53 protein-coding genes (2 of these 53 only partly in view) are annotated in these 57,130 nt (G+C 69.7%); 32 read left to right on the top strand and 21 right to left on the bottom strand.

The features are described 5' to 3' along the window. Both M2283_RS25575 and M2283_RS25570 read right to left on the bottom strand, forming a co-directional pair. A protein-coding gene (locus M2283_RS25575) for a cytochrome P450 (protein WP_280878684.1) crosses the window boundary here: on the bottom strand, positions 1-791 show its 5' portion. It extends 478 nt beyond the left edge of the window; only the first 791 of its 1,269 coding nucleotides appear in the window; the start codon lies at positions 789-791; its stop codon lies beyond the left edge, outside the window. A 500-nt stretch (positions 792-1,291) separates the two neighbouring features. Beyond that, on the bottom strand, positions 1,292-1,729 hold the full coding sequence (locus tag M2283_RS25570) for a hypothetical protein (RefSeq protein WP_003974483.1): 438 nt from the start codon (positions 1,727-1,729) through the stop codon (positions 1,292-1,294). 573 nt (positions 1,730-2,302) lie between these two features. Between M2283_RS25570 and hemL the strand changes: the two genes are divergently transcribed. The 7 genes from hemL to ccsB all read left to right on the top strand — a co-directional run bounded on the left by hemL (position 2,303) and on the right by ccsB (position 10,158). Then, entirely contained in the window at positions 2,303-3,622 is a 1,320-nt protein-coding gene (gene hemL, locus M2283_RS25565) for a glutamate-1-semialdehyde 2,1-aminomutase (protein ID WP_280878682.1), read from the top strand. Continuing rightward, positions 3,619-4,317 (top strand): histidine phosphatase family protein, encoded by a 699-nt coding sequence (locus tag M2283_RS25560; protein ID WP_280878681.1) that lies wholly within the window; start codon positions 3,619-3,621, stop codon positions 4,315-4,317. The genes hemL and M2283_RS25560 overlap by 4 nt, the downstream gene beginning before the upstream one ends. Before the next feature lie 171 nt (positions 4,318-4,488). Continuing rightward, positions 4,489-5,787 (top strand): hypothetical protein, encoded by a 1,299-nt coding sequence (locus M2283_RS25555; RefSeq protein WP_280878680.1) that lies wholly within the window; start codon positions 4,489-4,491, stop codon positions 5,785-5,787. 102 nt (positions 5,788-5,889) lie between these two features. Further along, complete coding sequence (locus tag M2283_RS25550; RefSeq protein ID WP_280878679.1) at positions 5,890-6,507, top strand: TlpA family protein disulfide reductase; 618 nt, start codon at positions 5,890-5,892, stop codon at positions 6,505-6,507. A 1-nt stretch (position 6,508) separates the two neighbouring features. After that, positions 6,509-7,279 carry a cytochrome c biogenesis CcdA family protein gene (locus M2283_RS25545; RefSeq protein WP_280878678.1) on the top strand — a complete coding sequence of 257 codons (771 nt, stop codon included), beginning with the start codon at positions 6,509-6,511 and terminating at the stop codon, positions 7,277-7,279. Between the two features lie 3 nt (positions 7,280-7,282). Then, on the top strand, positions 7,283-9,061 hold the full coding sequence (gene resB, locus M2283_RS25540; RefSeq protein WP_280878677.1) for a cytochrome c biogenesis protein ResB: 1,779 nt from the start codon (positions 7,283-7,285) through the stop codon (positions 9,059-9,061). Further along, positions 9,058-10,158, top strand: coding sequence for a c-type cytochrome biogenesis protein CcsB (gene ccsB / locus M2283_RS25535; RefSeq protein WP_280878676.1), 1,101 nt, complete (start codon positions 9,058-9,060; stop codon positions 10,156-10,158). Before resB ends, ccsB begins: the two co-directional genes overlap by 4 nt. 29 nt (positions 10,159-10,187) lie before the next feature. Here the strand turns inward: ccsB and M2283_RS25530 are convergent, their stop codons facing one another. The 4 genes from M2283_RS25530 to M2283_RS25515 all read right to left on the bottom strand — a co-directional run bounded on the left by M2283_RS25530 (position 10,188) and on the right by M2283_RS25515 (position 15,433). Further along, positions 10,188-11,735 (bottom strand): hypothetical protein, encoded by a 1,548-nt coding sequence (locus M2283_RS25530; protein ID WP_280878675.1) that lies wholly within the window; start codon positions 11,733-11,735, stop codon positions 10,188-10,190. Then, on the bottom strand, positions 11,735-13,858 hold the full coding sequence (locus M2283_RS25525; RefSeq protein ID WP_280878674.1) for a hypothetical protein: 2,124 nt from the start codon (positions 13,856-13,858) through the stop codon (positions 11,735-11,737). Before M2283_RS25525 ends, M2283_RS25530 begins: the two co-directional genes overlap by 1 nt. 149 nt (positions 13,859-14,007) lie before the next feature. Beyond that, on the bottom strand, positions 14,008-14,982 hold the full coding sequence (locus tag M2283_RS25520; RefSeq protein WP_280878673.1) for an isopenicillin N synthase family dioxygenase: 975 nt from the start codon (positions 14,980-14,982) through the stop codon (positions 14,008-14,010). Then, positions 14,975-15,433: a nucleoside deaminase gene (locus M2283_RS25515; protein ID WP_280878672.1), complete on the bottom strand. Its 459-nt coding sequence runs from the start codon at positions 15,431-15,433 to the stop codon at positions 14,975-14,977. The genes M2283_RS25520 and M2283_RS25515 overlap by 8 nt, the downstream gene beginning before the upstream one ends. A 101-nt stretch (positions 15,434-15,534) precedes the next feature. Between M2283_RS25515 and M2283_RS25510 the strand changes: the two genes are divergently transcribed. After that, a complete protein-coding gene (locus M2283_RS25510) occupies positions 15,535-16,794 on the top strand; it encodes a PucR family transcriptional regulator (protein WP_280878671.1) in 1,260 nt (419 codons plus the stop codon). 22 nt (positions 16,795-16,816) lie between these two features. Here M2283_RS25510 and M2283_RS25505 read toward each other — a convergent pair whose 3' ends face one another. Beyond that, complete coding sequence (locus tag M2283_RS25505; RefSeq protein WP_280878670.1) at positions 16,817-17,734, bottom strand: transglutaminase-like domain-containing protein; 918 nt, start codon at positions 17,732-17,734, stop codon at positions 16,817-16,819. 139 nt (positions 17,735-17,873) lie between these two features. Here M2283_RS25505 and M2283_RS25500 point away from each other — a divergent pair, with 139 nt between their 5' ends. Beyond that, positions 17,874-18,641: a CDP-alcohol phosphatidyltransferase family protein gene (locus M2283_RS25500; protein WP_280878669.1), complete on the top strand. Its 768-nt coding sequence runs from the start codon at positions 17,874-17,876 to the stop codon at positions 18,639-18,641. Between the two features lie 18 nt (positions 18,642-18,659). Here the strand turns inward: M2283_RS25500 and M2283_RS25495 are convergent, their stop codons facing one another. Beyond that, the gene (locus M2283_RS25495; RefSeq protein ID WP_280878668.1) at positions 18,660-19,634 is read right to left on the bottom strand and encodes a quinone oxidoreductase family protein; all 975 of its coding nucleotides are present in this window, start codon (positions 19,632-19,634) and stop codon (positions 18,660-18,662) included. A gap of 121 nt (positions 19,635-19,755) precedes the next feature. Between M2283_RS25495 and M2283_RS25490 the strand changes: the two genes are divergently transcribed. Beyond that, the gene (locus M2283_RS25490) at positions 19,756-20,091 is read left to right on the top strand and encodes an ArsR/SmtB family transcription factor (RefSeq protein WP_280878667.1); all 336 of its coding nucleotides are present in this window, start codon (positions 19,756-19,758) and stop codon (positions 20,089-20,091) included. Between the two features lie 55 nt (positions 20,092-20,146). Beyond that, positions 20,147-20,737 (top strand): hypothetical protein, encoded by a 591-nt coding sequence (locus tag M2283_RS25485; RefSeq protein WP_280878666.1) that lies wholly within the window; start codon positions 20,147-20,149, stop codon positions 20,735-20,737. On the opposite strand, the gene M2283_RS25480 is transcribed toward M2283_RS25485, so the two are convergent. Both M2283_RS25480 and M2283_RS25475 read right to left on the bottom strand, forming a co-directional pair. Continuing rightward, positions 20,710-22,128, bottom strand: coding sequence for a purine-cytosine permease family protein (locus M2283_RS25480; protein WP_280878665.1), 1,419 nt, complete (start codon positions 22,126-22,128; stop codon positions 20,710-20,712). The two genes, M2283_RS25485 and M2283_RS25480, sit on opposite strands and share 28 nt — an antisense overlap. Positions 22,129-22,244: 116 nt before the next feature. Next, positions 22,245-22,547, bottom strand: a complete 303-nt coding sequence (locus tag M2283_RS25475; RefSeq protein WP_280878664.1) for a PLD nuclease N-terminal domain-containing protein — start codon at positions 22,545-22,547, stop codon at positions 22,245-22,247. A gap of 75 nt (positions 22,548-22,622) precedes the next feature. Here M2283_RS25475 and M2283_RS25470 point away from each other — a divergent pair, with 75 nt between their 5' ends. Beyond that, on the top strand, positions 22,623-24,080 hold the full coding sequence (locus M2283_RS25470) for a menaquinone biosynthesis decarboxylase (RefSeq protein WP_280878663.1): 1,458 nt from the start codon (positions 22,623-22,625) through the stop codon (positions 24,078-24,080). Next, the gene (gene mqnP / locus M2283_RS25465) at positions 24,077-24,979 is read left to right on the top strand and encodes a menaquinone biosynthesis prenyltransferase MqnP (protein ID WP_280878662.1); all 903 of its coding nucleotides are present in this window, start codon (positions 24,077-24,079) and stop codon (positions 24,977-24,979) included. Before M2283_RS25470 ends, mqnP begins: the two co-directional genes overlap by 4 nt. Here the strand turns inward: mqnP and M2283_RS25460 are convergent. Beyond that, positions 24,969-25,583: a rhomboid family intramembrane serine protease gene (locus tag M2283_RS25460; RefSeq protein ID WP_280878661.1), complete on the bottom strand. Its 615-nt coding sequence runs from the start codon at positions 25,581-25,583 to the stop codon at positions 24,969-24,971. The genes mqnP and M2283_RS25460 overlap by 11 nt on opposite strands. 92 nt (positions 25,584-25,675) lie before the next feature. Between M2283_RS25460 and M2283_RS25455 the strand changes: the two genes are divergently transcribed. From M2283_RS25455 to M2283_RS25435, 5 genes are all read left to right on the top strand, one after another. Then, complete coding sequence (locus M2283_RS25455; RefSeq protein ID WP_280878660.1) at positions 25,676-26,359, top strand: UbiX family flavin prenyltransferase; 684 nt, start codon at positions 25,676-25,678, stop codon at positions 26,357-26,359. Between the two features lie 81 nt (positions 26,360-26,440). After that, positions 26,441-26,896 (top strand): Lrp/AsnC family transcriptional regulator, encoded by a 456-nt coding sequence (locus M2283_RS25450; RefSeq protein ID WP_280878659.1) that lies wholly within the window; start codon positions 26,441-26,443, stop codon positions 26,894-26,896. 47 nt (positions 26,897-26,943) lie between these two features. Beyond that, positions 26,944-28,107 (top strand): aminofutalosine synthase MqnE, encoded by a 1,164-nt coding sequence (gene mqnE / locus M2283_RS25445; RefSeq protein ID WP_280878658.1) that lies wholly within the window; start codon positions 26,944-26,946, stop codon positions 28,105-28,107. Positions 28,108-28,206: 99 nt separating this feature from the next. Further along, positions 28,207-28,524 (top strand): DUF4229 domain-containing protein, encoded by a 318-nt coding sequence (locus M2283_RS25440; RefSeq protein WP_280878657.1) that lies wholly within the window; start codon positions 28,207-28,209, stop codon positions 28,522-28,524. 78 nt (positions 28,525-28,602) lie between these two features. Next, a complete protein-coding gene (locus M2283_RS25435) occupies positions 28,603-29,271 on the top strand; it encodes a TetR/AcrR family transcriptional regulator (protein ID WP_280878656.1) in 669 nt (222 codons plus the stop codon). A 10-nt stretch (positions 29,272-29,281) separates the two neighbouring features. Here M2283_RS25435 and M2283_RS25430 read toward each other — a convergent pair whose 3' ends face one another. Continuing rightward, positions 29,282-30,181, bottom strand: coding sequence for a MaoC family dehydratase (locus M2283_RS25430; protein WP_280878655.1), 900 nt, complete (start codon positions 30,179-30,181; stop codon positions 29,282-29,284). Continuing rightward, positions 30,181-31,485, bottom strand: coding sequence for a 3-oxoacyl-ACP reductase (locus tag M2283_RS25425; RefSeq protein ID WP_280878740.1), 1,305 nt, complete (start codon positions 31,483-31,485; stop codon positions 30,181-30,183). Before M2283_RS25425 ends, M2283_RS25430 begins: the two co-directional genes overlap by 1 nt. 100 nt (positions 31,486-31,585) lie before the next feature. Between M2283_RS25425 and M2283_RS25420 the strand changes: the two genes are divergently transcribed. The 4 genes from M2283_RS25420 to kstD all read left to right on the top strand — a co-directional run bounded on the left by M2283_RS25420 (position 31,586) and on the right by kstD (position 38,211). Then, positions 31,586-32,884 (top strand): acetyl-CoA C-acetyltransferase, encoded by a 1,299-nt coding sequence (locus tag M2283_RS25420; RefSeq protein WP_280878654.1) that lies wholly within the window; start codon positions 31,586-31,588, stop codon positions 32,882-32,884. A 205-nt stretch (positions 32,885-33,089) separates the two neighbouring features. Beyond that, positions 33,090-35,003: an AMP-dependent synthetase/ligase gene (locus M2283_RS25415; RefSeq protein WP_280878653.1), complete on the top strand. Its 1,914-nt coding sequence runs from the start codon at positions 33,090-33,092 to the stop codon at positions 35,001-35,003. A gap of 149 nt (positions 35,004-35,152) precedes the next feature. Beyond that, a complete protein-coding gene (locus M2283_RS25410; protein WP_280878652.1) occupies positions 35,153-36,286 on the top strand; it encodes a sugar ABC transporter substrate-binding protein in 1,134 nt (377 codons plus the stop codon). A gap of 119 nt (positions 36,287-36,405) precedes the next feature. After that, complete coding sequence (gene kstD / locus M2283_RS25405; protein WP_432423121.1) at positions 36,406-38,211, top strand: 3-oxosteroid 1-dehydrogenase; 1,806 nt, start codon at positions 36,406-36,408, stop codon at positions 38,209-38,211. 16 nt (positions 38,212-38,227) lie between these two features. Here the strand turns inward: kstD and M2283_RS25400 are convergent, their stop codons facing one another. Both M2283_RS25400 and M2283_RS25395 read right to left on the bottom strand, forming a co-directional pair. Beyond that, complete coding sequence (locus M2283_RS25400; protein WP_280878651.1) at positions 38,228-38,881, bottom strand: class I SAM-dependent methyltransferase; 654 nt, start codon at positions 38,879-38,881, stop codon at positions 38,228-38,230. Between the two features lie 155 nt (positions 38,882-39,036). Continuing rightward, positions 39,037-39,240: a cold-shock protein gene (locus M2283_RS25395; protein WP_003992177.1), complete on the bottom strand. Its 204-nt coding sequence runs from the start codon at positions 39,238-39,240 to the stop codon at positions 39,037-39,039. Between the two features lie 296 nt (positions 39,241-39,536). Between M2283_RS25395 and M2283_RS25390 the strand changes: the two genes are divergently transcribed. Together M2283_RS25390 and M2283_RS25385 are read left to right on the top strand one after the other, a co-directional pair. Further along, positions 39,537-40,385, top strand: a complete 849-nt coding sequence (locus tag M2283_RS25390; protein WP_280878650.1) for a menaquinone biosynthetic enzyme MqnA/MqnD family protein — start codon at positions 39,537-39,539, stop codon at positions 40,383-40,385. Positions 40,386-40,488: 103 nt separating this feature from the next. Continuing rightward, complete coding sequence (locus M2283_RS25385) at positions 40,489-42,306, top strand: serine/threonine-protein kinase (protein WP_280878649.1); 1,818 nt, start codon at positions 40,489-40,491, stop codon at positions 42,304-42,306. Between the two features lie 52 nt (positions 42,307-42,358). Here M2283_RS25385 and M2283_RS25380 read toward each other — a convergent pair whose 3' ends face one another. Continuing rightward, complete coding sequence (locus tag M2283_RS25380; RefSeq protein ID WP_280878648.1) at positions 42,359-46,951, bottom strand: FtsK/SpoIIIE domain-containing protein; 4,593 nt, start codon at positions 46,949-46,951, stop codon at positions 42,359-42,361. Between the two features lie 390 nt (positions 46,952-47,341). Between M2283_RS25380 and M2283_RS25375 the strand changes: the two genes are divergently transcribed. After that, positions 47,342-47,647, top strand: coding sequence for a WXG100 family type VII secretion target (locus tag M2283_RS25375; protein WP_280878647.1), 306 nt, complete (start codon positions 47,342-47,344; stop codon positions 47,645-47,647). Positions 47,648-47,714: 67 nt separating this feature from the next. On the opposite strand, the gene M2283_RS25370 is transcribed toward M2283_RS25375, so the two are convergent. Further along, on the bottom strand, positions 47,715-48,407 hold the full coding sequence (locus M2283_RS25370) for a hypothetical protein (RefSeq protein ID WP_280878646.1): 693 nt from the start codon (positions 48,405-48,407) through the stop codon (positions 47,715-47,717). 77 nt (positions 48,408-48,484) lie between these two features. Here M2283_RS25370 and M2283_RS25365 point away from each other — a divergent pair, with 77 nt between their 5' ends. The 7 genes from M2283_RS25365 to M2283_RS25335 all read left to right on the top strand — a co-directional run bounded on the left by M2283_RS25365 (position 48,485) and on the right by M2283_RS25335 (position 53,112). Then, complete coding sequence (locus tag M2283_RS25365; RefSeq protein ID WP_280878645.1) at positions 48,485-48,790, top strand: hypothetical protein; 306 nt, start codon at positions 48,485-48,487, stop codon at positions 48,788-48,790. Then, complete coding sequence (locus tag M2283_RS25360; RefSeq protein ID WP_280878644.1) at positions 48,787-50,082, top strand: putative T7SS-secreted protein; 1,296 nt, start codon at positions 48,787-48,789, stop codon at positions 50,080-50,082. The genes M2283_RS25365 and M2283_RS25360 overlap by 4 nt, the downstream gene beginning before the upstream one ends. 51 nt (positions 50,083-50,133) lie before the next feature. Next, entirely contained in the window at positions 50,134-50,712 is a 579-nt protein-coding gene (locus M2283_RS25355) for a hypothetical protein (RefSeq protein WP_280878643.1), read from the top strand. Next, positions 50,709-51,377: a hypothetical protein gene (locus M2283_RS25350; RefSeq protein WP_280878642.1), complete on the top strand. Its 669-nt coding sequence runs from the start codon at positions 50,709-50,711 to the stop codon at positions 51,375-51,377. The genes M2283_RS25355 and M2283_RS25350 overlap by 4 nt, the downstream gene beginning before the upstream one ends. 113 nt (positions 51,378-51,490) lie before the next feature. Next, a complete protein-coding gene (locus M2283_RS25345; protein ID WP_280878641.1) occupies positions 51,491-51,937 on the top strand; it encodes a hypothetical protein in 447 nt (148 codons plus the stop codon). 171 nt (positions 51,938-52,108) lie between these two features. After that, positions 52,109-52,429: a hypothetical protein gene (locus tag M2283_RS25340; RefSeq protein ID WP_280878640.1), complete on the top strand. Its 321-nt coding sequence runs from the start codon at positions 52,109-52,111 to the stop codon at positions 52,427-52,429. Positions 52,430-52,461: 32 nt separating this feature from the next. Continuing rightward, positions 52,462-53,112 carry a hypothetical protein gene (locus tag M2283_RS25335; RefSeq protein WP_280878639.1) on the top strand — a complete coding sequence of 217 codons (651 nt, stop codon included), beginning with the start codon at positions 52,462-52,464 and terminating at the stop codon, positions 53,110-53,112. Between the two features lie 1,065 nt (positions 53,113-54,177). On the opposite strand, the gene M2283_RS25330 is transcribed toward M2283_RS25335, so the two are convergent. The 4 genes from M2283_RS25330 to M2283_RS25315 all read right to left on the bottom strand — a co-directional run. Then, positions 54,178-55,215 carry a hypothetical protein gene (locus M2283_RS25330; RefSeq protein ID WP_280878638.1) on the bottom strand — a complete coding sequence of 346 codons (1,038 nt, stop codon included), beginning with the start codon at positions 55,213-55,215 and terminating at the stop codon, positions 54,178-54,180. Beyond that, a complete protein-coding gene (locus tag M2283_RS25325; RefSeq protein WP_280878637.1) occupies positions 55,200-55,859 on the bottom strand; it encodes a hypothetical protein in 660 nt (219 codons plus the stop codon). The genes M2283_RS25330 and M2283_RS25325 overlap by 16 nt, the downstream gene beginning before the upstream one ends. 192 nt (positions 55,860-56,051) lie before the next feature. After that, positions 56,052-56,759 (bottom strand): hypothetical protein, encoded by a 708-nt coding sequence (locus M2283_RS25320; RefSeq protein WP_280878636.1) that lies wholly within the window; start codon positions 56,757-56,759, stop codon positions 56,052-56,054. Continuing rightward, positions 56,756-57,130 carry the 3' portion of a hypothetical protein gene (locus tag M2283_RS25315; protein WP_280878635.1) on the bottom strand. Its footprint extends 537 nt past the window's final position, so only the last 375 of its 912 coding nucleotides appear in the window; the start codon falls outside the window, past its right edge — the gene reads right to left on this strand; the stop codon is at positions 56,756-56,758. Before M2283_RS25315 ends, M2283_RS25320 begins: the two co-directional genes overlap by 4 nt.

Below are 57,130 nucleotides of genomic sequence, written 5' to 3'. Positions count from 1 at the left end.
ACGGCCACCATCTGTCCCAGCGCCAGCCGATACGGCTCGAACCCGATGAGGAGCGACATCCTGGAGCGCGTCCAGTCCGTGCGCTCGGCCGCCAAGACGCCTTCCCTGCGGGCCAGTCGACCGAGGAAGTCCTGCACCTGCTCGACCGCGGCCTTCGCCTGCGCGAGCGTCTCCAACGGCATCAACCGGTGAATGAGCGCCAAATCCTGCACCGGCTGCGCGATTTCGCGATAGGTCTCCCCGTCGATGTCGAGCAACCGCGCCGCCTGCGCGAGCACGATCGAGTCGGCCACGTCCGCCACGAACTCGCACTCACCGTCGAGTTCGGCGGTGGCGGCGAGCGCCTGCGCGGCGGCGAAGGACGGATCGAAGGCCGGACCGCGAAGGAGGGGACGCATGCTCTGCCGTAGCGCGTCGTGATCCTCGGCCCGGGAGAAGATGAGCAAAGAAGCGAACCATGACCCGATCGCGTGGTCCGTCACCCCGGAGCACCGAAGCTGCCGCCAGGGATCGTGCACCAGCGTCGGCTGCCGCAACAGCCGTCCGACGGTCGCGTGATCGCAGACGACGGGACCGTAAACACAGTCCAGGAGTTGGCCCTCGGCACGAGCCGCGCGTAATCGACGGTCGTCGAAACGGAAAGAGGGCGCGCTGACATCGATGAACGAAGAGGAGTCAGGAAGTTCAGGAGATCCAGGAGATCCAGGAGATTCGGGAAAGCGGACAGAGTCCTGCTGTTCCGTGCCGTAGGCAATGGGAGTTTCGTCTCCCTCTGCCACTTGCAATGCCATCTTGTGGCCTCACTCGTGTCCAACCAGGGATGCCAGGATCGGCGGCGCGCAGCTACGCGAGCAATTGTGTGCACGGCGCCGGGGCGTCAGCCACGTCCCCGAATAGGTGTCCCTGACGGTGATTGAGACGGCGGCAGTTGAAGACGACGGTCGTCATCCTCACCTCCCGCCACGCCCGTTGTCGGTGCGCCGGCGGATACTGGCGAAAGGCGTGGGTCCGACGGGGGCGGCGAAGGATGAGCGGGACGTGGGCGCACTCGGAGCCCAGAGTGGACGAACCGCGTTGGACAGGTCGACCGCGGCTCAGGGGCGTGCTGTTGATCGTGGTGTCGCCGGCCCTGGCGGTGGGGAGTCGGGTGGCCTGCACGACCTGGCCGTCCGCCGAGATCGATCAGTACCGGGTGTACAAGTCGGCGCAGCCGTGCCCCCGCCGACACGACAAAGGCGGGGTCCGAAAACCCCGCCCGCTACCAGCGAATCCTTACCAGCGAATCTCTAGCTCACGGCCAGACAAGGCAATAAGGCTGATGCCCCGCCTCATGCAACCGGTGGCTGAAGTCCTGCCATTCATGCAGCAGTTGGTACACATTGAAGGCGTCCCGGGGCCCGCCCCGGTCCGGGACCGTCGACCAGATGAACGCTGCCGCGCCGACCGCTTCCTCGCCTATGCCGCGCAGTGGGTCGACGACCGTCATCGGGAGTTTGACCACGGCGTAGTCGGGGTGGAGGACGACCAGTTCCAGGGGCGGCACCTTGTGGAGGGGGACGCCCTCGATGCCGGTCAGGACCATCGCCGCCATCGTCTCCGGCTTGATCTTGGTGAACATGCCGTTCATCCCGAGCTCGTCGCCGCCCAACTCCTCGGGGCGCATCGAGATCGGGACGCGGGCGGCGGTCGCGCCGTCCGGCGCGCCGAAGTACTTGTACGTCACCCCCACCCGACCACCATTCCTGCTCCCCGCCCTGAGGCGCTCACTGTGTGCCTGACGCGCGTCCGGCAGACGTGCTTCGTTCGAATCCTCCGCCTCGCGTCGGTGCTTTCCCCCTCGGGCACGTCGAGGACCCAGGTCGTCGGTCCCCTCGCCCAGTCCGCCACCGCGATGCATATCTCCACCCGACTGCTTTTCTAGGACGCGTGGCCCCCGCCGCGCAACCCGATCATCGTGTCAGTGACCTCCCCCACGGCCGCCCGCCGAAACGTGCGTTGAAACACCTGTCCGCAGGATCTTCGCAGCCCCCGTACACGATGGCATCTGTGAGCTGTGTGTATCACGTTCCAGTCTCGCAGATCGCCCGGGGGCGGTGGCCTGCCCATGGTCGGGGCGTGGTCGGTCGATGGCCGAATAGTGGCCCAACGGTCGGGGATCGGGCAGTTGGTCAGGTGGGCGGCTCCCCGGTCCGCAGGCGTGCCCCCGGCCCCCCGCGCCCCCTGGCCTACCCTGAGGAGGTCACAGGCAAGCGGAGTCCGTGAAGTCGGAGAAAGACGGAGAAGGTCGGAGAAGTCGCAGGTCATGAGCGAACTGCCTTATTCATACGAAGCGCCTGTCTCACAGGCCCTGTTCGACCGTGCGTCCGTCGTCACGCCGGGCGGCGTGAACTCGCCGGTGCGCGCCTTCCGCGCCGTCGGCGGCACGCCCCGGTTCATGGTGTCCGGTACCGGTCCGTATCTGACGGACGCGGACGGGCGGGAGTACGTCGACCTCGTGTGCTCCTGGGGGCCGATGATCCTCGGGCACTCGCACCCCGAGGTGATCGACGCCGTGCAGCGGGCCGTCTCGCGCGGCACCTCCTTCGGCACGCCCGGTGAGGGCGAGGTCGCGCTCGCCGAGGAGATCGTCGCCCGGGTCGAGCCCGTGCAGCAGGTGCGGCTCGTCAGCAGCGGGACCGAGGCGACCATGAGCGCCATTCGGCTCGCTCGTGGGTTCACTCAGCGGGCCAAGGTCATCAAGTTCGCCGGGTGTTATCACGGTCACGTCGATTCGCTGCTCGCCGCGGCCGGGAGTGGGGTGGCGACGTTCGCTCTGCCCGATACCCCCGGCGTCACCGGGGCCCAGGCCGCCGACACCATCGTGCTGCCGTACAACGACCTCGAAGCCGTCAACGAGGCCTTCCACCGGCACCCCGGCGAGATCGCCTGCGTGATCACCGAGGCCTCGCCCGGCAACATGGGCGTCGTCCCGCCGAAGCCCGGGTTCAACCAGGGGCTGAAGGACGCGTGCGCGAAGAACGGCGCGCTGTTCATCTCCGACGAGGTCATGACCGGGTTCCGCACCAGCCGCGCCGGGTGGTACGGCATCGACGGCGTCCGGCCCGACCTGATGACCTTCGGCAAGGTGATGGGCGGTGGCTTCCCCGCCGCCGCCTTCGGAGGGCGGGAAGACGTCATGGCGCGGCTCGCCCCCGCCGGGCCCGTCTACCAGGCCGGCACCCTCTCCGGTAATCCCGTCGCCACCGCGGCCGGCCTCGCGCAGTTGCGGCTTCTCGACGACGCCGCCTACGTCAAGGTCGACGCCGTGTCCGAGCAGATCCAGTCGCTCGTGACGGAGGCGCTCGGCAAGGAGGGCGTCGCGCACCGCGTGCAGAACGCCTCCAACATGTTCTCCGTCTTCTTCGTGGACCGGTCGGTGCGCGACTACGAGGACGCCAAGGGGCAGGAGTCCTTCCGCTTCACCGCCTTCTTCCACTCGATGCTGGCGCAGGGCGTCTATCTGCCGCCCTCGTCCTTCGAGTCCTGGTTCGTGTCCACGGCCCACGACGAGCGGGCCGTGCAGCGCATCGCCGACGCCCTCCCGGCGGCGGCCCGAGCGGCGGCGGAGGCCACCTCAGCATGAGCGACAGCGACAACACGGCCGGCAGCGACCTCACCGTCGTACACCTGATGCGGCACGGCGAGGTCGCCAACCCGGACGGGGTGCTCTACGGGCGGCTGCCCGGCTACCACCTGTCCGAGCTCGGGCGGCAGATGGCCGACCGGGTCGCCGAGCATCTCGCGCCGCGCGATGTGACGTACGTCGTCGCGTCGCCGCTGGAGCGGGCCCAGGAGACGGCGACGCCGATCGCCAAGGCGCACGGGCTCGACCTCGCGACCGACGAGCGGCTCATCGAGGCCGACAACGTCTTCCAGGGCAAGACGTTCGGGGTCGGGGACGGGGCGCTGAAGAAGCCGGAGAACTGGAAGCACCTCGTCAATCCGTTCCGGCCGTCGTGGGGTGAGCCCTACGTCGACCAGGTGGTGCGGATGATGGGCGCGCTGGACGCGGCCAAGGACCGGGCGCGCGGGCACGAGGCCGTGGTCGTCAGCCACCAGCTGCCGATCTGGATCGTGCGGTCCTACGTCGAGAAGCGGCGGCTGTGGCACGACCCGCGCAAGCGGCAGTGCACGCTCGCCTCCCTGACGACCTTCACCTACCGGGGCGACAAGATCGTGTCCGTCGGCTACACCGAGCCCGCCCGCGACCTCGTCCCGGCCCATCTCCTCGCCGGCGCCAAGCCGGTGAAGGGGAAGGACAAGGCCTTCGGCGCCTGACGATCCGCCCGATCGGCGCGGAGACGACTCCGTCAGCGCCGGGACGACTCCATCAGCGCTGAGACGGTTCCGTGACGTTTGTCTCGGAACGCGGATAGTCCCCAGCGAACTTTCCCGTCCGACGCGTCCTCTCACAGGTTGACCACAGAGGACGCGACGGATGGGGAAGCAATGCGGAGTCTCACTCGACGGGGAATGCTCGGAGCCGGTGCGGGTGCGGTGGCCGCCGCCGGGCTCGCGGGCTGCGGCACCCTCACGGGGTCGGGCGGGTCCAGCCACGCCGGAGGTTCCGGAAGCGGGGGCGGCACCAAGAAGCCGACGACGCACCCCGTCCGCCCCCTCGGTGACGGGTCGACCTCCTTCACCGGCAAGCAGCCCCACCAGCCGGCCAAGCCCGAGCCGCTGGAGCCCGGCCAGACCCCGCCCCAGTTCGTGATCTTCTCCTGGGACGGCGCCGGCGAGGTCGGCAACGGCCTCTTCCCCCGCTTCCTCGACCTGGCGAAGCAGCACGGCGCGTCCATGACCTTCTTCCTCTCCGGGGTGTACCTGCTGCCCGAGTCGAAGAAGCGCCTCTACAACCCGCCGAACAACCCGCGCGGCGCCTCCGACATCGGCTACCTCACCGACGAGCACATCAAGGCCACGCTGACCAACGTCCGCCGCGCCTGGCTCGAAGGGCACGAGATCGGCACCCACTTCAACGGCCACTTCTGCGGCGGCTACGGCACCGTCGGCAACTGGACGTCCCAGCAGTGGAAGAGCGAGATCGAGCAGGCGAAGTCGTTCGTCAAGGAGTGGCGCAGCAACAGTGGGTGGACCGATCTGCCGGCCCTGCCCTTCGACTACGAGAAGGAACTCGTCGGCGGTCGTACGCCCTGTCTGCTCGGCCAGGACAACCTGCTGCCCACCGCCAAGGAACTCGGCTGGCGCTACGACGCCTCCTCGCCCGGCGGCCGTCAGGTCTGGCCGCAGAAGAAGCTGGGCATCTGGGACCTGCCGCTGCAGGCGATCCCGTTCCCCGGGCACAGCTTCGAGGTCCTGTCGATGGACTACAACATGCTCGCCAACCAGTCCGTCAACTCCACCAACGCGCCCGCCTACAACTACCCGGGCTGGCGCACCCAGGCCGCCCAGTCCTACATATCCGGCTTCAAGCGGGCCTACGAGAGCAACCGCGCGCCCTTCTTCATCGGCAACCACTTCGAGCAGTGGAACGGCGGCCTCTACATGGACGCCGTCGAGGAGGCGTTCAAGTACATCGCCAAGGAGAAGGAGAAGGGCGAGGACGTACGCATGGTCTCCTTCCGGCAGTTCGTCGACTGGATGGACGTGCAGAAGCCCGAGGTGCTGGAGCAGCTGCGCGGCCTCGATGTCGGGCAGGCGCCGGCCAGCGGCTGGAAGAGCTTCATCACCAGCCCCTCGGGCACCCCTTCGTCGGGCTCGTCGACCGAGTCCGGGAAGGCCGCGTGAGAAAGGCCCCTGGCAGGCCGCCTGAAATGCGGGTTTCCGCCCGCCAGGTGTCTGTGAGGGGGGTGGGCAAGATCCCCAGAACGGGCATGCGAAACTTTTCACATGAGTGCCGCCAGCCGCGCCCCCCAGTGCTCGAACCGTAGCCGTGCCACCCTGCTCGGCGCGGTGGCCGCAACTGCCGCGCTGACCCTGACCGCGTGCGGTTCCGGCGGCACCTCCGGCGGGGGCGGTGACACCAACTTCGTGATGGGCAAGGACGGCATCTCCACCGCCGAGAAGGGCCAGAGAGCCGCGGCCCCCGACCTGTCCGGCAAGACCGTCGACGGCGAGCAGCTCGACGTCGCCTCCTACAAAGGCAAGATCGTCGTCCTGAACGTGTGGGGCTCCTGGTGCGCGCCGTGCCGCGCCGAGGCGCCCAATCTGGAGAAGGTCTACCAGGACCTCCAGGCCAAGGGCGTCCAGTTCGTCGGCATCAACACCCGGGACACCAAGACCTCCAGCGCCGCCGCCTTCGAGAAGCAGCAGGGCGTCACCTTCCCCAGCCTGTACGACCCGACGGGCAAGCTGATGCTCCGCTTCAAGAAGGGCACGCTCAACCCGCAGGCCATCCCCTCCACGCTCGTCCTCGACCGGGAAGGGAAGATCGCCGCCCGCTCGCTGGCCGCGCTCAGCGAGGACAAGCTGCGCAAGATGATCGACCCGGTCCTCGCGGAGAAGTGACGTGAGCGCAGTCACCACGCTCGCCGCGACCGGATACAACGGCACGGTGCTCAACGGCGCCCTCCTCGTCGCCCTGCCCGTCGCCCTGCTCGGCGGCCTCGTCTCCTTCTTCTCCCCGTGCGTCCTGCCGCTGGTCCCCGGCTATCTGTCCTACGTCACCGGCGTCACCGGCACCGACCTGGCCGAGGCCCGGCGCGGCCGGATGCTCGCCGGCGCCTCCCTCTTCGTCCTCGGCTTCACCGCCGTGTTCGTCTCCAGCGGCGCCCTGTTCGGCTACTTCGGCGACACCCTCCAGGACAACAAGGGCGTCCTGTCGAAGGTGTTGGGCTCGCTCATGATCCTCATGGGCGTCTTCTTCATGGGCCTGATGCCCTGGATGACCCAGCGCGAGTTCCGCTTCCACCGGCGGCCTGTCGCGGGCCTGGCCGGTGCTCCGTTCCTCGGCGCGCTGTTCGGCATCGGCTGGACGCCCTGCATCGGTCCGACCCTCGCCTCCGTGCTCGCGCTGTCCTCGCAGCAGTCGAGCGCCGGCCGCGGCGCCATACTGACCGTCGCCTACTGTCTCGGCCTCGGCCTGCCCTTCGTGCTCGCCGCGGTCGCCTTCCGCAAGGCGCTCGGCGCCTTCGGCTGGGTCAAGCGCCACTACGTCTGGGTGATGCGGATCGGCGGCACGATGATGATCGTGACCGGTCTGCTGCTGCTCACCGGCGCCTGGGACCGTCTCGTGCAGGACATGCAGTCCTGGTCCGCCGGCTTCACTGTGGGGATCTGATCGATGAGCACGCCTTCCAAGACCCGCTCCGGCGCGACCCCCGAGCGCCCCGACGAGGACCTCGGCGCCGCCGGCTCCCAGCTGTCCACCGCGCCCAAGGAGGAGCTGCCCAACCTGCCCTCCCTCGGCGTCATCGGCTGGGCCCGCTGGTTCTGGCGCCAGCTCACCTCGATGCGGGTCGCGCTGCTGCTGCTCCTGCTGGTGTCGCTCGGCGCGATCCCCGGCTCGCTGATCCCGCAGAGCGGCATCGACGAGACCAAGGTCGCCGACTTCCGCAAGACGCACACCTTCGTCGCGCCGATCTACGACAGGCTCGGGCTCTTCCACGTCTACAGCTCGGTGTGGTTCTCGTCGATCTACATCCTGCTGTTCGTCTCCCTCATCGGCTGCATCATTCCGCGCACCTGGCAGTTCGTCGGCCAGCTGCGCGGCCGGCCGCCGGGCGCGCCCAAGCGGCTGACCCGGCTGCCCGCCTACACCACCTGGCGCACCGAGACCGAGCCCGAGCAGGTCCGCGAGGCCGCGCTCAAGCTGCTGAAGAAGCGCCGCTTCCGCGCCCACCTCGCCGGTGACGCCGTCGCCGCCGAGAAGGGCTATCTGCGCGAGATCGGCAACCTCGCCTTCCACATCGCCCTGATCGTGATGCTGACCGCCTTCGCCTGGGGCCAGCTCTTCAAGTCCGAGGGCAACAAACTCGTCGTCGAGGGCGACGGCTTCTCCAACACCCTCATCTCCTACGACGACTTCAAGTCCGGCAACCTCTTCAGCTCCGACGACCTGGTGCCGTTCAGCTTCACCCTCAACAAGTTCACCGGAACCTACGAGGCCACCGGCCCCAACCGGGGCACCCCGCGCATCTACCAGGCGGCCATCACCTACACCAAGGGCGCCTACGGCAAGGACCAGAAGACCCTCGTCAAGGTCAACGAGCCGCTGACCATCGGCGACTCGAAGGTCTACCTCACCGCCCACGGCTACGCGCCCGTCATCACCGTCCGCGACGGCAAGGGCAAGGTCGTCTACAACGACGCCGTGGCCATGCTCCCGCTCGACTCCAACGTCACCTCCACCGGTGTGGTCAAGGTCCTCGACGGCTACCGGAACGCCAAGGGCGTCACCGAACAGCTGGGCGTCTCGGCCTTCTTCCTGCCCACCTACACCAAGGGCAACGAGACGGCCTCGACCTTCCCGGCGCTGGAGAACCCGGTGCTGAACCTGACGCCGTACCACGGCGACCTCGGCATCGACTCCGGCATCCCGCAGAGCGTGTACCAGCTCGACAAGTCGCACGTGAAGGAGTTCAAGGACGCCAAGGGCGCCCAGCTCAGGGAGAACCTGGAGCCCGGCGAGACCATGAAGCTCCCGAACGGCGCCGGGTCGATCACCTACACCGGCACCAAGCAGTGGGCCAACTTCCAGGTCGTCCAGCAGCCCGGCACCGACTGGGCGCTCGGCGCCGCCCTCACCGCGATCTTCGGCCTCGCCGCCTCCCTGTTCATCCAGCGCCGCCGGGTCTGGGTGCGCGCGACCCAGGGACCCGACGGCGTCACCGTCGTCGAGATGGCCGGGCTCGGCCGCAGCGAGTCCGCCAAACTGCCCGAGGAACTCGGCGACCTCGCCGGGATCCTGTACGACCAGACACCGGGCGCGCCGGAGTCCGACGCCACCGATCGAACCGGCACCACCGATCGCACCGGCTCCACCACTCGAACCAGCTCCACCGACCAAGACCCCACCACCCCCGAACCCGAAGCCGTACCTGCCGAAGGGGCTGAGACGTGACTCTCGCCGCCGGAACCGAGTTGGCCACCGCGACCAACGAACACCTCGCGAACATCAGCAACACGCTGATCTACTCCGCGATGGCCGTCTACACCCTGGCCTTCTTCGCGTACATCGCCGAATGGCTCTTCGGCAGCCGCAGCCGGGTCGGCCGCACGGCCGCCGCGCTCACGCCGGAGGCGAAGGCCGCCGCCAAGCGGCCGGCCGTCACCGTGCAGCAGGCCGGCGGTACCGCCGTGCTGGAGCGGCCCACCGTCGTCGTACGCTCCGCGGCCGGTGCGCGGGACGTGCCGGACGGGCCCGGGGCACACGGCGGTGACGCGCAGGGCGACCTCTACGGGCGTATCGCCGTCTCGCTCACCGTGCTCGCCTTTCTCGTCCAGCTCTCCGGGGTGATCGCTCGCGCCGCCTCGGTGGAGCGGGCGCCGTGGGGCAACATGTACGAGTTCAACATCACCTTCTCCACCGTCGCCGTGGCCGTGTACCTCACGCTGCTCGCGCTGAAGAAGAACGTCCGCTGGCTCGGCCTGTTCCTGATCACGACGGTCCTCCTCGATCTCGGCATCGCCGTCACTGTCTTGTACACCGCCAGTGACCAGTTGGTTCCCGCCCTTCACTCGTACTGGCTGTACATCCACGTCTCGACCGCCATCCTGTGCGGCGCGGTCTTCTACGTGGGCGCCGTCGGCACGGTCCTCTACCTGTTCAAGGACTCCTACGAGACCAAGCTGGAGAACGGCGGCAAGCCCGGCACCTTCGCCACCTCCGTCATGGAGCGGCTGCCCGCGTCCTCGTCCCTGGACAAGTTCTCCTACCGCGTCAACGCGGCCGTCTTCCCGCTGTGGACGTTCACGATCATCGCGGGCGCCATCTGGGCCGAGTCCGCGTGGGGCCGCTACTGGGGCTGGGACCCGAAGGAGACCTGGGCGTTCATCACCTGGGTCGCCTACGCCTGCTACCTGCACGCCCGCGCGACGGCCGGCTGGAAGGGCCGCAAGGCCGCCTACCTCGCCCTGATCGCGTTCGGCTGCTGGCTGTTCAACTACTACGGCGTCAACATCTTCGTCTCCGGCAAGCACTCGTACGCGGGGGTCTGAGCGCGAGGAGCGGACCGGGCGGGGAGTGCCTACGACGGGGGCAGGCACTCCTTGCCCGGGGGCCTGCCCTCCGGCCAGGCGATCTTGACGAACCGTGAGTCGCCCTCGGGCGTGAGCTCCACGATCGGCACGGCCTTGTCGTACGGGTTGCCGTGCACGTCCAGACAGATCCAGCCGCTCGCCCCGCTCACCCGCAGCGAGCCCTTGACCTGCGGCCACTGAAGGCCCACGTCCGCGAGCGGCGGCGCCGTCCTGCCGTCCGGCGTCGCCTCGCGGATGCCGTGCACGACCAGGGTCATGGCGTCATAGCCGATGATCAACTGGCCGTCGTCCAGGGCGACCGGGCCGATCGGCCCGACCGGCGCACGCCCGCTCCTGGCCAGCAGGTCGCTCAGCACCTTCGCGTCCCGCGCCGAACCGCCCGTCTTCGCGGTGTCCTTCGCCCAGGCGTCCGGGTGGGCGAGGGAGGTGTAGCGGATCGAGAGGTTGTGCTTGAGGGCACTGCGGTCCAGGGCCTTCTCGCCGGTCAGGTAGGAGCCCTCGTCACCCGTCAGCAGCGTGAACTTCCGGTCCTGGCAGCCGCGTCCGCCCAGCGCGTTGATGAACTGCCGCAGCTGGGTGTGGCGTCCGGCGAACAGGATCGTGTCCGTCTCCTTCGATGTGTCGCACACGAGATGGGTGATCTGCCGGAAGGTGTTGGCGGTCGTGCCCTCCTGGGTGCGGTCGGCGGGCGGGGTGAACGGTTGTGGTTCGTAGGGCGACCCCTTGATCAGCTTCGCGAACGACGCCTGGATCGTGCGGGTGTAGGGGTCGCCCGGCTTGTCGTACACCAGCAGCGCCCGCCCGGCGCTGACCTTGGCGAAGGAGGCGAGGGCGCGGGCCTCGTCCGTGTTGGTCGGGGAGACGCGGGCCAGCCCGGGGAAGGGGTCCCTGCCGCCCTGGCCGTTCGCGAGGTCGTCCGCGGTGATCGACGATCCGACCACCGGGATGCCCCGCCGGGTCAGTTCGGCCACGGCCTTCTTGTTGTTGTCGGTGCTCATGCCGACCCCGGCGACCGCCCGCAGCCGGTCGGCGCTCCTCGTCATCGGCTCCAACTGGTCCACGAGCTGCTTCCAGTGATCGCTGGTCGCCCCCGGGTTGGCGAGCACCAGCCGGATCGACGGGGACTGCCCGTTGGCGGCGTGATTGGCCTCCCACTGTGCCAAGTAGGCGCCCTGCAGCTCGTGTTGGATGTCGCTCAGGGTCGAGGGGGTGGACGCGGTGTACGGCAGCATCAGGGCGACGGTGACATAGGCGCCCGGCTTGAGCGAGTCGTTCTCCCGGTCGATCGCCCGTACCGCGTCCCGGAGTTGGGGCCGCCCGAAGTCGTACGCCGTCGTCGAGACGCCCACGCAGTCGTCGCTGCCCTCCGGGTGGACCACACCCGCCGCGCAGGCCCGGTCGTCATGCGTGAGCACCCGGACGACGAAGACCAGGCCCACCACCAGGGCGGCGCTCACCAGCACGGCCAGATAGCGGCGCAACGGGATCGCCCACACGCCCTCGCGCAGCCACGTACCGAAGCCCCTGCCGGCCATCACGCCACCCCCTCGTCATCGGCCTCGTCCGGCACCCGTAGCGCCCGGCCCGCCGCCGCGTCCTCCGCCCAGTCCCGCGAGGCCCGCCACAGCAGCGCGTTGCCGGCCGGGCGCAGGTTGGACAGCTGCTCCAGCTCGAACCGCAGCCGGTCGGCCACCTTCGGGTCGGGCAGCGCGAGCGGGTCGGTCAGCCGCCACACGGCGTGCAGCAACCGCCGTACCCGCAGATGCAGTACGCCGTCCACGCCGGCCGGCGGCGGGTGCCCGGCGTCCGTGCGGCCGAGCGCCACGTCGGCCCGGCGGTCGTCCCGGCCGGTGAAGTCGTGGCCGTCGGCGTCGTGCGCGTGGAAGTAGGGCGCGGAGGCGATGAAGCGCAGGGAGCGCAGCCAGGTGGCGGCGGGGAGGGAGGGGAAGGTGTCCCGGAGGTAGGCGACCGCCGACTCGGCGTCGCCCAGGGCGAGTTCGTGGTGCAGCCGGTAGCGGGCGCGGACGGGATCGTCGTCGCCGCCGGCTCCGTCCCCGTCGCCGTCTTCGGGCGGTGCGTAGTGCGCGATCAGCGTCTCGTGCGCCGTACGCCACTGGCCGTGGTCCGCGTCGCGGTGGTGCAGGGCGAGCAGCAGGAGGGTGCGGACGAAGGCGTCGCCGACGAACTGGCCCGGTATCTCGGGCAGTCCCTCCCGCGCGAGGCGGGTCTGGAGGGAGCGGATGTCCGCGGGACCGAAGTCGTCCGGGAGCAGGGCCTCGGCCAGCGCGACCGCGGAGTCGTGGTCGTGGGCGGCCGCCAGGACCGTCAACTCCTCGCGGCGGTCGGCGGGTACGAGCCGGCCAAGGAGCTCCAGATAGGTCGGTGCGCCGTCGCTCTCCTCGTGCGGGCGGACGTCCGCGGTGAGCAACTCGCCGAGCGAGGTGGCTTCGGGGAGGTTCTGCGCCGCCGACTCGGCGAGGAGGGTGATGCCGAGGGGGTTGCCGCCGGTCAACCGGCGGGTGGTGTGCGGGAGTTGGGGCGGCACCGGGAGGTCCGCGCAGGCCGCGCCGACGATGTGCAGGGTGTCGTCGGGGCTGAGTGGCGGCAGCGCCACCAGTAACGCCCGCGAGGAGGGCGCCGCCGGATCGGGCGTCCAGCCGCTGCGCCGGGTCACCTCGGGCAGTGCTCGGCGCACCGCGTTGCGCAGGGCCGGGCGGCCGTCGCCGCGCAGGGCGCCGATGAAGACGACCTGGTCGGCGATGCCGTCGGCGCGGTCGCGCAGAACGGCGTCGGTGAGGCCGGGGCCGGGCGCGGACTGGGCGTTGTCGATCAGCACCAGCGGCCGGCCAAGGCGTTGCATGCGCGGCAGCATCCCGGCGTACGCCTCGGTGAGGTCGGCGAGCAGGGCGCGCACCAGATGGCGCTCGGCGTGCTCGCGGGAGGTGCCGCCGGCCCTGAAGTGGCCGGAGAGCAGCATGAGTCCGCGCCGGGCGTTGCCGGAGGCGTTCGGGTAGTCGCGGTACCAGGTGGCGGCCTTGGCGTGGCGGCGGTGAACGAAGCTGTCGGAGAACGACTCCAGGGTCGCCTCGATGGACGCCGAGACCAGTGGCCCGGTGCCGGTCGCGGCGGCGACGACGTTGGCGGCGACCCGCCCCGCCCACCGCCCGGCGAACCCGGCGATCCACGACCCGCCCTCGTTCAGCAGCAGGATCCGCTCCACCTCGCGCCGGATCCGCTCCGAGTCGGCGTCGTTCCAGCCCCCGGCGGCCACCGCGACCAGGCCTGACATCAGCCGCGGGAAGACGATCCGGCCGGCGCCGGTCACCGGTTCGGCCAGCTGCTCGGCGATCACCAGCAGCGCCTGCGACACCGGCGACCAGGCCTCGGCGGGCCGCCCGCCCGACGGCGCCGCGAACGCGGAGTGCGCGCAGTCGATCAGCGCGACCGGGGTGTGTCCCTTGTACGCGGACCGCAGTTCGCCGAGGACCGCGGTCTTGCCGAGGCCGCGGCTGCCGGTGAGCAGGACGAAGGGCAGCTCGCGCGGGTGCTCGTACGGGGTGGTGCGGTGCTGGTGCGGGCGCAGACCCACGAGCCGCGGAGCGAGACCGGCCGGCTCGGCGTCGAAGAGTGCCCCGCGCCCGTGCAACCGTCTGCCCACCGCACCGCTCCCCCCGGAGGTGTCTATCAACTCAAGAGTAAGGAGGGCGAGTTGGTTCGGACTAGAGCGCGTGGTGACCGTTGGGTTACAAAAAGTATCGCCGGGTCGGTCGACGGGCGCCCGCGGATCCGCCGACCGGCACCGGCGGATCAGTCCACGGTGATCGAGTCCAGCTTCGCCCGCAGGTAGGCGTGCGAGTCCACGGCCTCGTACGCCACCCGCCCCACCGGCGCGGGCACGGACTCCACGAGGGTGCCCGGGGTGCACTCCCCGAAGTAGACGAGGGACATCAGTTCCTCGGCCGGCGCGTCCGCGGGCGGCGGCAGCACCCGGTGCCGGCCCGAGCGCCACCGGTCGCCGGTCCAACGGGCCATCAGATCACCGATGTTGATGGTGAAGGCCTCGGGATCGAACGGCGCGTCCTCCCACCCGCCCTCGTCCGTGAAGACCTGCAGCCCGCCCTTGCCCGCCTGCCGGTCGAGGATCGTCACCGTCCCGAAGTCGGTGTGCGGCCCGATCCGGAACTGCCCCGGCTCCGGCTCCCCGACCACCTCGACGCCCGGATACCAGTTGACGTTGAAGCCGTACGTCGGATGGTCCATGTGCCGGGAGAAGAAGTCGGGTTCGAGCCCGAGGGCGTCGCCGAGCAGCACCAACAGCTGCTTCTCCAGCTCGCCCATCCGGTCCAGGTACTCCTCGCACAGCGTCCGCAGCTCCGGCGCCTCGGCCGGCCACACGTTGGGCGCATACCACTCCGCGTTGATCACCGGGTCCGCGAAGGGCCGGTGCGTGGCGAAGGTCAGCGACTCCTTCAGGTCCGGCGGGGTCTCGGTCCCCTCCGAATACCCGTTGGCCTCGGCCCCGGGCCCGAGCCAGCCCCGCCCGCCGACCTTCGCGGAGTACGGCTCTTTGACGTCGGTGGGGAGGGCGAAGAAGGCCCGAGCGGCCGCCCGGATCCCCTCTCGCAGCGCCGGGTCCACGCCGTGCCCGGTGACCAGGAGGAATCCGGCGGTCCGGAGGGCCTCGTCGACGGTACGGGCGATGCCCTTGCGTACCTGCTCGTCCCCGGCCAGCCAGGGCCGCAGGTCGATGGTCGGAATGCGCGGGGCGGAGGTGTCACTCACCGATGTCCTCATTCCACAGTGCCGGGTTGTTCTTGATGAAGTCGCGCATGAGGGAGACGCACTCCGGGTCGTCCAGCAGGACGATCCGCACGCCGTGCTCGGCCAGCCAGTCGTGCCCGCCGTGGAAGGTGGCCGCCTCGCCGACCACGACCCGCGAGATGCCGAACTGCCGGACCAGCCCCGAGCAGTACCAGCACGGCGAGAGGGTCGTGACCATGGTCGTCCCGCGATATGTCCGCTGCCGTCCCGCCGCCCGGAACGCCGCGGTCTCCGCGTGCATCGAGGGGTCGTCGTCCTGGACGCGCCGGTTGTGGCCGCGCCCGAGGAGGGTGCCGTCGGCTCCGTAGAGCGCGGCGCCGATCGGGATGCCGCCCTCGGCGAGCCCGGCGCGGGCCTCCTCGACGGCGGTGGTGAGCCAGGTCCGCGCCTGTGCCTGATCCATGAGCTCCATGGTTCTCACTCTCCAGTGGCCGAAACACGAGGGCAACGTGCGGAAAGTACTCTCCGGACATCCCGCCCCCGGACGAACTGTCCACGCCCCTGGAGGTGCCCGTGCCCGCACTCACCCTCCGTGAGGTCCTGGACCTCGATCCCGTACGGGCCGCCGAGCCCGAACTGCTGGCCGGCGAGAGCGCCCTGGACCGCCCGGTGCGCTGGGTGCATTCGAGTGAGGTCTACGAGGGCGCCAACTTCCTGGACGGCGGCGAACTGCTGCTCACCAACGGTTTCGGCCTGGCCGACGCCGAGGAGGAGGACCGGCGGCGCTACGTCCGTGAGCTGGCCGCCCGCGGCGCGGCCGGGCTCGCGGTGGAGGTCGGCCGCTCCCTGCCGAGCATGCCGCCCGAGGTGACCGACGAGGCCCGCCGCCTGGGCCTGCCCCTGCTGGCCATGCGCCGGGTCGTGCCCTTCGTACGCATCACCGAGGCCGCCAACCGGGCCATCGTGGCGCGCGGGCTGTCCGGGCGGTCGGTGGTACGTCCGTGGGGCGACGACCATACGGCGGCCCTGCTCGCCGACCTGGCCGACCGGGCCGCCCTGAACCAGCCCGAGGTGGAGGCGCGGTCGGCACTCGCCGGGTTCCATCCGGGGCCGGGGGCGCGGCTGATCGGCGTATCGCTGCACGGGACGCGCGAGGTGGGGGCGGTGGACCGGGCGGTACGGCTGCTGGGCGGGGCCGGGGTGCTGCGGGCCGCGTTCCCGGGTGACGTCCTGGCGCTGCTGGCGCTGCCCGTCACGCGCACCGGCGACCCCGTACGCGCCGTCCAGGAGGCCTTCCGCGCAGCCGCCGAACCGGGGCTCACCGTCGCCGTCGGGCACGCGGTCGCCGCCGCGAGCGGCTGGCTGCGCTGGAGCGACACCCTGCGGGCGGCCCGTACGACGCTGGAGCTGGCGCTCACCGTCCCGGCCGCCGAGCCGGGCGTCCCCGACGGCCCCCTCGTCACCTCCGCCCGCGCGCTCGCCCTGGAACGGGAGCTGACCCGCGGCGGCGTCGACGCCAACCGCGACCGTCTCGCCCGGCTCGTCCAGCACACCCTGGGCCCGCTCCTGGCCTGGGAGGCGGCCCACCCCAGCGACCTCGTCCGCACCCTGGAGGTCCACCTCCGCCACGGCTGCTCACCCACCCGCACGGCGGCCCTCCTCCACATCGGCCGCCAGTCCCTCTACCAACGCCTGGAGCGCATCGAGTCGTTGCTCGGCCTGGAGATCGACGACCCCGACCTGCTGGGGGAGTTGCTGGCGGCGGCCTGCGCGCATCGGGTGGTGCGGGGGATGGGCGCGGGGCAGGTACGGGGGTTGCGGACGGTGGCCTAGAGCCTGTCCGGCGGGTCAGGGCTCAGCGCAGGGTGACGCGGCTCGGCCCGTTGAACGGGGCATAGGACGTCACGGTGTTGGGCGTGCGCAGGCTGTCCTCCTTGGCGAACAGCTCGCGGGCCGCGGTGAAGGAGACGTCACCGCTCACGACCGGGGCGACACGGTCGAAGAACTCCCGGGCGGGTTCCGAGAGCGGCCCCCCGGGCTCGCCCCCTTCTTCCTCTCCCTCTCCCCATACGTCCCACAGGAGCGTCTCCACCTTGTTGAGCGCGGCGAGGTCGAGCCGGATGTTGCCGGCGACGAACCACTCGCCCCAGAAGGGGCCTTCGTGCGGCGGGTGGAGTCCGAAGGCCTCCTGGTCGGCGCCGCCCTCCCGGATCGCCCGCCAGGCCTCGCCCGCGACGAGGAAACGGTCGCGGGGCACGTCCATCGGGTCGAAGTCGATCTTCCAGTGGTCGGTCATGAAGGGGTCGGCGAGTTCGGCGTCGGCGAGGAGCCAGCCACGCTGCTCGTCCCAGTACTCGGTGACGACGTGGTCGTTGTGGAAGGCGCTCGGGCCGTTCGGGTCGAAGTAGTCGACGAAGCCGGAGCGGATGCGGGCGGGGACGCCGATGTGCCGCAGGAACGAGCAGTGCAGGAGTGAGAAGTCCCGGCAGGTCCCGACGAACCGGTCTCCGGGCTCGCGCCGTTGGCTGAGGGGGGCGTCGTCGCGCTCGACGATGATCCGCAGGATGTCGTCGATGTAGCGGGTCTCGGCGTCGTTGTGCAGACGGTCGGTTGGGTGGGTGTGGCCGAAGAGGCCGCCCTCCATGCGGTGGATCACCAAGTCCCGCGATATGCGGGCGAGTTGGGCGGGGTCGTGGGGCAGGTCGGCGTAGCGGTGGGCCAGTTCGCCGGGGTCGGAGAAGGTGCTGTGGGTGGCGTAGAAGTCGAGGGGCATGTCGCGTCACGCTGTCAAAATTCGGGGCGAATTGTCCAGGGGGGCGAAGGAATGAGGCGGGGCGAGGGTCGACTAACCTGTGCCGATCACCGTCGCGTGTGCGGCAGTTGAACCCCAGGTGTGGTGTGGAGGAACGGTCATGGGTGCTGCTCCGGTACTGGAGGAGCTGCGGGAGGTCTGCCAGCCGCAGGCCAAGCTGGCGAGCCGCAACGGCGAACACTGGGCGGGCCGGCTGTACATGCGGCGCGTCTCGCTGCGGTTCACCCGGCAACTGGTGCGCACGCCGGTCACGCCCGACCAGCTGACCTGGACGATGGTGGCGTGCGGGGTGGCCTCCGGGGCCGCGCTGATGATCCCGGGTCTGACGGGTGCCGTACTCGCCGTGATTCTCATGCAGTTGTTCCTTCTCTTCGACTGCGTCGACGGCGAAGTCGCCCGCTGGAAGGGGCAGAACAGCGCGGCGGGCATCTACGTCGACCGGCTCGGTGCCTATCTGGCGGACGCGGCGCTGATGGCGGGCGCCGGCTACCGGGCCGCCGAATCGGGCGTCGGGGGCTGGCTGTCGATCGGCATCGCCACCGCGCTGGGCGTCGTCCTGCTGAAGGCCTCGACGGACCTGGTGGACGTGGCGCGTGCCCGCCGGGGTCTCGGCGTCGTCGACGACGAGTCGACCCGCCCCCGCTCCCAGGGCGTGGCGAACGTCCGCCGTCTCGCCGCCGCCTTCAAGATCCACCGCGTGACCAACGGCATCGAGGCCTCGCTGGTCCTGCTGGTGGCCGCGGTCGCGGACACGCTCACGGACGGCATCGAACCGACCCGCTGGGCCCTGGGCGCGCTCGCCGTCATCACCTGGGTGATGGTCCCGGCCCACCTGCTGTCGATCCTGTCGTCCTCGCGACTGCGCTGAAGTCCCGCTGCGGGGCGCTCAGTCGGCCACCCGCAGCAGCAGCTTGCCGGTGCTGGTCCGCGTGCCCATCAGCCGGTGTGCCTCCGCCGCCTCCGTCAGTCCGAACTCGGCGGTGACCGGCAAGGTCACCGTCCCGTCCGCCACCTTCGCGAAGGCCCGCCCGGTCAGCTCCCGCAGCGCCGCCGGGTCGGTCTGGGCGAGGGTGAGGATCGAGAAGCCCGCCACCGACAGGCCGCGCGGGTACAGCTCGGGCTGCCCGACCGTCCAGGCCGGCGCCCCGCCCGCGTTGCCGAAGGAGACCAGGCGCCCGAAGACCGCGAGGGAGGCGAGGGAGGACCGGAGGGTGTCGCCGCCGACGGGGTCCAGGGCGAGGTCGACCCCGCGCCCACCGGTCGCCTCCCGCACGCCCGCCTCGAAGTCACCGACGAACACCTCGTCGTATCCGTACTCCCGCGCGTACGCCGCCTTCGCCTCGCTCGACACCACGCCGTACACCGCCCCGGCGCCCGCTGCCTTCGCCAACTGGCCCACCACCGTGCCGATTCCGCCCGCCGCGCCCTGCACGAGCACCGTCTCGCCGGGCTGGAGCCGGCCGACCGTGTGCACGAGGGCGTACGCCGTCGGCAGCACCGTCGGGAGCGTGGCCGCCGTCCGCAGGTCGACACCGGACGGGAGCGGGAAGACGGTCACCGCGTCCGCGACGGTCACGTCCGCGTAGGCACCGCCCTCGGTCAGGGCCGTCACCTCCTGGCCGACGGTCAGACCCGTGACGCCCTCGCCGAGGGCCCGCACCCGCCCGGAGACCTCAAGGCCCGGCCGGAAGGGCAACGCCGGCACCCGGTACCCCGTCTCCCGCGCCTTGAGGTCGGCGAAGTTGATCCCGGCGTATGACACGTCGATGCCGACCTGTCCGGGGCCGGGCTCGGGGGCGTCCACCTCGACGATCTTCAGCACCTCGGGACCGCCGTACTCCTGGATCTCGATCGCGCGCATGCCGCACCTGTCCCGTCGAAGAGTGTTCGAGTGTTCCATGAAAAGCGAACACTCGCCACTGTATGGTTTTCGTCGAACACTCGGCAAGCGGAGTGGACGGACAGGGAAGGACACGGACGCCATGGCCGGCACCAGTCATCGGGCCGCCCCCGAACACACCCATCCCGACGGCGTCCCCGTCCTCACGGCCCTGGCCGCGCTCGCCGACCCCGTACGGGCGCAGCTGGTACGGGAGTTGGCCGGTTCCGCCGACTGGTCGCGCAGCTGCGGCACCTTCGACGTGCCCGTCGGCAAGGCGGCCCTCAGCCACCACTTCGCCGTCCTGCGCGCGGCCGGCCTGGTGGAGCAGCGGGACGAAGGCCCCCGGCGGGTCAACCGGCTGCGCCGCGCCGAGTTCGAGGCCCGCTTCCCTGGGCTGCTCGCGCTGGTCCTGCGCGACGACATGCGACGGGGCTGAACGTCCCGCCCCGGTCCGGCGTCACAGTGACGAGTCGGACGGAGGGGGGCAGGGCATGAGGAATCGCGTGTCGGCGGGCGTGGCCGTGGTGCTGGCGCTGGGCGCGGTCCAGGCGTGCGGCGGCGAGGGGGTGAGGGTCTCGACGGCGCCGGAGATCAGCGGCCCCACCGTGTGCGTGGGTCACCAACCCGTCGGCAGCCTTCCCGACCGCGACGACGGCACGCCGCTGATGCGGGTCGTCGTCCACGTCGACAACCTCGCGCAGAAGCGCTACGCCGCCGTCTACACCGGCCTCTCGGTGGACGAGGACGACTCCGCCGCCGACATCTGGCGCATCCCTTCCGACGCCTTCGACGCCGCCGTCTGCGACGCGGCCGTGAAGGGCGTGACCCTCCGGCTGCACGACACCGACATCAGCCGGAAGACGCTGAACAAGCTCTCCGACCGCATCGGCGACGACATGAGCCGTTGGGACGGCAGCTTCCGGATGCGCGAAGTCGGCGTGGACGAAAGGGGGTTCGTCCGGGTCGGGGTCGACGACCCCGACAAGGCCGAGCCGATCATGAAAAAGGCGTACGGGGCAGAGAACGCCCGGTACATCAAGGTCGAGTACGCCGATCAGGCCGAACTGCTCGACGCCGGCTGAGACTTGGGTCGTCGCACCGCGCACAGCCCCGCGTACACCGCCGCGCTCAGCACGAAGCCGACGACCGGCGTGATGTCACCGAAGGACGGCCAGTGCTTCGGTACGTAGCCGACGTAGTCCTCCTGGTTGGAGAAGAGCGGGACGGACACGGCGACGCCGGTCAACAGGGCTGCCAGCCCCGGCCAGTTGGTGAAGGAGCGGTCGGTCAGGCGGGGGGCCAGTTCGGCGTCCGGGGTGCCGGAGCGGAGCCGGCGCTCGACCAGGACCACGCCCAGCCAGGGTGCCACCCAGTACGCGATGACCAGCAGGAACGCCTCGTAGGCCGCGCCCGCGTCGGACAGCGACGCCCACGCCGCCGCCGTACCGGCGATGCCCGAGACCACGACCAGGACGCTGCGGCTCAGCCACGGCGGGAGGTCGAGGCCCAGCGCGGTGATGGAGATCGCGCCGGAGTAGACGTTGAGGGCGTTGGCCGAGACCGCGCCGAGGATGATGGCGATCAGCACCAAGTCGCCGAGCCAGCCCGGGAGATGACCGGTGAAGGCGGCCGTCGGGGTGGCGTCCTCGGGCGCGACGAGGGTCGCCGAGGCCGCGCCGATGACCGCGACGAGGGTGACGGAGACGAAGAGGCCGACGGCCGGGTAGAGGACGGTCCTCAGCTTGTTCGCCGTGCGCGGCAGGTAGCGGGAGTAGTCCGAGGCGTACGGGTTCCAGCCGGCCGCGTAGCCCCAGGCCGCGCTGAACGCGAGCAGGAAGCCGCCGATGCCGCCGCCCGTGCCGCCTCCGGTGAGGTCCGCGTCCTTGAAGGTCCACACGCCGGCGAGAAGGAAGATCAGCGCGAGGGCGGGGAAGGCGTACTTCTCGAAGGTGTGCACGAAGTTGTGGCCGATGAAGCCGATCAGGATCTCGGCGACGACCACGAGGAGCAGCGAGGGCAACGGGCGCAGTCCGGTGAGGGTGTTGAGCGCGAAGGCCGCGCTCACGCTGTTCACCGCGAACCAGCCCACGCCCGCGACCAGGCCGTTGGCCGCGGACGGCAGGATGTTGCCGCGGAAGCCGAAGGAGAACCGGCCGATCACCATCTGCGGCACGCCGAACCGGGGCCCGTCCAGGGAGAGGAAACCCTGCGTGATCGCGCCGAACGCGGTGCCGAGGACGATGGCGCCGGTGGCCTGCCAGAAGCTCAGCCCGAAGAAGAGGACCGCGATCACGCCGATGTAGACCGTCGCGAACTCGATGTTCGGAGACGCCCAGGTCCACAGCAACTGGAGCGGGCTGCCGTGGCGTTCGGCGTCGGGGATCGGTTCGGAGCCCGCCGTCTCGACGGCGATGACCTTGTCACCGTATTCGGGGGCGAGGGTGCCGGTGGAGTCGGCGGGTGCAGTCGTCATGCGAGGTAAGTGTCCGGTTCCGACCGTTCCCGGCACAGGGGCGCATTGTCCGCTTCGAGGGGCTCGGCGGCGTACAACCTGTAGGTCGCCCTCGTCGGGCCGGTGCCCGTCGCCGGTCAGTCCTGCGTGCGGTCGTCCTTCTTGTGGTCGTCCTCGTCGAGCGACTTCAGGAACTCCGGGTTGTCGTCCGGCGCGACCCAGCGGCCCTGTGCGGGGCCCGCGCCGGGCGCGGTGCGCTTCTTGCCGGCCACCAGCCAGGCGATCGGGCCGACCAGGACCTCGCCGAAGAGCAGGATGACGATCACCCAGGCGACCTTCGGCAGCGGCTTGCGCACCTGCTCCTCGGGCGTGTTGAGGCAGTCGATGAAGGCGTAGATCCACAGCGCCAGGACCAGCAGGAAGGGCAGATACCTGAGCATGATCGTGCGTTCTCCCTACGGGTGGGGCGGCCCCGGTGACGGGGTCAGGGTAGCGGGTGGCCGATACTGGGACGCATGGCTTACGACGATCTTCGCTCCCTGCTCAGGGCACTGGAACGCGAGGGCGACCTCAAGCGCGTCAAGGCCGAGGTCGACCCGTATCTGGAGATCGGGGAGATCGTCGACCGGGTGCAGAAGGCGGGCGGCCCCGCCCTGCTCTTCGAGAACGTGAAGGGCTCCGACCTGCCCCTCGCGATGAACGTGTTCGGCACCGACCGGCGACTGCTGAAGGCCCTGGGGCTGAAGTCGTACGGGGAGATCAGCGCCAAGATCGGCGGACTGCTGCGGCCCGAACTGCCGCAGGGGTTCATCGGGGTGCGCGAGGCCTTCGGGAAGCTCGGCGCGATGACGCACGTACCGCCGAAGAAGGTGAAGGGCGACCACGCGCCGGTGCAGGAGGTCGTCCTGACCGGGGACGACGTGGACCTCGACCGGCTCCCCGCCCTCTTCACCTGGCCGCAGGACGGCGGCTCCTTCTTCAACCTCGGACTCACCCACACCAAGGACCCCGAGTCCGGGATCCGCAACCTCGGCCTCTACCGCCTTCAGCGCCACGACAAGCGCACCATCGGCATGCACTGGCAGATCCACAAGGACAGCCGCAACCACTACCAGGTGGCGGCGCGGCGCGGCGAACGGCTGCCGGTCGCGATCGCCTTCGGCTGCCCGCCGGCCGTGACGTACGCCTCCACGGCCCCGCTCCCCGGTGACATCGACGAGTACCTCTTCGCCGGGTTCATCGCGGGCAAGCGGATCGAGATGGTCGACTGCAAGACGGTGCCGCTCCAGGTGCCGGCGCAGGCGGAGGTCGTGATCGAGGGCTGGCTGGAGCCGGGGGAGATGCTGCCGGAGGGGCCGTTCGGCGACCACACCGGGTTCTACACCCCGCAGGAGCCCTTCCCCGCGCTGACGATCGACTGCGTGACGATGCGGAAGCGACCGCTGCTTCAGTCGATCGTCGTAGGCCGCCCCCCGACGGAGGACGGACCGCTGGGCCGCGCCACGGAGCGGTTCTTCCTCCCCCTCCTCAAGATCATCGTGCCGGACATCGTGGACTACCACCTGCCGGAAGCGGGCGGTTTCCACAACTGCGCGATCGTCTCGATCGACAAGAAATACCCCAAGCACGCCCAAAAGGTGATGCACGCTGTCTGGGGGGCCCACATGATGTCCCTGACGAAGCTGATCGTGGTCGTCGACTCCGACTGCGACGTCCACGACCTCCACGAGGTCGCCTGGCGGGCCCTCGGCAACACGGACTACGCCCGCGACCTCACGGTCGTCGAAGGCCCCGTCGACCACCTCGACCACGCCTCCTACCAACAGTTCTGGGGCGGCAAGGCAGGAATCGACGCCACCAGGAAGTGGCCCGAGGAGGGCTACACGCGCGACGGCGGTTGGCCCGACATGGTGGTGTCCGACCCCGAGACGGCGGCGACGGTCGACCGCCGGTGGAAGGAGTACGGCCTGTGAGCAGCGCCTCCGCCGCGATCCCGCAGCCAGGACGCACGAAAGCCTTTCTGCGGCTGGTGATGATCGAGCACTCGGTCTTCGCCCTGCCCTTCGCCTATATCGCCGCGCTCACCGCGATGTTCCGGATGGACGGGAACATCCACTGGGGCCGGCTGCTGCTGGTGACCATCTGCATGGTGGGTCTGCGTACGTTCGCGATGGCGGTGAACCGGATCATCGACCGGGAGATCGACGCCCGGAACCCGCGTACGGCGCACCGCGAGTTGGTGACCGGTGCGATGTCGGTGAAGCACGCCTGGACGGGCGCGTTGGTCGCGGTCGTGGTCTTCCTCGGCTCGGCCGCCCTGCTCAATCCGCTCTGCCTGGCCCTCGCCCCCATCGCGGTCGTGCCGATGGTGATCTACCCCTACGGCAAGCGGTTCACGAACTTCCCGCAGGCCATCCTCGGTCTCGCCCAGGCCATGGGCCCGATCGGCGGCTGGCTCGCGATCACCGGTGAGTGGTCCTGGGACGCGGTGATCCTGGGGCTCGCCGTCGGCATCTGGATCGGCGGCTTCGACCTGATCTACGCCTGCCAGGACGTCGACACCGACCGCGAGATCGGCGTCATGTCGGTCCCGGCCCGCTTCGGCATCCCGGCCGCGATCCACGGTGCGCGTGTCTGCCACGCCCTCACGACCGGCCTCCTCATCTGGTACGCCGTCGCCACCGACGCCGGTACGTTCTTCTGGCTCGGCCTGATGATCGTCGCCGGCGCCTTCGTCTACGAGCACTCGATCGTGCGCCCGCACGACCTGTCCCGCCTGAACAGGGCGTTCTTCAGCGTCAACGGCTTCATCGGGATCGCCCTGTTCGTGTGCGCGCTGCTTGATCTGCTGGTGCGCGGGCTCACCGTATAAGCGCGGGAGCGGCCGGGGTGCGGCGGCCGAGCCAGAACGCCGTCGCCACGCCTGAGACCAGGCCGATCAGGTGCGCCTGCCAGCTGACCCCCGACTGGGTCGGGGCGAGGCCTATCAGGATCGACGTGCCCCAGACCGCGCCGACGACGAGGCCGACCAGGACGCCCAGCGCCTTGCGCTCCACGAAGCCGGTGACCAGCAGGAAGCCGAAGAGGCCGAAGATCAGGCCGGAGACGCCCGCGGTGTTGGTGTGGGCCGGGGCCATGAGCCAGACACCGAGGCCGTCGGCCACGATGATCACCGCGCATATCGCGGCGAACCGGCGCAGGCCGCCCAGGGCCGTGAGGAAGCCCATGACGAGGAGTGGCACGGTGTTCGCGGCCACATGGGCGAAGCCGAAGTGGATGAATGCCGCCGGGACGACGTCGATCAACTCGGAGGGCGTCCGTGGCGTGATGCCCAGGCCGTCCAGTGCGTGGCCGCTCGCCGCGTCGATCACTTCGAGCAGCCACAGCAGCGCGACCCAGCCCACCATCACCTTGGCCGCGGTCTTCGCACGGTCGCCGCGTGACCAGCCGCGCGACCCGTTCAGCTCGGTACCCATGACACCCCCCACTGCCCACCCGTTCCCCCTGGAAGAACGGTCGGACCCCCTTGGCCGGTTCCCGGCCCGCGGTGCCGGATAGGCTCGGGGGCGTGAACCCAGTCAAGCCAGGAGAAGCGCCGCGTACGCCTTGGATCGTAGGGGTGTCCGGCGCCTCCGGCACCCCGTATGCCGCGTCCGTGCTGCGGGCACTCCTGGCGGCCGGCGAGAGCGTCGACCTGGTGGTCAGCCGGGCCTCGCGGCTCACGCTCCTGGACGAGACCGGGATCGCCTTCCGGGACGCGCACTGGCGGGACGACCTGCGGGAATGGCTGACGCGGGGGGCCGACGGGAAGCCGGGTGCCTTCGACGCCGACCTGGAGCGGGTGCGGTACTGGCCCGCCGGGGACCTCGCCGCCGGGCCCTCGTCGGGGTCGTACCCGGTCAAGGGAATGCTGATCGTGCCCGCCTCCACCGCGTGCGTCGCCGGCGTCGCGCTCGGGCTGTCCAAGGACCTGCTCCAGCGGGCGGCGAGCGTCACGCTGAAGGAGCGCCGGCCGCTCGTCGTCGCCGTACGGGAGACTCCTCTGGGCGGACAGACCCTGCGTCATCTGGTGACCCTGGACGACCTGGGCGCCGTCGTGGTCCCCACCTCGCCCGCCTTCTACGCGGGCGCCACCCACATCCAGGACCTGGTGGACTTCGTCGCCGGACGGGTGCTCGACGCGGCGGGCGTCGAACACCGGTTGTACCGCCGCTGGGAAGGCGAGCTGGGCGGCGGGGGCCGTACCGACTGAGCCACCCGCGGCACGCAGTACCTCTCGTCAGGCAGTACCCCTCATCACTTCAGGAACTTCTCAGCGGAAGGCTTCGATCGCATGGACGCGGTGGACAGGCAGCTCATCCAGGCCCTGAGGGAGAACGGCCGGGCCTCCTACGCGGAGCTGGGGCGCCTCGTCGGACTGTCGGGACCCAGCGTCACCGACCGCATCAACCGGCTGGAGGCGGCCGGTGTCATCACCGGCTACCGCGCCACCGTCGACTCCGCCTCGCTCGGCCTCGGCGTCATCGCGCTGATCGGCATCTCGCTGTCCGACGCCGCCGACCACGAGGACGTGGCCATGCGGCTGAAGGACCTCTCCGAGATCGAGGACTGCTGGTTCATCGCGGGCGACGACTCGTTCATGCTCAAGGTGCGCTCCACCAACGTGGACGGCCTGGAGAAGACCATCCGGCGGCTCAGCGGGACCAAGGGCGTCTCCCGCACCCGTACCACCATCGTGCTCTCCACCAAGTGGGAGAACCGGGTCGGAGAGCTGCCCGAAGAGGAGTGAGCGGCGTGGGCGTACGGTTGGTTCGGGATTCTGAGAAAGGTGTGGGTATGGACGTCGGGCTCAAGCGCGAGCTGGAGGAGAAGGTCCGCTCCGGCGAGCGGCTGTCCCGCGAGGACGGCATCGCGCTGTACGAGTCGGACGACCTGGCATGGCTCGGCGGCCTCGCGCACGAGGTGCGGACGCGGAAGAACGGCGACGTCGTCCACTTCAACGTCAACCGCCACCTCAACATGACCAACGTGTGCACGGCGTCCTGCGCCTACTGCTCCTTCCAGCGCAAGCCGGGCGAGAAGGACGCGTACACGATGCGCATCGAGGAGGCGGTGAAGCTCGCCAAGTCGATGGAGGGCGAGAACCTCACCGAGCTGCACATCGTCAACGGCCTGCACCCGAACCTGCCGTGGCGCTACTACCCGCGCTCCCTGCGGGAGTTGAAGGCCGCGCTGCCGGACGTGTCGCTCAAGGCGTTCACGGCGACCGAGATCCACCACTTCGAGACGATCAGCGGTCTTTCGGCCTCCGAGATCCTCGACGAGCTGATCGACGCGGGCCTGGAGTCGCTGACCGGCGGTGGCGCCGAGATCTTCGACTGGGAGGTCCGCCAGCACATCGTGGACCACCGGACGCACTGGGAGGACTGGTCGCGGATCCACCGCCTGGCGCACGAGAAGGGGCTCAAGACCCCGTGCACCATGCTCTACGGCCACATCGAGGAGCCGCGCCACCGGGTCGACCACGTCCTGCGGCTGCGTGAACTCCAGGACGAGACCGGCGGTTTCCAGGTCTTCATCCCGCTGCGCTACCAGCACGACTTCGTGGACGTGAAGGACGGGAAGGTACGCAACCGCCTTCAGGCCCGCACCCAGATGGCCACCGGTGCGGAAGCCCTGAAGACCTTCGCGGTCTCCCGGCTCCTCTTCGACAACGTCCCGCACGTCAAGGTCTTCTGGGTCATGCACGGCGTCCAGACCGCCCAACTCGCCCTCCAGCACGGCGCGGACGACATGGACGGCTCGGTCGTCGAGTACAAGATCACGCACGACGCCGACAACTACGGCACGCCGAACAAGCTGACCCGCGAGGACCTGCTGGACCTGATCCGCGACGCGGGCTTCCGTCCGGTGGAGCGGAACACGCGCTACGAGATCATCCGCGAGTACGACGGTCCGGACCCGGCACGTCGCGAGTCGCCGCAGCCGATGCGGGTCTGAACCGGGCCCACCCCCTGCAAGATCGCCGGTGGGGCGTGCTTCACTGAATGGTGCCCCTTTGGGACGTTCGGACAGTTCGAATCGGAAGAGTGGATTGAGATGTTCCGCTACACGCTGATGCGCCTCGGAGTCTTCGCGGGCTGCCTCGTGGTCGTCTGGGGCCTCGTCTACTCCGGCGTCTTCCCGCGCGGCCTCGGCGAGTCCAACGGCATGTGGGTCGTCCTGCTCGCCCTGCTGATCTCCGCCCCGATCAGCTTCGTGGTGCTGCGCAAGGAGCGCGACCGCGCCTCCGTCCAGGTCGTCCAGCGGGTGGACCGGATGAAGGCCAACCTGGACGCGAACCGCAGCCAGGAGGACGTGGAGGACGACTCGGCGCCGGCGCAGGGGGCGCAGGGACAGGCACCGCAGGCTTCGTGAGCCGCGTGAGCCGCGTGGGTCCTGTCGGGCGGTTCGCGGGAGGGTTGCTCGGCGCCGCCGCCAACTAGTGTGTGCCTCATGGGTGCCGTGAAGACCAAGCGGATGCCGCGAGCGGTCCGTGAACAGCAGATGCTGGACGCCGCCGTTCGGACCTTCGGGCAGCGCGGGTACATGGCCGCGTCGATGGACGAGATCGCCGAACTCGCGGGCGTGTCCAAGCCGTTGGTGTATCTGTACCTGAACTCGAAGGAAGACCTGTTCACCGCGTGCATCCGCCGCGAGGCGAAGGCGCTGGTGGAGGCGGTACGGGCCGGAGTGCGCCGGGAACTGCCCGCCGACCGCCAACTCTGGGAAGGGCTGCGGGCGTTCTTCACGCACACCGCGCAGAACCCGGAGGGTTGGTCGGTCCTGCACCTCCAGGCCCGGACCCATGGTGAACCGTTCGCGTCCGAGGTCACGGCGATGCGCGAGGAGATCGTCGCGTTCGTCACCCAGCTCATCGTCGTCGCCGCCCGCGAGGCGCACCGCGACCCCGACCTGCCCGAACGTGAGGTCGCCGGCCTGGCCGAGGCCCTCGTCGGCGCCGCCGAGTCCCTCGCCGCCTGGGCCAACGCCACCCCCGGCGTCACGGCCCGCCAGGCCGCGGCCACCCTGATGAACTTCGCCTGGGCGGGCCTCGGCAACCTCATGGAGAGCCGACCCTGGCAACCGCCGGCCGCGGCGACGGGTTCGGCTACGGCTCAGTAGTCCCGTTCGCTCACGGCCCGAGCGGGGTCACCGTCCCCGACACGTGCACCCGCTCCCCGGCGCCCCGCAACTCGAACCGTCCCCCGTCCGCCGCGTACGTCACCGTCCCCGGCAGCAGCACCGGCGCCCGGAACCCGGCCCGCACCCGCACCGCGTCCGGCGTCCCGTGCGCGGCGAGGCAGCGGGCCACCGTCCACATGCCGTGCGCGATGGCCCGGGGGAAGCCGAACAGGCGGGCGGTGAGCGGGTGGAGGTGGATCGGGTTGCGGTCCCCGGAGACGGCGCCGTAGCGCCGGCCGACGTCCCCGGCGAGCTGCCACTCGGCGACGGCGGGCAGGGGCGCGTGGGGCGGCTGGCCGGCGACCGACCCCAGCCCTTCAAGTGCCGGCCCCTCCGACCCCGCCTCGCCCGACGTCCGGTGCCGGGCCAGATACGTGCTCCGCGACTCCCACACCACCTCCCCGCCACCCGACAACTCCGTGACCACCGTCGCCTCGGTGCCGCGTCGATGCGGGGCCAATCCCTCGACGCGCACGGCGAGTTCGTACTCGCCGGTGGCCGGCAGAGCCCCGGGGCGGGTGATGTCGATCGAGGTGTGGACGAGGCCGAGCAGCGGCAGTGGGAAGTCCCGGGCGCTCATCAGGCGCATGGCCAGCGGGAAGCCCAGGACGTGCGGGTAGGTGAGGGGGAGCGCGTCGTCGCCGGTCGCGAAGCCGCAGACCCGCTCGTAGGCCGCCAGTCGTGCGAGGTCGATGCGTGGGGCGGGCAGCACGAGGCGGTCGTGGGAGAACTCCGCGTCCGGGCGCGGCCGTTTGAAGGGGGAGAGCAGGGCGCCCCGGGCGAGTAGTGGGCCGAGCGCGGGGGACTGCGCGAGGGCCACGGACGTCACGCTCCCGACGGACTCCGGCATCACGCCCCCAACAGGCTCTGGCCGCAGACCCGTACGACCTGTCCGTTGACCGCGCCCGAGGCGGGGTGCGCGAGCCAGGCCGTGGTCCGGGCGACGTCGACGGGCAGGCCGCCCTGGGCGAGGGAGTTCATGCGGCGGCCCGCCTCCCGGATGAAGAGGGGGACCGCGGCCGTCATCTTCGTCTCGATGAAGCCGGGCGCGACCGCGTTGACGGTGACCCCGTGCTCGGCGAGCGCGCGCGGGGCGAGGGAGCGGACCAGGCCGACGACGCCCGCCTTGCTGGCGCCGTAGTTCGTCTGCCCGGCGTTGCCCGCGAGGCCGGCGATCGAGGCGGTGGCGACGATCCGTCCGCCCTCGCGCAGGGCGCCCGCAGCGAGCAGCGCGTCCGTCGTCCGCAGCACGCTCGCCAGGTTGACGTCGAGGACCGAACTCCACCTGTCCGCAGGCATGTTGACCAGTCGGCGGTCCCGGGTGATGCCCGCGTTGTGGACGAGGACGTCCAGCCCGTCGGGGAGCGCCGCGGCGATCCGCTCGCCCGCGTCCGGCGCCGTGATGTCGAGGAGGAGTGCGCTGCCGCCCAGCCGTTCGGCCACGCGCCGAGCGTCCTGCTCGGCCTGCGGTACGTCGAGTACGACGACCTTGGCACCGCTCTCGGCCAGTGTCTCGGCGACCGCCTCGCCGATCCCACGCGCGCCGCCGGTGACCAGTGCGGTGCGTCCGGTCAACGGCCTTTCCCAGTCGGCCGGTTGGGTCACCGGGCCGGCGTCGACGGCGATCACCTGGCCACTGACGTAGGCGGATCCGGGGGAGAGGAGGAAGCGGAGGGTCGACTCGGCGGCGGGGGCGTCGGTGAGGCGGACGAGGTTCACGGTCCTGCCCCGCCCGATCTCCTTGCCGAGCGAGCGCACGAACCCCTCCAACGCCTGCTGGACGGCGGCCTGGTGGTGGTCACCGGCGTCGAGGGGCGCACCCAGCACGACGATCCGGCCGCTGCTCGCGATCGACCGGACGACGGGGTGGAGGGCCGCGTGCACCTCGGCGAGGGTCTCGACGTCCCGTACCCCGGTGGCGTCCAGGACGACGGCGGCCGGTTCGTCGGCGGGCCCGTCCGCCAACTCCGTACGGGCGAGGACCGGTTCGAGGTCGAGGTCCGACTTGCCGGCCGTGAGGTGGCGCAGGCCGCCGGTCAGGGTAGGAGTCGCGGGGGACCAGCGGCGCAGCGGGGCCGGTTGCGGCAGCCCGAGGCGGCGGGTCAGGAAACGGCCGGGTGCGGTGCCGGTGAAGCTCAGATAGCGGTCCGCCATGTCCATCTCCCCACTGAGGCCCACACTCGGGTCCACGCTGCTTACTCTGGAGTAAGGTTACCGTAGGTAAGCCTATGTCACAGGTGAGGAACCGGTCGAGATGAGCCCTCTTGAGCATCCCCTCGCATCCCCGCGAACGCGCCGCGTGGCGATCATCGGCGGCGCCCGTATCCCGTTCGCGCGCTCCGACGGCCCCTACGCCACCGCGTCGAACCAGGAGATGCTGACCGCGACCCTGGACGCGCTGGTCGAGCGATACGGGCTCGACGGGCCGGGCGCCGTGGGCGAGTTCGTGGCCGGCGCGGTGCTCAAGCACGCCCGCGACTTCAACCTCGCGCGCGAGACGGTCCTCGGCTCCCGGCTGGACGCCCGCACTCCGGCGTACGACATCCAGCAGGCCTGCGGTACCGGGCTGCAGGCGGTGATCGCCGCCGCCAACAAGATCACCCTCGGTCAGACCGAGTCGGCCATCGCGGGCGGTGCCGACACGGCGAGCGACGCGCCCCTCGGCGTCAACGACGAGCTGCGCCGGATCCTGCTGGAGACCCGGCGCGCGAAGTCGGCCGGCGCCCGGCTGCGGGCCCTGTCCCGGATCCGCCCGGGCCATCTGGTCCCCGACATCCCGCGCAACGCCGAGCCGCGCACCGGTCTGTCGATGGGCGAGCACGCGGCGGTGACCGCACGGGCCTGGGGCGTCGCGCGCGAGGCGCAGGACGAGTTGGCGGCGGCCAGTCATCAGCGGTTGGCGGCGGCGTACGAACGGGGCTTCTTCCAGGACCTGGTGGTCCCGTTCCGGGGCCTGGCCCGCGACCAGAACCTGCGGCCGGGCTCGACGGTGGAGAAACTGGCGTCCCTGAAGCCGGTGTTCGGGCTCGACGCGCCCGAGCCGACGATGACGGCGGGCAATTCGACCCCGCTGACGGACGGGGCGGCGACCGTGCTGCTGGCCTCCGAGGAGTGGGCGCAGGCGCGGGGCCTGGAGCCGCTGGCCTACCTCACGGCGTACGAGACGGCGGCCGTGGACTTCGTGGCGGGCGATGTCGTGGGCGGCGAGGACGGGCTGCTGATGGCACCGGCGTACGCGGTCCCGCGGATGCTGGAGCGCACGGGGCTGGCCATGGACGACTTCGACCTCGTCGAGGTGCACGAGGCGTTCGCGTCCCAGGTGTTGGCGACGCTCGCGGCCTGGGAGAAGCGGGGTCTCGCGCCGGTCGACCGGAGTCGGCTGAACGTGGCCGGGTCGTCGCTGGCCACCGGCCATCCGTTCGCGGCGACCGGGGCCCGTATCGTGGCGACCCTGGCGAAGCTGCTGGCTGAACGGGGCGGTTCCGGGCGCGGGTTGATCTCGGTGTGCGCGGCGGGCGGCCAGGGGGTGACGGCCGTTCTGGAGCGAACGTGAGCACTTGTCACATAACCCCCGATGTTGCACAAGCCCGGCTCCGGATCATCGTCGAACCCTTACCAACCCCCCATGTGGGCCCCGTACCATCGCGAACCTGACCGCCGGTAACTCCCCCGCCGCACGCCGCCGGTGAACGTATTGGTACGCGATGTCCGTACCACAGCAGCAGAGCGGTACCGAGCTGCGCGCCCCAGGAGCTGCCATGTCCGTGCCCTACCCGTCCGCCGCCGACTACGACGGTGTGCCCCAGCTCGTGGAACCCGAGATCGTGCGCCTGGACGGGGTGGTGCGGGAGGTGTCCGTGCCCCCGCTGGTCGCGCCGTCCACCCACGGCTCGCTCGCGGACCTGCCGTTCGACAACGCGGCCGCGGCGCCCGAGGCCCGGGTGCTCAGCCGCCGTACGGCGGAGGGGAGTTGGGCCGATGTGACGGCGGCCGGCTTCGCGGACGAGGTGCTGGCCCTGGCCAAAGGGCTGATCGCGGAGGGGCTGGTGCCCGGCGACCGGATCGCCGTCATGGCCCGGACGATCTACGAGTGGACGCTGCTCGACTTCGCCGCGTGGGCGGCCGGCCTGGTCACCGTCCCGATCTACCCGACCTCCTCGGTCTTCCAGACCCGCTGGATCCTCCAGGACTCCGGCGCGGTCGCCCTGGTCACGGAGACGGCGGGACAGGCCGCGGCGCTCGGCCCGGAGCTCAACCGGCTGCCCGACCTGCGCCACATGTGGATCGTGGAGAAGGGGCATCTGGACCGGCTGGCGGAGCTCGGACAGCCCGTCCCCGACCAGGAGATATCCGTGCGCCGGGGCATGCTGGTCCCCGACACCCTCGCCACCGTCATCTACACCTCGGGCACCACGGGCCGCCCCAAGGGCTGTGTGCTGACGCACGCCAACTTCCTGGCCGAGGTCGACAACGCGATCGAACTCCTCTACCCCGTCTTCAAGTCGAAGACCTCCGACGAGCCCGCCACCCTCCTCTTCCTCCCCATGTCGCACGTCTTCGGCCGCATGGTGGCCGTGGCCTGCATCCGCGGCCGGGTCCGTCTCGGCCATGCGCCGAGCCTCCAGTCCGAGGACCTCATCGCGGACCTCGGCAGCTTCAAGCCGACCTTCCTGCTCGCCATCCCGTACATGCTGGAGAAGGTCTACAACAGCGCCCGCGCCAGGGCCGAGAGCGGCGGCCGGGCCTCGTCGTTCGACCGCGCCGCGAACGTCGCCCGGCGCTACGGCGAGGCGATGGAGGCCCGCCACTCGGGCACAGGGTCGGGCCCCAGCACGGCCCTGAAGACGGCCCGCACCTTCTACGACCCGCTCGTCTACCGCCGTATCCGCAACGCCATGGGCGGCCGCATCCGTCAACTGATCTGCGGCGGCTCGCCGTTGGGCCGCAGCCTCGCCGCGTTCTACGCGGGCGCGGGCATGGAGGTCTACGAGGGCTACGGCCTCACCGAGTCCACCGGCGCCGCGACCTGCACCCCGCCGCTCAAGCCCCGCCTGGGCACGGTGGGTTGGCCCATGCCCGGCACGAAGGTGCGCATCGCCGCCGACGGCGAGATCCTGCTCAGCGGCGGACAGATCTTCCGCGGCTACTGGGACCCGCACGCGGGCGGCGTGGTGCCCGCGTCGGCGGACGGCTGGTTCCCGACCGGCGACATCGGCCAGTTGGACGACGAGGGCTATCTGACGATCACCGGCCGCAAGAAGGAGATCCTGATCACCGCGGGCGGCAAGAACGTGGCGCCCGCCCCGCTGGAGAACTGGCTGCGCCAACACCCCCTGATCTCCCAGTGCATGGTCGTGGGCGACCGCCGCCCCTACGTCTCCGCGCTCATCACCCTCGACCTCGACGGCATCACCCACTGGCGTCAGATGAACGGCAAGCATCCGGTTCCGGCCGAACTTCTGGTCAATGACGAGGAGTTGCACCAGGTCCTCCAGCGCGCCGTGGACGAGGCCAACAAGATGGTCTCCCGCCCGGAATCCATCCGCCGTTTCACCGTCCTGCCCCGCGACTTCACCGAGGCGGGAGGCCATTTGACCCCCTCCATGAAGCTCCGCCGGGAGTCGGTCATGAAGGACTTCGCGGCGGATGTGGAGGGCTTGTACGCGAAGTAAGGAGCTCCGCCGCCTTGTTACGACAACTTCTTGACGTAACACGCGTGTGACGGTTGGCTGTCGGCCACTCAGGTCTCCACACGTCCCCTCCGGACCTTGAGAAACCGCTCTCCTCCCCCACGCCCCGCCCGCTCGGAAGGCCCCCCGTCGTGAACGCTTCCCCCCGCCGGACCGCCCTGCGCCGCCTGGCCGCGGTGCTGGCCGTCTCCAGCACCGCCCTCTCCCTCACCGCGTGCGGCGCCGTCGACGCCATCAGCGGGGGCGGCAGCTCCTCGTCCCCGACGAAGGGCGACGACATCACGGTGGGACTGCTGCTGCCGGACACGGACACGGCACGCTTCGAGAAGTTCGACTACCCGATCATCAAGCGGCAGGTCACCTCCCTCACGAACGGCAAGGGCAAGGTCGTCTACGCCAACGCCGAGGCCAGCGTGGCCAAACAGAGCAGCCAGTTCCAGAAGATGATCGACGACCAGGTGGACGTCGTCCTGGTGGACGCCCTGGACTCCAAGGCCATCTCCGCCGAGGTGCAGAAGGCCAAGGACGCCGGGATACCGGTCATCGCCTACGACCGCCTCGCCCAGGGCCCGATCGACGCCTACGTCTCCCACGACAACGAACTCGTCGGCGAGGTGCAGGGCCGGGCCGTCGTCACCGCCCTCGGCGACAAGGCGGCGACCAGCAAGATCGTCATGATGGACGGCGACGTCAACGACCCCAACACGGGCAGCTTCAAGGCCGGCGCGCTCAGCGAGCTCAAGGGCAAGGTCGTCATCGCCAAGGAGTACGAGACCCCGCGCTGGCTGCCTGCCACCGCCAAGGCGAACATGCTCAAAGCCGTCCGGGAGATCGGGCTCGACAACATCGCCGCCGTCTACTCCGCCAACGACGGCATGGCCGGCGCCGTCATCGACGCCCTCAAGGAAGCCGGCGCGGACAAGATCCCGCCGGTCACCGGGCAGGACGCGAACCTGGACGCCGTCCAGCGGATCGTCTCGGGCGAGCAGTACATGACCGTGTACAAGTCGTTCCTGCTGGAGGCCACCAGCGCGGCGAAGATCGCGGTCGCCAAGGTGCAGGGCCACGACATCGAGTTCGACGCGCTGACCCAGGACCGGGTCGACAGCCCGACCCAGAAGGACATCGCCGCGAACCTGGTGCCGGTGGTCGCCCTCACCAAGGACAACATCAAGGACACGGTGATCGCGGACGGCGTCTACACCGTCAAGGACATCTGCACGTCGGCCTTCGCGGCGGACTGCGCGGACATCGGCCTCAACTAGCCCGCGCGATCAACTGGCGTGCAGGGCAGGGTATTTCGCCTACGCCCGGTTATTGACTTCACAAGACCCTCGCGCGACATTCCGGTCTCCTTGTCCTCGTTCGGCGGGAGGAACCCGAGATGTCCACGAGCACGGAGCGCACGGAACCCGAAAGACGTGCCCGGCCGACCCGGAGCGGCGGGCGGCCCACGCGCAGACAGGTGCTCGGCACCTCGGCGGCGGCCGGCGTCGCCCTCGCGGCCGGCGTCGGCACGGCAGCCGCCGCCGACCCGCCGCTCCTGGGCACGTACGACGTCGTAGTCATCGGCTCCGGTGCGGCCGGCATGACCGCCGCGCTCACCGCGGCCAAGGCGGGCCTGAGTTGTGTGGTCGTCGAGAAGGCCGCCACCTTCGGCGGATCGGCCGCCCGGTCCGGGGCCGGCATCTGGATCCCCAACAACCCGGTGCTGCTGGCCGCCGGCGTCCCGGACACGCCCGCCAAGGCCGCCGCCTACCTCGCCGCCGTCGTCGGCCCGGACGTCCCGGCCGCCCGGCAGCAGTCCTTCCTCGCCCACGGCCCGGCGATGATCTCCTTCGTCATGGCCAACAGCCCGCTGCGCTTCCGCTGGATGGAGGGGTACAGCGACTACTACCCCGAACTCCCCGGCGGCCTCCCGAACGGCCGCTCCATCGAACCCGACCAGCTCGACGGCAACATCCTCGGCGCCGAACTCGCCCATCTCAACCCGCCCTACCTGGACGTCCCGGCCGGCCTGGTCGTCTTCAGCACCGACTACAAATGGCTCTCCCTGGCCGCGGTGAGCGTCAAGGGCGCCGCCGTCGCCGCCGAGTGCCTGGCCCGCGGCACCAAGGCCGCCCTGCTGGGCCAGACCCCGCTCACCATGGGCCAGTCCCTGGCCGCCGGACTGCGCGCCGGACTCCGGACGGCCGGCGTCCCGGTCTGGCTGAACACCCCGCTCACCAGCCTGTACGTCGAGGGCGGCGCCGTCACCGGGGCCGTCGTCACGCGCGCGGGCGCCGCCGGACTCCTGCGGGCCCGGCGTGGCGTGATCGTCGGCTCCGGCGGCTTCGAGCACAACGCGGCCATGCGGGCCCAGTACCAGCGCCAGCCGATCGGTACCGACTGGACCGTCGGCGCGAAGGAGAACACCGGCGACGGCATCCGCGCCGGCCAGCAGGTCGGCGGCGCGCTCGCGCTGATGGACGACGCCTGGTGGGGCCCGGCGATCCCGCTGCCCGACGACCCGTACTTCTGCCTCGCCGAACGCACCCTCCCCGGCGGCCTGATGATCAACGCCGCCGGCAGCCGCTTCGTCAACGAGGCCGCCCCCTACAGCGACGTCGTGCACACCATGTACGACCGCAACCCCACCGACCCCGACATCCCGGCCTGGCTGGTCGTCGACCAGAACTACCGCAACCGCTACCTCTTCAGGGACCTCGCCCCGACCTTCGTCCTGCCCGACGACTGGTACGGCTCGGGCGCCGCCCACAAGGCCTGGACCGTCGACGCCCTCGCCGCCTCCATCGGCGTCCCCGCGGCCGCCCTGCGCACCACCGTCAACCGCTTCAACTCCCGGGCCCTGGTGGGAAAGGACCCCGACTTCCACCGCGGCGACAGCGCGTACGACCACTACTACACGGACCCCTCCGTCCTCCCGAACTCCTGCCTCGCGCCCCTGTGGCTGCCCCCGTACTACGCCTTCCGGATCGTCCCCGGCGACCTCGGCACCAAGGGCGGCCTGGTGACGGACGCCCGCGCCCGCGTCCTGCGCGCCGACGGCTCCGCCATCCCGGGCCTGTACGCCGCCGGGAACGCCAGCGCGGCCGTGATGGGCCACAGCTACGCGGGCGCCGGCTCGACGATCGGCCCGGCGATGACGTTCGGGTACATCGCGGCGCGGGATCTCGCGGGGGTGCTCTAGCGGGGGCTCGGGGGGCTCAGGGAGCCTCGGAGGGACTCTTGCGGACGAGGAGGATGGCCTGGGGGGTCGATTCGTTGGGCCAGGGTTCGCGCACCGTCTGTGAGACGGGCGTGAACCCGGCGGCCAGGAGCAGCGGAACGACCTGCTCGGGCCGGCGCCGCAGGAAGTCCAGCTCCACGTCATGTCCGAAGGGCCGGTCGTGGCGGCGCGGCTCGTCGCCGATCTGGAAGGCGAGGAGCAGGTACCCGCCGGGGGCGAGCAGGCGCAGGAACTCGGCGAAGAGAGCGGGCAGCTCGTCCACAGGGGTGTGGATGGACGAGTACCAGGACACGGCTCCCGCGAGCGACCCATCGGGCAGGTCCACCGCCAGCATCGAGCCGTGCTCGAAGCGCAGCTCAGGGTTCTCGCGCCGGGCGATCGCGAGCATCGACTCCGACAGGTCGAGCCCGAAGACGACGGACAGGCCCAGGGAGGCGAGGTGGGCGGTGATCCGCCCCGGCCCGCATCCCAGGTCGGCCACGCGTCCGCCCGGCCCCACCAGGTCGGCGAAGGCGGCGAACATCGCCCGGTCCAGGGGCTTGGTCAGCTCGGTGCGGAAGAGGTCGGCGTAGTCCTCGGCGATGGTGTCGTAGAACGTCCGGGTGGCCGTGACGAAGTCGGGTTCGGTCATGCCCCCGGACGCTATCGACGACCACTGACAACGCCTCCGAACTGCGACGCGTCCGCCCGCGCAGCACAAAGGCAGGAGCCCCGTTGCCTTACGGCACGGGGCTCCTTGGGTGGTGCACTCATACTCAGATCGCCGGGCGGATGGCCCAGGTCACATCAGACCGGCGTGACGTTCTCCGCCTGCGGGCCCTTCGGACCCTGGGTCACGTCGAAGGAAACCTGCTGGTTCTCCTCGAGCGAGCGGAAACCGGACGCGTTGATCGCGGAGTAGTGAACGAAGACGTCAGGGCCTCCGCCTTCTTGGGCGATGAATCCAAAGCCCTTTTCGGCGTTGAACCACTTCACGGTTCCGGTAGCCATAAGCCCTCCTTGGGCCCAAAGGGTCGCCCTGCTCCAGAACCCTGCAAGTGTGAAAACAAGTCCCGCACTACTGCATACGTCTGAAAACGACTAGAGCCCGCGGTTACATGCTCCGCAGGCTCTGTACTGCAAGGGAAACCAAACTGCAACTTGCGGCGAGCCTAGCATGCAGGCACCCGAAAGCAATAGAGGCCAAGATCACGTCACCGTAAGGTTTGATCCCGGGCGTGTCGCGTTGACGGTGAGCCGGTGGGGGCGGTCGCCATACCACGCTCCCGAGGGTCTAGCCTCGCGATGTGGACAATTCTCGCACCCGGCCGCGCGTCGGACACATCCAGTTCCTGAACTGCCTGCCCCTGTACTGGGGGCTCGCGAGAACCGGCACCCTCCTCGACTTCGAGCTCACCAAGGACACCCCTGAGAAGCTCAGCGAGAGGTTGGTCCGGGGAGAGCTCGACATCGGGCCCATCACGCTCGTCGAGTTCCTGCGCAACGCCGACGATCTGATCGCCTTCCCCGACATCGCGGTCGGCTGCGACGGTCCGGTGATGTCCTGCGTGATCGTCTCGCAGGTCCCGCTGGAACAGCTGGACGGTGCCCGGGTGGCCCTCGGCTCGACCTCGCGCACCTCGGTCCGCCTCGCCCAGCTGCTGCTGGCCGAGCGCTACGGCGTACAGCCCGACTACTACGAGTGCCCGCCCGACCTCAGCCTGATGATGCAGGAGGCGGACGCGGCGGTCCTGATCGGCGACGCGGCGCTGCGCGCCAACCTGCTCGACGGCCCTCGCTTCGGCCTCGACGTGCACGACCTCGGCACGCTGTGGAAGGAGTGGACCGGCTTGCCCTTCGTCTTCGCCGTCTGGGCGGCCCGCCGCGACTACCTGGAGCGCGAGCCGGAGATCACCCACAAGGTCCACGAGGCCTTCCTCGCCTCCCGCAACCTCTCCCTCGAAGAGGTCGGCAAGGTCGCCGAGCAGGCGGCCCGCTGGGAGGCCTTCGACGAGCAGGTCCTGGAGCAGTACTTCACCACCCTCGACTTCCGCTTCGGCGCCCCCCAGCTGGCGGCCGTCCAGGAGTTCGCCCGGCGCGTGGGCCCGACGACGGGCTTCCCGGCGGACGTGAAGGTGAATCTGCTGGAACCGTAGGCGGTCCGAAGGCCGTCAGTAGGCGGTCCGTGGGCGACGGAGAGCTTTCCGGAGGCCGTCGGCGCACTACCCTTCTACTCGTTACGGGGGAGGGGTGGACGTCATGCAACCGCTCGGAGTCGACGAGCCCACCGTCGTGGGGCCCTACCGCCTGCTCGGCCGGCTCGGTTCCGGCGGGATGGGCCGGGTCTACCTGGGCCGCAGTGCCGGGGGCCGCACGGTCGCGGTGAAGATCGTGCACCCGCACTTCGCCCTCGACGAGGAGTTCCGCGCCCGATTCCGGCGCGAGGTGGACGCGGCCCGGCGGGTGGGCGGCGCCTGGACCGCCCCGGTGCTCGACGCCGACCCGCAGGCCGCCGTCCCCTGGGTCGCCACGGCCTACGCGGCCGGCCCGTCCCTGACCGGCGCGGTGACCGACGGCGGCCCCCTGCCTGCCCATTCGGTACGGGTCCTGGGCGCGGGCCTCGCCGAGGCGCTGACCGCCGTGCACGAACTGGGCCTGGTCCACCGGGACGTGAAGCCCTCCAACGTCCTGCTCACCCTCGACGGCCCCCTGCTCATCGACTTCGGCATCGCCCGCGCCACCGACGGCACGGCCTCCCTCACCTCGACCGGGGTCTCCATCGGCTCGCCCGGCTACATGTCCCCCGAGCAGATCCTCGGCAAGGGCGCCACGGCAGCGGCCGACGTCTTCTCTCTTGGCGCGGTACTGGCATACGGGGCGACGGGCGAACCCCCGTTCCCGGGCGACTCGTCCGCCGCGCTGCTCTACCGGGTCGTCCACGAGGAGCCCGAACTCGGCTCGCTGGAGGGCGAGTTGCGGGAGGTGGTGGAGGGGTGCCTCGCCAAGGACCCGACCGCCCGGCCGACCCCACCCGAACTGGCCCGACGGCTCGCTCCCGAGGGAGCGGCACGGTTGGTGGCGGGCGGGTGGCTGCCGGGGGCGCTGGTGGAGCAGGTGAGCCGGAGTGCCGTACAGCTGCTGAATCTTGAGGCGGTGCTGGGGGAGACGGGGCCGGAGGGAGCGGGGCTGAGGGAAGCGGCGTCCGGGCCGGTGGGGTTCAGCAGCCCGTCGGTGGGGTCGAATGATTCCGTGGGGCAGTTCGGGCCGCCGCCGACGATGGCTCCGCCGATGCCTACGGCTGCGCCGACATCCACGCCCGTATTCGCGCCCACCGGTGTTCCCGAGCCGCGTGACGCGACCCCGCACGAGACGGCGGTGCCGTCCGGTCCTGCGGATGAGCGGCCCGGCAAGCTGTCCGTGTCCGTGGCGGCGTCGTCCGCGCCGGGGGACGGCGGGCGGGGGCGTCGGATGAGCTGCACCGTGGCGCTGGCGGTCGCGGGGGCGTTGGCGGCGGTGACGGTGGGGTCGGTGTTCCTGTTCGACCTGATGCCGAACGGCAGCAACAACAACGACCAGGCGAGCGACACAGGCACCAAGTCCTCGGCACCGGCGGCCACTTCGGGCGACGAGCCCGGTTCCTCGGCGAGCCCGAAGCCCAGCTCCAGCGCCGGCGGCAGCGCGGAGCCGAGCCCCGAGCCGTCCACCGCCCACCAGACCGTCCCGCCCGCCGTCCCCGCCTCCTACCTCGGCACCTGGGAGGGGCAGGCCCTCGCGCTCGACGGCACGTTGCCGGTCGGCACCTTCCATCTGGCCGTCCGACAGGCGGGCGAGGGCGAGGAGTTGGGCACCCTGCGCCAGACCGACCAGCTCGGCGGCGTCTGCAACGACGTACTGACCGTGAAGACGGTGACCAAGAAGGAGCTCGTCGCCACGTCGACCGGTGCGGCCTCCAACCACGACGGGTGCAATCCGACGCCGCACACGGTGCGGTTGTCGCGGGTGGGGGACGACCTCAAGTACGTGTCGGACAGTGAGGCGGAGGGGAATCCGACGTCCCGGATGTCGAAGGTCGGTTAGGGGCGAGGGCCGGGGTCCTTGACGGCGGGCCCGGGATCCTCGCCCCTCCTGACTACATCGGGGTCGTGACCGTGACGTGGTCGCCGCTGCCCAGGTGGAGCATGCCCTTGCCCGGGGTGACGGGGCCGCCGACCATGCTGCGGTTGGTGCGGATGCCGATGAGTTCGCCGGAGCCGGACTCCTGCGGGGAGAGCAGGATGCCGCGGCGGGCCTTCTTCGCGTCGACCTGCCAGCCGGAGAAGCCGTCGCAGATCTCGTCCTCGTCACCGGCGATGACCACGGCGAGGCCCTCCTCGACGCCGCGTTCGACGATGCGCTTGAACACGTCCTCGGCGTCGCAGTCGTCCAGCACCTCGGCGTCGTCGACCAGGACCACGATCGGCTCGGCCGGGGTGGCGGAGTCGACGAGTTCCGTCAGCTCGTCCTCGTCCACGTCCCGGCCGGTGAAGACCTTCAACACGCCTTCCTGACCGTCGAGTTCACGGAGCGGGGAGGGGCGCGGGGCGGCGATGACGAGGCGTACGCCCTGGGTGAGGTACGAGCGGGCGAAGTTCAACAGCACCGTGCTGCGGCCGGACTTGGCGGGGCCGCCGATCACGAACGCCGGGACGCCCTTCGCGAGGTCGGGCCCGAACGCGGTGAGTTCGTCGCCGCCGACACCCGCGAGGGCCCACAGCGGTGTGGCGGACGTCGCCGGGTCGCGCATCGCCCACGCGTCCTCGAAGGAGATCCGGCTCGGCAGCACGTCGACCCGGAACGGCCGTCGCTCGCGCGGCACCTGGGCGTCCCGGGCGGCCGCGGTCTCGCCGATCGCCAGCAGCGCGGCGTTCTGGCCCTGACCGGTGGTGTCCTCGGAGAGCAGCGCGAACTGCGTCTCCGCCGCCGTCTCGTTGCGGAAGGCGCGGCCCGGCGGGATCTCCTCGGGCACCTTGCGGGAGTTGATGTCCAGCATCGAGAAGTCGGCGCGGTCGGCGAGCCGCAGACCGAACTTGTCCTCGGTGAGGGAGGAGATGCGGCCCGACAGCAGTTGCCGGTCACCGGTGATCACGACATGGATGCCGACGCTCGCGCCTTCCCGCATCATCACCATGACCTGGTCGGTCAGTTCACCGTGGTTGTGCTCGCCGAGCGTGGGCAGCCAGCCCTCCCAGCGGTCGAGCAGCATCACGATGTGCGGCAGCCGCTCCTCCTCGGTGACGGCGGCCCGCTGTTCGCCGATGTCGGCGAACCCCTTGTCGGCCAGCAGGTCCTGACGGCGGGTCAGCTCGCCGCCGAGCCGCCCGATGAGGCGCTCCACGCGCTCCAGCTGGTTGCGGCTGACGACCGCGCCGCAGTGCGGCAGCCGGGTCAGCGCGTTGAGCGCGCCGTTGCCGCAGTCGATGCCGTAAAGGTGCACGTCGGCACAGGAGTTGGTGCGGGCCAGCGAACCGGCGATGGTGCGCAGCAGCTGCGAGCGGCCGGTGCGCGGGGCGCCGGCCACGATGAGGTGCCCGAAGGTCGCGAAGTCGACGGCGACCGCACGCCGGGCCTGGTCGGCCGGCAGGTCCTCGACGCCGTACGGGGCGGCGGGCAGCGAGCCCTGCGCCTGTACCGCCGGGACGTCGTCGAGCAGCAGCGAGTCGTCCAGCGCCGGCAGCCACGGGGAGTGCTGTGCGGGGATCGCGAGGGCTGTGTTGGCCTCCCGTACGACGTCCACCAGCACCTTGAGGTCGGTGATCTCGTCGTCCTCACGGGCCTCGGACTTGGGCTTCTGCAGCGCCCCGCGCCCCAGATCCTGCCAGGTCAGCGGCCCGGCCCAGGGCGCGAGTGTCGCCGGGTCGGCGGCACCGGGGCGCCGGCCACCGACGCGGCCGGACTGGAAGGGGACCAGGGAGGCGTGGCCGAGGCGGACGTACGCCCGACCCGGCGTGCTCTTCGCGATGTGCCCGGCGTCGGGCGCGTCGATGACGTCCGTCGACTCACCGGCGTCGGTCACGCGCAGCGCGATTCGCAGGTTGGTGTTGGCGCGGATCTCGGGGGAGACCACACCGCTCGGCCGCTGGGTGGCGAGCAGCAGGTGGATGCCGAGCGAACGGCCTCGCTGGGCGATGTTGACCAACCCGGCGACGAAGTCGGGCAGATCGCGCACCATCGACGCGAACTCGTCGATGACGATGAGGAGTCGGGGCACCGGCGGATTGCTCGGCTCCCTGCGCACCAGGTCCTGGTAGTCCTCGATGTCCTTGGCGTCGGCGGCGGCGAGGATGTGCTCACGGCGCTTGAGCTCGGCGCCCAGCGACTCCAGGGCGCGCTCGACGAGGTGGGCGTCGAGGTCGGTCACCATGCCGACGGTGTGCGGGAGCCGGACACAGTCCTTGAAGGCCGCGCCGCCCTTGTAGTCGACCAGGACGAACGTCATGTTCTCCGGCGTGTTCGCGACCGCGAGCGCCGCCACGATGGTCTGCAGCAGCTCCGACTTACCCGAACCGGTCGTACCGGCGATCAGCCCGTGCGGGCCGTCCCGCCGCAGGTCGATGCCGAACGGACCGTCGTACGACTCACCGATGACGGCCATCGTCGACTGCCCGCCCATCCGCCACCGCGCCGCGACCGCGTCCCGCGTGGGCGGTTCCAGCTGCAGTACGTCGAGCAGCCGGCTGGCGCCGGGCAGCGCCGAGTCCTCGGTCTCGCCGCTGATGTCGCGCAGCGGGGAGAGGGAGCGGGCGAGCCGGGCGCACCAGGCGGACGAGACGAAGTCCGGCCGCACGTTCCGCTTGCGCAGCGCCCCGCTCTGCTCGACCCGCAGCCGCAACTCACGTACCTGCTCGGCCTGTTCGTCGTCCTGCTGGGCGTTCGGGTGCCAGGCCTGGAAGGAGGGGAAGCCACCGGCGGACTGCGCGGCGACGGGGACAGCGGCGGCGGAGGAGGAGTCGTCGGTCACGTGCGGTTCGGCGACGACCACGGCCTGGCACTCGCCGGGCAGGAACCGCTCCTCCTCGTCCAGACAGATCGCCCGGATCGCGACCCCGGGACCCTCCCGCAGCAGTCGTACGACCCCGGGCATGGACCGCAGCCGCCGCGAGCCGTCCCATACGACGACGATGTCCGGGTCGGTGAAGGCCGGGCCGTCGGTCTTGTTGCGGCCGCCCTGCTGGAGGGCCTTCTGGCGGCCGTCGAGCAGCTGGGTCAGCTCGCCGACGCGGGCCGCGACGGTCTCGGCGTCGGTGCCGATGAGGACGTTGACGTCCTGACCGCCGGTCGGGCGGGAGTGCGGCAGCCAGCGCACCCAGTCCCAGCGGTCGTGGGCGTCGTTGTCGGTGAGGACGTAGAACTGCACGTCCATCGGGCTGTGCAGGACCGCGGTCTGGGCGACCGCCCAACGGCCCAGCGCGTGCGCGGAGTCGCCGGGTCCGGCGATGCCGATGACACCGAGGTCCCGCAGCGGCAGGGTGACCGGCGCGTCCTCGATGTACCAGCGGACCTTGCGCTTGTGCTCGTCCTGCTCCGGGTCGTCCAGCTCGACCTCGGAGGGCACGCGGCCGGTGCCGAAGCGCAGCAGCAGATGGTCGGCGTCGGTGCGCCGGCGCTCCCACAGACGGGTGCGCGGGCCGGTGCCGAAGGTCAGCACGGCGGCCGGGTCGGGCACGGTCTGACGCCGGTCGGACCGCTCGGTGACCAGAGCCTCCTGGGCCTCCGTCTCGATCCGCGCCTTGTGCTCCTTGTACTCCTTCTGCTGCTTGGCGTGCGACTTGCGGCCGTGCTTCTTGTCCATGAAGTAGTTGCCGAAGAGCATCAGCGGGCTCATCAGCGCCATGATCAGGTAGTACCAGCGCCCGAACATCATCACCGACACCACCGCACCGACCAGCGGCAACACCGCCATCAGCCAGGGCAGCGGCCGGGCCTCGTAGTCGCTCGGCGGATTCGGCAGCGAGAAGCTCGTCTGGCGGTCGGCGGGCCGCAGCCGCGGGGGCCGGTTGTAGTCGAGCGCGGCCCCGTCGTCGGACCACTTCAGGGCGGCGTTGGGCGGGGCGTATCCGGTGATCTCCAACAGGCTGTTGCCGAGGGAGAGTTGAGCACTCAGCGGCCACTCGCCGCCGGTGAAGTCCTCACCGTCGAGGCGGGGTTGGACTTCCGTGTCCTTGGTGTCCTTTGCGTCCTTTGTGTCCTTGCCAGTGTGCAGGGCGACTCGGCAGGTGCCGTCGATGGCGATGGAGAGGGTGGCGGCGCGGTCGGCGAGTTCGGGGTCGTCGACGCGGAGATGCGCCGCCGGTCCGCCGCCGATGTCGTACTTCCCCACACCGAGCCGGTGCACGGCACCGGCCGCGGGACCGCCCACCACCCGGAACTCCACGACACCGGTGGGCTCCCCGAGCAGACACCCGGCCGGGTCGTGCAGGCTGACGACCACACCGTCGCGCAACGGCGAGCCGACGACATCGGCGGCCGGGTCGAGGGCGTACCCGTCGACGTAGGCGAGGGGAGCGGTACCGGCCCCCAGGCCTCGCTGCGCCCCGATCGGAATGATCTGCGCACCGCCGGTCAAACCGACATGCTTCGCCAACTCCCCGGTGATGTCACCGACGGTGGACTCGGGATCGGCGTCGAGCACCACGTCGGCACTGGCACCGCCGAGCGGGTCGACGACGGTAAGACTCAGGCGCACGGTCGGTCCCCCAACAGACTCAACACGGTCAATCGACGTAAATAGGGTGCGAGGTGTCCATCGCGCTCATCACACTCATCGCGCTGAGCGACTCAGTGGCCGCTGTGCAGCGACTCACTGGTGACTCGGCAGCAGCTCAGCGCACTGAGAACACCCGGCGAACACCCAACACACTGGAAGCGACCTTAGCTGGCGAGCCTTTGCCGGACGCAACGGGATGTGCGACGGTTCACGATTCCCTTGCACGAGGCCCCTGTGGCCCCACGGGCAGCACCCGTAAGATCTTTGCTCATGCGGACTCTCGCCGCGCCGACGTACGGCCGCGAGACTCACGCGAACAGTGCCACGGGGGAAGGCCCTGCGGCCACACCAACGGGAGGGAGTGCCGTCATGGGCAAGGGCAAAGACGCAGACCTTACTTATGCCGAGATGGAGAAGGTCGCGGGTGACCTGATCAAGGACATGCACGACCTGGAAGACAAGATCAAGTCGATCGAGAAGCGGGTCTCGGCACTGGTCGAGAACGGCTTCTCCACCCAGAAGGCCTCCGGAGCGTACGACGACTCCATGAAGGACTTCACCAAGGGCGCGACGAAGACCATCCAGGGGCTGCACGGTCTTTCGGACTTCCTGAAGAAGGCGAAGGAAGCGTACGAGCAGCTGGACGACCAGCTGGCGAAGTCGGCCAAGGGCTGATCGACTCGGCCGTTTGCGCGTCCGTGCGATGGGGGCACAGGCCTTGTGCCCCCATCGCACCCGCGTTTCATGCCTCGGTGCTCTGGATCTCGCCGGGCTCCGGGTGACGCATCAGGTACTTGTGCAGGTCGCTGCGCGACTCCTCGGAGGTCAGGGCCAGCCAGGAGCCGTCCTTGAAGCAGATACGCAGCTTGTTGCTCTCGTACGCGGGGAGCGGGTCTTCGAGGACGGCTTCTCCGACAGGGATCTCGGCGACGACGCGCATACGTTCGTCCCTGCGGACGGAGACCCGCTTGGGCGGCGCGGCCAGCAGGATGCGGCCCTGGGCCAGCACCACGAATCGTTGGTGGTGGGAGGAATGGCTGTACCAACGCAGCAGGAACTGGGCAGCCGCTCCATGCCAGTTGCCGTCGAAGGTCTGGTCGAGGCCGAGTTCGGCGATGGCCTTGTCCCGCCGCTCGACATCGAGGTCCGAGGCGCCGGCACGGTCGCGTTCCTCTTTCGTCGACAGCAGTCGCCTGAGGGCCTCCTCGCCTGAGGCCAGGAGGCTGAACAGCATGGCGATCGGCATGAAGGGCGCGACCAGCACGGCGCCGAGCATGCCGAGAGGTCTCAGGAACGCAGGCCGCAGAGGGCCCGCTCCGGCAGCCTGGTACACGTCCGCAGGCGGCTCGGGAATCTTGCCGATGGTGCACCAGGCCCCTGCGTCCGTGGCTACGCCGAGGCGGTTCCGTATGGTGCGGTCGGTGCTCCTGGACAAACCCGTCTCACCTTCCTTACTGCAGTGGGGGATGCCACGCAGCAGTGTCTCATGTTCATGATGGGAGAAATTCTTCAATGGCCGACAGAACCGCGTACGACCTCGACATGATCAAAGGGTGTTCGCGTGCTCTGGGAAAGATTCAACGTGAGTTCGAGGAAAACGGGAATCCTGCGGACGGTTATGAGGACGATCTGGGGCATGGTGGCCTGAAAGACGCCTTTGACGACTTCGGTAGCACGTGGAAGAAGACACGGAAGAAGCTGTCCAAGGAACTCAAGAAGCTGGCCGAGTACACGGGTGCCGCAGCCCAGAAGTACGAAGAGATCGACCACGAGTTGGCCAAGGCCATCGCTGACGCCACGGGGAAGGGCAAGAAGTGAGCAGGCGATCCAGTGACTGGCCGCCGCTGTGGGACGAGGATCCCACGCCGGGTGACCCTGATGAAGTGGCGGCGCTCGGGCGCAAGTTGCGCAAGATGGCCGACATGATCGATGAACAGGCGCGGGCCATCAAGGCGTTGTCCTCGGTGGAGGGCTGGGACAGCGACGCAGGACGCGCTTTCAACGAGATCGCCGACGGCGCCGGCGACCGGCTCAAGAAATCCTTCGAGCGATACGACGAGGCGGCCAAGGCGCTGGGTACCAAAGTGGCCGAGGGTGAGTCGAAGGAATTCGCCGGAGAGCTGCATCGCGCCCAGAAGAAGGCCGACAAGGCGTTGGTGAACTACCTTGAAGCGAAGTCGGATCACGACCTCGCCGACCGGGAAGTGAAGAAGTTCACCGACAAGTATCTCGTGAGCCAGATTCCCGAGGCCGACAAGCCTGAGTACGACCGCTGGGTGAAGAAGCGCGAGGACGCGCTGCACCGAATAGGTCAGGCTCGCAAGGACGTCAAAGACGCGAGGGACATTTTTGACGACGCGGGGGATCGCGCCGCCCGGCACATCAAGGATGTCGTGCACCACGACGCGGTGCGTGACCCGGGTGGGTTCATGAACTGGCTCGCCGACTGGGCGGACAGCTTCTCCAACATCTCCGCGATCCTGTCCGTGCTCGCGGTCATCTGCGCGTTCGTTCCACCCTTGCAGTTCCTTGTTCCCATCTTCGCCACGCTCGCGGTCCTCTCCAGCGCGGCCGCACTGGCCGGCCACGCCTACGACATGTCGGTGCGCGGCGGAAAGGTCAACTGGCTGAAGCTGGGCACCGACTTCCTGGGAGTTCTTCCCGGGCTGGGGGCGATGAAGGGATTCAGGGCGCTCGTCGGCCTCAAGGGTGTCGCCAAGCTCAGTGCTCTCGGCAAGCTTGGCACCTGGGGCTCGTTCAGGGGCGTTGCCGCCGTCGACGGTATCGGGCACAACTTCCTCAACGGCCTCAGCGTCGGTCTGACGAACAAAGTTCTGGAAGGAGGACTGAAACTGGGCAACAGGCTCGCGACTTCGAAGGTCGGAGCCGTTGTTCCCGAGCTTCCCGAAGTGTTCAAACCGCTCGGTGGAAAGCAGATCACCGCGGCCATCAAGGGCAGCGGACTCGCGAGTGCGCTCCACCGGATGTTCAGCGGTGAGAACGGTGGGTCGACCGGCTACCAGGAACCTGAGCAGCCGTCGCCGCAGCCCACGCCGAACCCGTCCCCGGGGCCGTCGCCGAAGCCGTTCCACGCTGCCCTGGCCGCATAGCGGCAAAGATCAGACTACGGATGGAAGCTCCATGGAAGGGGGCCGGACGACGTGAGTGAAGCAGCGGACCTCGGCGAATGGGAATTCGTCGGCCGCAGGGGCACAGAGCCCGTGAAACTCGTCCCGGGCGAGGTGATCGCCGCCGTTCCCGCAGCGAGGACACTGGCGGAGCGGTCGGCCGAGGAACTTCGCTTCGACTTCCTCGACGATCGGGGTGTACTTCGTATGCTCCGACGCCGGCATCACGACGAGATCGAGATGTTCAACGCGGGATTCAAGATCGGGGTCCCTCTGGCGATCATCGGATTCGGCGCTGCTGTGTACTGGGGCGGTGTGGTCCAGTACTGGGAGTCGAGTACGGCCCGTACCGCCTACGCCGTGGTGGCCGCCGTCGTCGTCCTGATACTGCTGGCCCTGTTCATACGAACCGCCATGGCCCACTGGGGCGATCCCGTCCGACAGAATCTCCGGGCCCGGGCCCGCAGGTACCGTGAGCTGGCGCATCTGGCCCGCAGAGAAGGCGCAGACATCCCCGCCCACTATCCGCACTACGGCCCGTATCCGTTCGCGGCCGGTTTCCACCCCGAAGTGGACGAAGCGGAGTTCGCCGATGGAGAAGGCCTGTCGTGAGTGCGATCGCAGCTGAGGACAACCGCCAAGGCATGGTCGGAGGTCCGGGCATCGACGTCCGGTGGATCATGCCTGAGGGATTCTTCGAGATTCCGATGGACGCGGAGGAACTGGACGCGACGGCCGAACAACTCATAGAGATGTCCCGAGCGGTGATGCCGGAGGCGACTCTCGAGGTGCAGTTGCAGTGGGCGGTGATGGTCGCCGCTCACTACGACTCGTTCATCGAGGCAGGGATCCAGTACTCGGGTTTCGTTCTGACCGAAGTGGACGACGAACGCTGCACTGCGACGGTCACCGTGAGCATGATCGATCTGGATGAGAGGGCCGGAGCCCAGCCCGTGGGATTCCTCGCCTCGACGATGCGTCACCTCGGCATCGGACAGATCGGCGAGATCGTACTTCCCTGTGGTCCGGCCGTCTCCTGCATCGGTACTCGTAAGGGAACCCTCGACGGAAGTCTCACGGCCTCGGGAAGCGACGAGCCGGTGGTGACGTCCTTCATCCAGATTCAGATACCGCTCAACAACGGAACGGCTCTGGTCTTGGAGATGGGGACTCCCACGCCGAAGGGCTGGGACGTCTTCTCGGCCATGTTCGCCGGCGTGGTGAAGAGCGTCCGTCTGTTCAACGATTCGGGCAAGTCGGTCGTGATGCCTGGATGACTCCGCAATCCGACACGACACTCCCTCCGAGCGACTACCGGCTCCTGGTCCCCCGGGACTGGTTCCGTATCGACCTCACACAGGACCGCTGGCGCGCACAACTGAAGACCTTCGTGGACCATCAGACCGAGGGCAGGAGCGCTCCGGCCGAGACCAAGCAGGAGGTCTGGGCGACCCTTCGCAACACCGCGGAAGCCGGTGTCAGGAACGGCGCCCTGGAGTTCTTCCTCAGGCCGGAGCTGGACGACGGTGGGATTCTCCCCGCTTCGCTCATCGTGTCCCTGATCCCTCGCACCGGGTCTCTCACACCCGACGAACTACGAGAGTCGTTCGAGGCGAGGGGAGGAGGAGACGCACACGACACCGAGGTATCGACCATCGAGCTTCCGGCGGGAGAGACAGTACGAATCCGCACGCCGACAACCATGGATCTGTACGTCCAGATGCCCGGAGCTGTCGGTTACCTGGTCCTCGGATTCGCGGTACCTCTGAGCGGGACGACAGGGCCGATGTACCGGCTGTGTTCGGCTATCGGTGAGTCTTTGCGCTGGATCGTGTGACACCCCTGGCTGGTCCCGAAAGGCCTTTGAGTGTTCCCGGAAACACCGTCCGAGAGATCGCCTTCGGCGCCCACGGTTCCGGTGCGGTCGACGCCAGGGTGCGCTGACCGGCTTCTGCCGGCAGAAGCGGGCGGCCGACCGTGTGGACTGCCTGCTATCGGGTTCGTTCTGATGGGCGTAGGCAAGGGATTCTCGAAAATCGCGGGCAAGTTCGCCAAGGGCGCGCTGGTCAAGATCGGGAGGGCCGGTGTGGCGCGTACCGCACGTCAGGTCAGCCGTGCCGACAAGAATCTGCGACGACTTTCCGGAAAGCAGTTCAAACTCGGGAAGGGTGACATCTGGAAGTCGTTCATGGAGCCGTTCATGGAGCCGTTCTCAAAGGCCTGGGGCGAGAACCTCAAGATCCTCAAGCCGGGCAATAGGAATTGGGGATTGGCCAAGAACGAGCTGAGCTTGCGCGGTGGAGACAGCGCCATCAAGGGCCTCGGCTGAACCAGGACCGTGCCCGCACGAAGGGACAGAGCATGACCGCACCGGACGACGGCACTCCGCTGGAGGAGACCTTCGAGTGCGCTTTCGACTTCCAGCCGGGTTGGATCGACCTGACGCTGCGCGAAGGTACGAAGGCTGAGGCCAAGGCGCTGGCCACCGAGGTGGTGAACAGCCTCAACCCCCTCGCCCTGGAGATCGAGAGGAACGCGGTCTTCGAAGACATGGTCGAACGGGCCGTCGACCTCAACGAGGACGTGCCCACCCTCGCCGCGGCCTACTACTCCGAGGCCGGGGAGGCTCTGGCCAACCTCATGGTCGATTCCTACGGAGACGAGGGCGTGCCGCGCCCAGAGGCGGGCGAGGTCACCCCGTTGCTTCTGGAGTGGGGGAACGCCCAGGTCACGGGCGAGCCGCAGATCACCCGTCTCGAACTGGGCGCCGGACCAGCCGTGCGAGTACAGGCCATGCTCCAGGTGAAGCGCGTGTTGGGCTTCGGCCGCAAGATCACCGAGTTCGTCAGGTACGCCGTCTTTCCGGCCGACCTGCAGAGCCTCGTCGTGGTCACGGTGACCTGGGAGAAGGTCGCTCTCACCGAGCAGATCACGGAACTGGCCGACGAGGCGGTTCGGACCCTGCGCATTACTCCGCTCGCAGCGGGGGGGGGGTACCGCAGCCCCCACTGACGGAGGCGCGCAATGAAGACCGCCGACCAGTTCGGCTAGCCGCACAGGGGCTACAACCTCGTCGTCCCGGACGGTTGGTTCCAGATCCCACTGGACCCGGAGGACCGGGACCCGACCATCGTCGCCCATACCGATCTGACGTTCCGGGGTGACCTCCAGCGCAAGGCGAAAGACGCCTACCGTGTCGGCGGTAACAAGCTCTATCTCTCCACGATGTCCGTCGGCCCGGACGGCATCGCAAGCGCGAGGCCTCCGATCCTGAGACACAGCTGGGCAACCGGATGGTCGAGTTGATCGACACCGTGGCGCGAATGCTGCACTGGGACTGACAGGACTGGTGACCGCGAGCCCCGCACCGGTGCGGGGCTCGGGATCCTCGTCGTCGCGGTTGCCGTGGTCGCCGACGTGGCGGTGGTCCTGTTGGGCCTGGGTCCTTGGCGGTGGTTCGCCCGGACAACTGCTCCGACACTGCTCAGCCGACCCGGTGCGCCTTGGGTCATGGGCGCTGCCTTCGAGTTGATGACGGCTGTCGGAAGTCCCGGTGGCCTGCGCCTCGTTGCTTGCTTTCCGGTACGACAGCGCCGTCGGCTGGATCCTCCATCGGTGTCGCCGTGCTCAGGCCGAGCAGCGGCGCACACAGGAACGCGAGCGCCTGCGGAAATTGCGCCAACGCGGCAGGGGCAGGAGGCGGGTGTCGAACACGCGCCGGACCGCTGGATTAGCCGTCGATACGACCGCGGCGTCGGTGAACGAGACCGGCCGCTTGCCCGTGGCGCTTCAGACATCGGCGATACCGCCGCTCGCCTTGTCTCAGGGCCACGGCTCGTTGGGGTCTTCTCGCGCCTCAATGTGCGGTTGCGGATTGCTGAGAGCTGTCCCCGGGTTGCCTGAGTCGCCGCTGTGCAGACGGAGACAGATTCCCTTGGGTCCCGTCGCTTATGGAGAAGAGGGCTTCTTCAGGTCCTGGAAATCGTGTCTTCCAGGCGCAGGTCGCTCATGGCGGGGTCCGGTTTCCTACGCGCGGCGCACGGCCCGGGCTTTGCAGGCGGGCCGTGCACGGGTTCGTCAGCGGTTGACGGCCTGGATTTCCTTCACGGTCACGTCCTGCTCGTACGTGGACAGGCCGTCCGGCAGAGCCGGTTGCTGCGGTGCTCCGTCGGGGTCGGCGGAGTCGGTCCAGGTCACTTTCCAGGTGATCGATGCCTTGAAGGGGTAGGTGTCGTTGCCGGACGAGCGGCGGTAGGTGATGTTGCAGGCCGCGTCCGTACTGTCGACCGTGTAGCCGTTCTTGGCCTTGACGAGGTCGTACGTGCAGCTCTGCGGGTCGGCGTCCGCGCTGCCGGCCTGGACTTTGAGGGCGACGGGGGTTGCGACCGTGGTGGCCGCCATCTGGACACCCTTGTAGTTGATGCTGGCCGTCGTCCACACGCGGTCGAAGTCGTTCTCGAGTTTCACCCGGGTGCCGAGGTTCACGATGAGCCGGTCCGCGCGCGGGCTCAGTTCCACCGGCGGGGTGGGCAACTTCGTGGAGTTGTAGGCCAGTTCGGAGAGGATCTGCGGAGTCAGCTGGTTCGGTTCCGGTCTCGGCTGGGCCGGAGGAACCCAGAGCTCCCAGTTGTCCGTCGTGACGGGGCACGCCTCGGTGAAGCTGTCGTCCCGGAACTTCACCTGCCACCACAAGCCCTTGTCGCCCTTGTGGTATTCCTCGTCGGCCCGTTCTTTGGCGTAGCTCGCCGCGGGTTCCTGCGCGCCCTTGTACGAGGTCTTGATGAACTCCTCGTATTCCTCGGGGGAGTACATCGGCTCGTACCAGCAGACGGGGGGCTTCCAGTTGGCGTTCGAGGACGTGGTGGTCGTCGTGGAGGAAGACGAGCCGGTCTTTTTCTGACTGATGCGGATGTGGGCGCCGATGGTGCCGCTGTCCGAGTCGGCGCCGGCGTCCGTGTTCGGCTTGGCCGGCTGTTGCGTGTTGCCCTGATCGTTTCCGACCTCGGCATCACCGGCATACGCCGGGTGGACGGTCCCGAGCGCCACGACAAAGCTCAGGGCGGCCACCGTGCCAAGAACGGGACGGGCGACCACTGCCGTCACCCCTGCACGCATGACGCGTCCGCCTTCTTCCAGCTCTGCTGCGTCACCTGCCAGTCACCGCGGGAATCCTTGGCGGCCTGAAGGGTGTAGAGGATGAAGTCCTTGTTGCTCGGCTTCGTGCGCAACACCTTGTTGGTCTTGATCTCTTTGCTGTAGCCCTTGCTCTGGTCCTCGCAGTAGCGGACCGCGGCTGTCTTGGCGTTTGCCACATCTGTGACTTCGAAATTGAAGAACCGGTAGGTACCGGTGACGGTCAGCCCGGCCTTGGCGACCGTCTCAACCCGCTGCGTCCAGTAGGTGAAGGCCGATGCTCCGAAGTAGCGGCTCATGTTCGCTGTCCGGCCGTCACTCTTGGCGAAGGCCTCAAGCCGCGTCTGCGCCGAATACGCCACGTCCTGCAGAACCGCGTCCTTCGTCGCGTCCCCGGTCGACTTCCGCTCGACGGTCACCGTGATGTCCGAAGGGAGGTCGAAGGTCGGCGCATCCTTGTCGGTCGTTGCGGAGGCCGAGGGCGAGGGGGAACTCGAAGCCCCCTCATCGGCCCCCGCGATCTTGTCGTTGGCCTTGGAGCTGTCGTCCCCGCCCCCGCAAGCCGTCAGCAGCATGCCTGCGGCTGCGGCGATCGCGACAGCGGTGGGCAAAGTGCGGCGCTTCACTGTGACTCCCCGTGAGACTGGTGTTCAGCAACGGAGCAAACGGTATCGGTGGGGTTCCGGGTTTCGCCAGCGCGAACTATCCAGCGAACTTGGGTGTTATGGACGTAATGGGATCAAGGGGATGCCATCTGTGATCTGTGCGACTTCTGCCGCGCTTCGGTCAGTAGGACTCGGGACTGGAACAGCGCCAGGTCAGGAGCGAGGAGTCTCCGCAAAGGGCATGAACTGGTCTTCCGCACTGGCGGCGGGCGGGGCCTCTGCCGGATCCGGGAACGAGACTGTCTGCAGGATTGCCGTCGTCATGTCGCAGAACTCGCCCCAGTAGTCCATCGCCGCGGTGTCGATGGTGAAGACCGCGGTGAACGGGCCTGTGGGGAACGGGACATGGACCTGGATCTGGCCGGTCATCAGCGTGGCCTGATCGCCGCTCGCGGTGATCTCCGGGCTGAGGGTGAGTTCGCGCAGCGTGATGGACGCGACGGCCGGGCCGCAGGGTAGGTCGAGCCAGCGGGCGTCGTTCAGGGGGTCGGAGCAGAGGGCTGCCAGGATGCCCTGGGCGGCGATGTCCGGATCGGTGTGGTCGGTTGCGTACGCGGCGACGGTGAAGGAGCAGTGGGCCACTCCGCCGGAGTCCAGGGCGAAGATGCCGAAGGCCGAGTAAGCGAGCCCGGCAGTCGCCATCGCCTCTGCGACGAGGGCGTAGAAAGGTGCCGTCGACTGCCAGAGCGTGTCGTCGCCGCCCGGGTAGAGGTCGCGTACGAACTCCTCGGTGGCCGTGGCTCGTTCCTCGGCGGAAGCGTCCACCGGCAGTGCGTGGAAGCCGTCTTCTGGGACCACGAACGTCATCGGTGGGATGACCAGTGTGTCGGCGGTGGCAGTCAGTTGGATCGGGTCGGTCACTGCGAGTCGTCTTTCGGCATCACGTCCGTACCGGACGGGGAAAGGTACCGGTTGACCGTCTGTTCGGTGCCGTTGGAGAGCGGGACGCGTAGCTCGACCGCCACCGTGCCGTCGGGAAGGCTTTCCAGCAACGGCGGTTCAGTGACCGGAAGGGCCTTGCCGACCGAGCGGGCGACATGGAGGGGAGGGGCGGCCACGAGTGCCGCGATGCGCTCGCGCTGTTGAGGGGTGAGGGCGTCTTCCGTCACCGGTCGGCGCTCGCCGCGGAAGCGGCCCACCAGTTTGCCCGCCTCGCCGACCTTCCAGCGGGTCCACGAACCGTCCGTGAATCGGATCCTGACGTCGGAGCCGTTTTGCGAGAAGCGCATGCG

The sequence above is a fragment of the Streptomyces pseudovenezuelae genome (assembly GCF_029892565.1).
Classification (GTDB): Bacteria; Actinomycetota; Actinomycetes; order Streptomycetales; family Streptomycetaceae; genus Streptomyces; species Streptomyces pseudovenezuelae_A.
This window is presented reverse-complemented; position numbering and strand designations above follow the sequence as displayed.

Bases quoted from the DNA above. Each gene is read 5' to 3' on its own strand.
- hemL (WP_280878682.1), top strand. From the start codon at position 2,303: ATGAGCGAACTGCCTTATTCATACGAAGCGCCTGTCTCACAGGCCCTG.
- M2283_RS25560 (WP_280878681.1), top strand. From the start codon at position 3,619: ATGAGCGACAGCGACAACACGGCCGGCAGCGACCTCACCGTCGTACAC.
- M2283_RS25555 (WP_280878680.1), top strand. From the start codon at position 4,489: ATGCGGAGTCTCACTCGACGGGGAATGCTCGGAGCCGGTGCGGGTGCG.
- M2283_RS25550 (WP_280878679.1), top strand. From the start codon at position 5,890: ATGAGTGCCGCCAGCCGCGCCCCCCAGTGCTCGAACCGTAGCCGTGCC.
- resB (WP_280878677.1), top strand. From the start codon at position 7,283: ATGAGCACGCCTTCCAAGACCCGCTCCGGCGCGACCCCCGAGCGCCCC.
- M2283_RS25530 (WP_280878675.1), bottom strand. From the start codon at position 11,735: ATGGCCGGCAGGGGCTTCGGTACGTGGCTGCGCGAGGGCGTGTGGGCG.
- M2283_RS25515 (WP_280878672.1), bottom strand. From the start codon at position 15,433: ATGGAGCTCATGGATCAGGCACAGGCGCGGACCTGGCTCACCACCGCC.
- M2283_RS25505 (WP_280878670.1), bottom strand. From the start codon at position 17,734: ATGCCCCTCGACTTCTACGCCACCCACAGCACCTTCTCCGACCCCGGC.
- M2283_RS25500 (WP_280878669.1), top strand. From the start codon at position 17,874: ATGGGTGCTGCTCCGGTACTGGAGGAGCTGCGGGAGGTCTGCCAGCCG.
- M2283_RS25495 (WP_280878668.1), bottom strand. From the start codon at position 19,634: ATGCGCGCGATCGAGATCCAGGAGTACGGCGGTCCCGAGGTGCTGAAG.
- M2283_RS25490 (WP_280878667.1), top strand. From the start codon at position 19,756: ATGGCCGGCACCAGTCATCGGGCCGCCCCCGAACACACCCATCCCGAC.
- M2283_RS25485 (WP_280878666.1), top strand. From the start codon at position 20,147: ATGAGGAATCGCGTGTCGGCGGGCGTGGCCGTGGTGCTGGCGCTGGGC.
- M2283_RS25480 (WP_280878665.1), bottom strand. From the start codon at position 22,128: ATGACGACTGCACCCGCCGACTCCACCGGCACCCTCGCCCCCGAATAC.
- M2283_RS25475 (WP_280878664.1), bottom strand. From the start codon at position 22,547: ATGCTCAGGTATCTGCCCTTCCTGCTGGTCCTGGCGCTGTGGATCTAC.
- M2283_RS25470 (WP_280878663.1), top strand. From the start codon at position 22,623: ATGGCTTACGACGATCTTCGCTCCCTGCTCAGGGCACTGGAACGCGAG.
- M2283_RS25460 (WP_280878661.1), bottom strand. From the start codon at position 25,583: ATGGGTACCGAGCTGAACGGGTCGCGCGGCTGGTCACGCGGCGACCGT.
- M2283_RS25450 (WP_280878659.1), top strand. From the start codon at position 26,441: ATGGACGCGGTGGACAGGCAGCTCATCCAGGCCCTGAGGGAGAACGGC.
- mqnE (WP_280878658.1), top strand. From the start codon at position 26,944: ATGGACGTCGGGCTCAAGCGCGAGCTGGAGGAGAAGGTCCGCTCCGGC.
- M2283_RS25440 (WP_280878657.1), top strand. From the start codon at position 28,207: ATGTTCCGCTACACGCTGATGCGCCTCGGAGTCTTCGCGGGCTGCCTC.
- M2283_RS25435 (WP_280878656.1), top strand. From the start codon at position 28,603: ATGGGTGCCGTGAAGACCAAGCGGATGCCGCGAGCGGTCCGTGAACAG.
- M2283_RS25430 (WP_280878655.1), bottom strand. From the start codon at position 30,181: ATGCCGGAGTCCGTCGGGAGCGTGACGTCCGTGGCCCTCGCGCAGTCC.
- M2283_RS25425 (WP_280878740.1), bottom strand. From the start codon at position 31,485: ATGGCGGACCGCTATCTGAGCTTCACCGGCACCGCACCCGGCCGTTTC.
- M2283_RS25420 (WP_280878654.1), top strand. From the start codon at position 31,586: ATGAGCCCTCTTGAGCATCCCCTCGCATCCCCGCGAACGCGCCGCGTG.
- M2283_RS25415 (WP_280878653.1), top strand. From the start codon at position 33,090: ATGTCCGTGCCCTACCCGTCCGCCGCCGACTACGACGGTGTGCCCCAG.
- kstD (WP_432423121.1), top strand. From the start codon at position 36,406: ATGTCCACGAGCACGGAGCGCACGGAACCCGAAAGACGTGCCCGGCCG.
- M2283_RS25400 (WP_280878651.1), bottom strand. From the start codon at position 38,881: ATGACCGAACCCGACTTCGTCACGGCCACCCGGACGTTCTACGACACC.
- M2283_RS25395 (WP_003992177.1), bottom strand. From the start codon at position 39,240: ATGGCTACCGGAACCGTGAAGTGGTTCAACGCCGAAAAGGGCTTTGGA.
- M2283_RS25385 (WP_280878649.1), top strand. From the start codon at position 40,489: ATGCAACCGCTCGGAGTCGACGAGCCCACCGTCGTGGGGCCCTACCGC.
- M2283_RS25375 (WP_280878647.1), top strand. From the start codon at position 47,342: ATGGGCAAGGGCAAAGACGCAGACCTTACTTATGCCGAGATGGAGAAG.
- M2283_RS25365 (WP_280878645.1), top strand. From the start codon at position 48,485: ATGGCCGACAGAACCGCGTACGACCTCGACATGATCAAAGGGTGTTCG.
- M2283_RS25340 (WP_280878640.1), top strand. From the start codon at position 52,109: ATGGGCGTAGGCAAGGGATTCTCGAAAATCGCGGGCAAGTTCGCCAAG.
- M2283_RS25335 (WP_280878639.1), top strand. From the start codon at position 52,462: ATGACCGCACCGGACGACGGCACTCCGCTGGAGGAGACCTTCGAGTGC.
- M2283_RS25330 (WP_280878638.1), bottom strand. From the start codon at position 55,215: ATGCGTGCAGGGGTGACGGCAGTGGTCGCCCGTCCCGTTCTTGGCACG.